Annotated in this window: 60 protein-coding genes (2 of these 60 cut by a window edge); 2 read left to right on the top strand and 58 right to left on the bottom strand. The window is 41.5% G+C overall.

Features of this window, described 5'->3' with window-relative positions; all coding sequences use genetic code 11:
- The 12 genes from CZ487_RS24780 to CZ487_RS24835 all read right to left on the bottom strand — a co-directional run.
- On the bottom strand, positions 1-674 hold the start of the coding sequence (locus CZ487_RS24780) for an ABC transporter substrate-binding protein (RefSeq protein ID WP_077215028.1). Its footprint begins 898 nt before the window's first position; the window shows 674 of its 1572 coding nt (coding positions 1-674); its start codon is at positions 672-674; its stop codon lies beyond the left edge, outside the window.
- A gap of 299 nt (positions 675-973) precedes the next feature.
- Positions 974-1264 carry a DNA-directed RNA polymerase subunit beta gene (locus CZ487_RS24785; protein ID WP_077215457.1) on the bottom strand — a complete coding sequence of 97 codons (291 nt, stop codon included), beginning with the start codon at positions 1262-1264 and terminating at the stop codon, positions 974-976.
- Between the two features lie 13 nt (positions 1265-1277).
- Entirely contained in the window at positions 1278-2123 is an 846-nt protein-coding gene (locus CZ487_RS24790; RefSeq protein WP_077215029.1) for a flagellar hook-basal body protein, read from the bottom strand.
- A 15-nt stretch (positions 2124-2138) separates the two neighbouring features.
- Positions 2139-2978 (bottom strand): flagellar hook-basal body protein, encoded by an 840-nt coding sequence (locus CZ487_RS24795; protein ID WP_077215030.1) that lies wholly within the window; start codon positions 2976-2978, stop codon positions 2139-2141.
- Positions 2979-3542: 564 nt separating this feature from the next.
- Positions 3543-4544, bottom strand: a complete 1002-nt coding sequence (gene mreB / locus CZ487_RS24800; protein ID WP_077215031.1) for a rod shape-determining protein — start codon at positions 4542-4544, stop codon at positions 3543-3545.
- A 279-nt stretch (positions 4545-4823) separates the two neighbouring features.
- Positions 4824-5096, bottom strand: a complete 273-nt coding sequence (gene spoIIID / locus CZ487_RS24805; protein WP_077215032.1) for a sporulation transcriptional regulator SpoIIID — start codon at positions 5094-5096, stop codon at positions 4824-4826.
- Between the two features lie 357 nt (positions 5097-5453).
- Positions 5454-6119, bottom strand: coding sequence for a 3'-5' exonuclease (locus CZ487_RS24810; RefSeq protein WP_077215033.1), 666 nt, complete (start codon positions 6117-6119; stop codon positions 5454-5456).
- A 70-nt stretch (positions 6120-6189) separates the two neighbouring features.
- A complete protein-coding gene (locus CZ487_RS24815) occupies positions 6190-8082 on the bottom strand; it encodes a DUF294 nucleotidyltransferase-like domain-containing protein (protein WP_077215034.1) in 1893 nt (630 codons plus the stop codon).
- A complete protein-coding gene (locus CZ487_RS24820) occupies positions 8057-9730 on the bottom strand; it encodes a sodium:solute symporter family protein (protein WP_077215035.1) in 1674 nt (557 codons plus the stop codon). Before CZ487_RS24820 ends, CZ487_RS24815 begins: the two co-directional genes overlap by 26 nt.
- 94 nt (positions 9731-9824) lie before the next feature.
- Complete coding sequence (locus tag CZ487_RS24825; RefSeq protein WP_077215036.1) at positions 9825-10127, bottom strand: DUF4212 domain-containing protein; 303 nt, start codon at positions 10125-10127, stop codon at positions 9825-9827.
- Positions 10128-10267: 140 nt separating this feature from the next.
- Positions 10268-10450 carry a hypothetical protein gene (locus CZ487_RS24830; RefSeq protein ID WP_077215037.1) on the bottom strand — a complete coding sequence of 61 codons (183 nt, stop codon included), beginning with the start codon at positions 10448-10450 and terminating at the stop codon, positions 10268-10270.
- 186 nt (positions 10451-10636) lie between these two features.
- Positions 10637-11290: a GntR family transcriptional regulator gene (locus CZ487_RS24835; protein ID WP_077215038.1), complete on the bottom strand. Its 654-nt coding sequence runs from the start codon at positions 11288-11290 to the stop codon at positions 10637-10639.
- A gap of 335 nt (positions 11291-11625) precedes the next feature.
- On the opposite strand from CZ487_RS24835, the gene brnQ reads away from it, so the two are divergent.
- Positions 11626-12978 (top strand): branched-chain amino acid transport system II carrier protein, encoded by a 1353-nt coding sequence (gene brnQ, locus CZ487_RS24840; protein WP_077215039.1) that lies wholly within the window; start codon positions 11626-11628, stop codon positions 12976-12978.
- A 95-nt stretch (positions 12979-13073) separates the two neighbouring features.
- On the opposite strand, the gene CZ487_RS24845 is transcribed toward brnQ, so the two are convergent.
- Positions 13074-13994, bottom strand: a complete 921-nt coding sequence (locus tag CZ487_RS24845) for a stage II sporulation protein SpoIIQ (RefSeq protein WP_077215040.1) — start codon at positions 13992-13994, stop codon at positions 13074-13076.
- A gap of 122 nt (positions 13995-14116) precedes the next feature.
- On the opposite strand from CZ487_RS24845, the gene CZ487_RS24850 reads away from it, so the two are divergent.
- Positions 14117-14554, top strand: a complete 438-nt coding sequence (locus tag CZ487_RS24850; protein ID WP_077215041.1) for a VanZ family protein — start codon at positions 14117-14119, stop codon at positions 14552-14554.
- 142 nt (positions 14555-14696) lie between these two features.
- Here CZ487_RS24850 and spoIID read toward each other — a convergent pair whose 3' ends face one another.
- From spoIID to CZ487_RS25075, 45 genes are all read right to left on the bottom strand, one after another.
- Positions 14697-15719 carry a stage II sporulation protein D gene (gene spoIID / locus CZ487_RS24855; protein ID WP_077215042.1) on the bottom strand — a complete coding sequence of 341 codons (1023 nt, stop codon included), beginning with the start codon at positions 15717-15719 and terminating at the stop codon, positions 14697-14699.
- 343 nt (positions 15720-16062) lie between these two features.
- The gene (gene murA, locus CZ487_RS24860; RefSeq protein WP_077215043.1) at positions 16063-17376 is read right to left on the bottom strand and encodes a UDP-N-acetylglucosamine 1-carboxyvinyltransferase; all 1314 of its coding nucleotides are present in this window, start codon (positions 17374-17376) and stop codon (positions 16063-16065) included.
- Positions 17377-17408: 32 nt separating this feature from the next.
- Entirely contained in the window at positions 17409-18164 is a 756-nt protein-coding gene (locus tag CZ487_RS24865) for a YwmB family TATA-box binding protein (RefSeq protein ID WP_077215044.1), read from the bottom strand.
- Between the two features lie 249 nt (positions 18165-18413).
- A complete protein-coding gene (locus tag CZ487_RS24870) occupies positions 18414-18650 on the bottom strand; it encodes a DUF1146 family protein (protein WP_077215045.1) in 237 nt (78 codons plus the stop codon).
- 319 nt (positions 18651-18969) lie between these two features.
- The gene (gene nuoN / locus CZ487_RS24875) at positions 18970-20493 is read right to left on the bottom strand and encodes an NADH-quinone oxidoreductase subunit NuoN (protein ID WP_077215046.1); all 1524 of its coding nucleotides are present in this window, start codon (positions 20491-20493) and stop codon (positions 18970-18972) included.
- A 6-nt stretch (positions 20494-20499) separates the two neighbouring features.
- The gene (locus CZ487_RS24880) at positions 20500-22014 is read right to left on the bottom strand and encodes an NADH-quinone oxidoreductase subunit M (protein ID WP_077215047.1); all 1515 of its coding nucleotides are present in this window, start codon (positions 22012-22014) and stop codon (positions 20500-20502) included.
- Positions 22011-23879 (bottom strand): NADH-quinone oxidoreductase subunit L, encoded by a 1869-nt coding sequence (gene nuoL, locus CZ487_RS24885; RefSeq protein WP_077215048.1) that lies wholly within the window; start codon positions 23877-23879, stop codon positions 22011-22013. The genes CZ487_RS24880 and nuoL overlap by 4 nt, the downstream gene beginning before the upstream one ends.
- Positions 23880-24020: 141 nt before the next feature.
- Positions 24021-24335, bottom strand: a complete 315-nt coding sequence (nuoK, locus tag CZ487_RS24890) for an NADH-quinone oxidoreductase subunit NuoK (RefSeq protein ID WP_077215049.1) — start codon at positions 24333-24335, stop codon at positions 24021-24023.
- Positions 24332-24856 carry an NADH-quinone oxidoreductase subunit J gene (locus tag CZ487_RS24895; protein WP_077215050.1) on the bottom strand — a complete coding sequence of 175 codons (525 nt, stop codon included), beginning with the start codon at positions 24854-24856 and terminating at the stop codon, positions 24332-24334. The genes nuoK and CZ487_RS24895 overlap by 4 nt, the downstream gene beginning before the upstream one ends.
- Positions 24853-25272, bottom strand: a complete 420-nt coding sequence (nuoI, locus tag CZ487_RS24900) for an NADH-quinone oxidoreductase subunit NuoI (RefSeq protein ID WP_077215051.1) — start codon at positions 25270-25272, stop codon at positions 24853-24855. The genes CZ487_RS24895 and nuoI overlap by 4 nt, the downstream gene beginning before the upstream one ends.
- A gap of 53 nt (positions 25273-25325) precedes the next feature.
- The gene (gene nuoH / locus CZ487_RS24905; RefSeq protein WP_077215052.1) at positions 25326-26336 is read right to left on the bottom strand and encodes an NADH-quinone oxidoreductase subunit NuoH; all 1011 of its coding nucleotides are present in this window, start codon (positions 26334-26336) and stop codon (positions 25326-25328) included.
- A complete protein-coding gene (locus CZ487_RS24910; RefSeq protein WP_077215053.1) occupies positions 26336-27436 on the bottom strand; it encodes an NADH-quinone oxidoreductase subunit D in 1101 nt (366 codons plus the stop codon). The genes nuoH and CZ487_RS24910 overlap by 1 nt, the downstream gene beginning before the upstream one ends.
- Before the next feature lie 2 nt (positions 27437-27438).
- Complete coding sequence (locus tag CZ487_RS24915) at positions 27439-28743, bottom strand: NADH-quinone oxidoreductase subunit C (RefSeq protein WP_077215054.1); 1305 nt, start codon at positions 28741-28743, stop codon at positions 27439-27441.
- A gap of 3 nt (positions 28744-28746) precedes the next feature.
- Positions 28747-29259: a NuoB/complex I 20 kDa subunit family protein gene (locus tag CZ487_RS24920; protein ID WP_077215055.1), complete on the bottom strand. Its 513-nt coding sequence runs from the start codon at positions 29257-29259 to the stop codon at positions 28747-28749.
- Positions 29250-29624: an NADH-quinone oxidoreductase subunit A gene (locus tag CZ487_RS24925; RefSeq protein WP_077215056.1), complete on the bottom strand. Its 375-nt coding sequence runs from the start codon at positions 29622-29624 to the stop codon at positions 29250-29252. Before CZ487_RS24925 ends, CZ487_RS24920 begins: the two co-directional genes overlap by 10 nt.
- A gap of 490 nt (positions 29625-30114) precedes the next feature.
- Complete coding sequence (locus CZ487_RS24930; protein WP_077215057.1) at positions 30115-30519, bottom strand: F0F1 ATP synthase subunit epsilon; 405 nt, start codon at positions 30517-30519, stop codon at positions 30115-30117.
- Between the two features lie 22 nt (positions 30520-30541).
- A complete protein-coding gene (gene atpD / locus CZ487_RS24935) occupies positions 30542-31963 on the bottom strand; it encodes a F0F1 ATP synthase subunit beta (RefSeq protein WP_077215058.1) in 1422 nt (473 codons plus the stop codon).
- 175 nt (positions 31964-32138) lie between these two features.
- Positions 32139-32996, bottom strand: a complete 858-nt coding sequence (gene atpG, locus CZ487_RS24940; RefSeq protein WP_077215059.1) for an ATP synthase F1 subunit gamma — start codon at positions 32994-32996, stop codon at positions 32139-32141.
- 98 nt (positions 32997-33094) lie between these two features.
- On the bottom strand, positions 33095-34603 hold the full coding sequence (gene atpA, locus CZ487_RS24945) for a F0F1 ATP synthase subunit alpha (protein WP_077215060.1): 1509 nt from the start codon (positions 34601-34603) through the stop codon (positions 33095-33097).
- 24 nt (positions 34604-34627) lie between these two features.
- The gene (locus CZ487_RS24950) at positions 34628-35164 is read right to left on the bottom strand and encodes a F0F1 ATP synthase subunit delta (protein ID WP_077215061.1); all 537 of its coding nucleotides are present in this window, start codon (positions 35162-35164) and stop codon (positions 34628-34630) included.
- Positions 35161-35700: a F0F1 ATP synthase subunit B gene (locus tag CZ487_RS24955; RefSeq protein ID WP_077215062.1), complete on the bottom strand. Its 540-nt coding sequence runs from the start codon at positions 35698-35700 to the stop codon at positions 35161-35163. Before CZ487_RS24955 ends, CZ487_RS24950 begins: the two co-directional genes overlap by 4 nt.
- Positions 35701-35858: 158 nt before the next feature.
- Positions 35859-36071, bottom strand: a complete 213-nt coding sequence (gene atpE / locus CZ487_RS24960; protein ID WP_023613579.1) for a F0F1 ATP synthase subunit C — start codon at positions 36069-36071, stop codon at positions 35859-35861.
- A 75-nt stretch (positions 36072-36146) separates the two neighbouring features.
- Positions 36147-36857, bottom strand: coding sequence for a F0F1 ATP synthase subunit A (atpB, locus tag CZ487_RS24965; protein WP_077215063.1), 711 nt, complete (start codon positions 36855-36857; stop codon positions 36147-36149).
- A gap of 20 nt (positions 36858-36877) precedes the next feature.
- Positions 36878-37252, bottom strand: a complete 375-nt coding sequence (locus CZ487_RS24970) for an ATP synthase subunit I (RefSeq protein WP_077215064.1) — start codon at positions 37250-37252, stop codon at positions 36878-36880.
- Positions 37253-37258: 6 nt separating this feature from the next.
- A complete protein-coding gene (locus CZ487_RS24975) occupies positions 37259-37480 on the bottom strand; it encodes an AtpZ/AtpI family protein (protein WP_077215065.1) in 222 nt (73 codons plus the stop codon).
- 342 nt (positions 37481-37822) lie between these two features.
- Positions 37823-40042 carry a S8 family serine peptidase gene (locus CZ487_RS24980; RefSeq protein ID WP_077215066.1) on the bottom strand — a complete coding sequence of 740 codons (2220 nt, stop codon included), beginning with the start codon at positions 40040-40042 and terminating at the stop codon, positions 37823-37825.
- A gap of 84 nt (positions 40043-40126) precedes the next feature.
- Complete coding sequence (wecB, locus tag CZ487_RS24985) at positions 40127-41281, bottom strand: non-hydrolyzing UDP-N-acetylglucosamine 2-epimerase (protein ID WP_077215067.1); 1155 nt, start codon at positions 41279-41281, stop codon at positions 40127-40129.
- 18 nt (positions 41282-41299) lie between these two features.
- Positions 41300-41929: a uracil phosphoribosyltransferase gene (gene upp, locus CZ487_RS24990; protein ID WP_077215068.1), complete on the bottom strand. Its 630-nt coding sequence runs from the start codon at positions 41927-41929 to the stop codon at positions 41300-41302.
- Positions 41930-42273: 344 nt separating this feature from the next.
- The gene (locus CZ487_RS24995) at positions 42274-43515 is read right to left on the bottom strand and encodes a serine hydroxymethyltransferase (RefSeq protein WP_077215069.1); all 1242 of its coding nucleotides are present in this window, start codon (positions 43513-43515) and stop codon (positions 42274-42276) included.
- A gap of 220 nt (positions 43516-43735) precedes the next feature.
- On the bottom strand, positions 43736-44311 hold the full coding sequence (locus tag CZ487_RS25000) for a TIGR01440 family protein (protein WP_077215070.1): 576 nt from the start codon (positions 44309-44311) through the stop codon (positions 43736-43738).
- Between the two features lie 40 nt (positions 44312-44351).
- Positions 44352-44792, bottom strand: coding sequence for a ribose 5-phosphate isomerase B (gene rpiB / locus CZ487_RS25005; protein WP_077215071.1), 441 nt, complete (start codon positions 44790-44792; stop codon positions 44352-44354).
- 175 nt (positions 44793-44967) lie between these two features.
- Positions 44968-46263, bottom strand: coding sequence for a methyl-accepting chemotaxis protein (locus CZ487_RS25010; protein WP_077215072.1), 1296 nt, complete (start codon positions 46261-46263; stop codon positions 44968-44970).
- Positions 46264-46273: 10 nt separating this feature from the next.
- On the bottom strand, positions 46274-46726 hold the full coding sequence (locus CZ487_RS25015) for a low molecular weight protein arginine phosphatase (protein ID WP_077215073.1): 453 nt from the start codon (positions 46724-46726) through the stop codon (positions 46274-46276).
- Positions 46727-46949: 223 nt separating this feature from the next.
- A complete protein-coding gene (locus tag CZ487_RS25020) occupies positions 46950-47507 on the bottom strand; it encodes a manganese efflux pump MntP (protein ID WP_077215074.1) in 558 nt (185 codons plus the stop codon).
- 152 nt (positions 47508-47659) lie between these two features.
- A complete protein-coding gene (locus CZ487_RS25025; RefSeq protein ID WP_077215075.1) occupies positions 47660-48700 on the bottom strand; it encodes an L-threonylcarbamoyladenylate synthase in 1041 nt (346 codons plus the stop codon).
- A 137-nt stretch (positions 48701-48837) separates the two neighbouring features.
- On the bottom strand, positions 48838-49281 hold the full coding sequence (locus CZ487_RS25030; RefSeq protein ID WP_077215076.1) for a GNAT family N-acetyltransferase: 444 nt from the start codon (positions 49279-49281) through the stop codon (positions 48838-48840).
- Positions 49282-49463: 182 nt separating this feature from the next.
- Positions 49464-50174, bottom strand: a complete 711-nt coding sequence (spoIIR, locus tag CZ487_RS25035) for a stage II sporulation protein R (protein WP_077215077.1) — start codon at positions 50172-50174, stop codon at positions 49464-49466.
- Positions 50175-50365: 191 nt separating this feature from the next.
- Complete coding sequence (gene prmC / locus CZ487_RS25040) at positions 50366-51229, bottom strand: peptide chain release factor N(5)-glutamine methyltransferase (RefSeq protein WP_077215078.1); 864 nt, start codon at positions 51227-51229, stop codon at positions 50366-50368.
- A complete protein-coding gene (prfA, locus tag CZ487_RS25045; protein ID WP_077215079.1) occupies positions 51222-52295 on the bottom strand; it encodes a peptide chain release factor 1 in 1074 nt (357 codons plus the stop codon). The genes prmC and prfA overlap by 8 nt, the downstream gene beginning before the upstream one ends.
- A gap of 154 nt (positions 52296-52449) precedes the next feature.
- Positions 52450-52881 carry a hypothetical protein gene (locus CZ487_RS25050; protein ID WP_077215080.1) on the bottom strand — a complete coding sequence of 144 codons (432 nt, stop codon included), beginning with the start codon at positions 52879-52881 and terminating at the stop codon, positions 52450-52452.
- 224 nt (positions 52882-53105) lie between these two features.
- Positions 53106-53723: a thymidine kinase gene (locus CZ487_RS25055; protein WP_077215081.1), complete on the bottom strand. Its 618-nt coding sequence runs from the start codon at positions 53721-53723 to the stop codon at positions 53106-53108.
- Positions 53724-53997: 274 nt separating this feature from the next.
- A complete protein-coding gene (gene rpmE, locus CZ487_RS25060) occupies positions 53998-54210 on the bottom strand; it encodes a 50S ribosomal protein L31 (protein WP_077215082.1) in 213 nt (70 codons plus the stop codon).
- A 180-nt stretch (positions 54211-54390) separates the two neighbouring features.
- On the bottom strand, positions 54391-55656 hold the full coding sequence (rho, locus tag CZ487_RS25065) for a transcription termination factor Rho (protein ID WP_077215083.1): 1266 nt from the start codon (positions 55654-55656) through the stop codon (positions 54391-54393).
- Positions 55657-56086: 430 nt separating this feature from the next.
- A complete protein-coding gene (glpX, locus tag CZ487_RS25070) occupies positions 56087-57049 on the bottom strand; it encodes a class II fructose-bisphosphatase (protein WP_077215084.1) in 963 nt (320 codons plus the stop codon).
- A gap of 49 nt (positions 57050-57098) precedes the next feature.
- Positions 57099-57671: the end of a UDP-N-acetylglucosamine 1-carboxyvinyltransferase gene (locus tag CZ487_RS25075; RefSeq protein WP_077215085.1), read on the bottom strand. The gene runs 714 nt beyond the window's last position; the window shows 573 of its 1287 coding nt (coding positions 715-1287); its start codon lies beyond the right edge, outside the window; it ends in the stop codon at positions 57099-57101.

The following is a 57671-nucleotide window of genomic DNA, read 5'->3' on the forward strand; positions in this document are numbered from 1 at the left end:
TAGTAGTTATCATATGGTGTAAAGACGATGCGATCGTCGCGAACCCACTCTTTAAATTGGTATGGACCCGTTCCAACTGGGTTCGCTAAGAAATGATCCCAGCCATTTTCTTCAATATACTTGCTTGGTAAAATACCTGAACCTAGACGGGAAAGTCTGTGGAATAAAGACGGTTCTGGAGCATGTGTAACGACTTTAAATGTAAGTTCATCAATAATTTGTACTTCTTTAATTTGCTTGTAGTTTGGATATTCTTGAAGTTTGTCATCTGTTGCGACTCTTTCAAGCGTAAATTTAACGTCAGCTGAAGTCAGCGGATCTCCATTGTGGAAAGTAACGCCTTCTTTCAACTTCATTTCAACTGTTAAATCATCAATCTGCGTGAATTCCTGTACTAGTTCTGGATGAATTTCACCAGATGCGTCTTTCTTAAATAAGTAATTGAACATATTAACATGAACGGCTTCAGTTGAAGTATTGTTATGATCATGTATGTCAAATGTAACCATATCTGTTCCTAAAGCAATTGTTAATGTTTTGCTGTCAGCATTTGTTGATGCCTTCCCTTCACCCTCAGCAGGAGCTTCAGATGTTTCCTCACTGCCAGAGCAGCCTACTAGCATGAAAGCAACCATTGCCATCATTAAAAATCCCCAAAATGACTTTTTTCTCATTGATATCCTCCTAATACAAAAAGTTTAAAATTTATTATTGAAGTAAAGCTTTTCGTCCCCCTCTCAATAATAATTAAATATTAATATTGTTAATCTTCTGTTAATAAATTTAACAAAATATTAATATTCGCTTATTTAAGACAATTCTAAATAATTATTCTGTAAAAATCAATTAAATTTTTATAATTTTTTAAAGATAGTTAATATTAGTACATTAACGCTTTAAAGACATAGATTTCATGAAAAAGTGAAACAAAAAAATCAGAGCCTCATGACTCTGATTTTTCCCTTAAAATTCATTATTCTTTTTCTATCAAATCAAGCATATGCGTCCATGTTGATTTTTTAAAAACGTCCTTCGCTTCTCCATCTCCAATAACACTATAACCAAACACTGCTCCGACTATGACACTGACGGCAAGCAATAATGCAACCAATATTACACGAAGCCAAATCGGAATAAGACGTACACGCACAATTCTACGCTGCTTTGTCGCCGGTTTTTCCTGCTTTTGCTGTTTTTTGACCTTTTCCTTTTTATACTTTTCTCGTGCTCCGGTTACTTCCTGGTTATTTTTGTTCAAAGCCATTTTAATTCCCCTTTTACCGAATTCCATTCACAAGTCCCATCATTTGATCAGCAATACTGATCGATCTTGATTGGAATTGATAAGCACGCTGCGTCTGAATGAGATCTGTCATTTCCTTAGACATATCAACATTAGACTGTTCCAATGCTCCTTGTTGAATGGCGATTTCACCGCGAAGCGGACCACCTAAATCGGTGAAGATATCATCAAGCGCGACGCCAAGTTCATTCAAGTTATCCGGAAGTCCATACAGATTATTGCCATTAGCTGTTAAAAACTGAGGTTTATTCACCTGCACGACTCCGATATCAAAGATTTGGTCCGTTCCTGCTGCCATTCTTACTGAAAGCCGGCCATGGTTATCTATACTATAATCTAAAGGCTCCCCATTTATGTAGATGGGATTGTCATTTTCATCTAGTATACTATGTCCATCAGATGTAACAAGGGCGATTTCATCATCACTAAGCGGCGATAAATACATCGCACCGTTTCTCGTGTACTGAATGCTGCTATTTCCCGCTTCATCCTGTACCAACACCTTATAGAGCTGACCAACACTAGCAAAAGCAGTGTCAAGGGGGCGGTCTGTCGCTTTAATGCCGCCTTGTTTCATATCCAGCTGGGTTTGAGCAATCCTTGCCCCAGTTCCCACACGAATGCCATTTGGTGTTAGACGATTTACTTCCTCATCCGCATTTCTTTGATTGTTAAATTGCTGATGAATGAGATCACTGAAGGTGGCATCTCTCCGTTTATAACCGTTCGTATCGATGTTCGCCATATTATTCGAAATGATATCCATCTGTTTTTGCAGCTGTGTTAAGGTATTCGTTGCTGTCAGCATCGTGCGATTCATCGTTTATCCCCCTTTTTAGCCAATCCTTCCGACCTCGTTCGCCGCCTTTTCCATACTCTTGTCATAAGCCTGCAGTACTTTTTGATTTGCCTCAAAGGCACGATAAGCGGTTAACATATCCGTCATCGTCCGGCTTGTGTCGACGTTTGATCTTTCTAGAAATCCTTGCTGAAGGCTAAACTGTACTCCCTCTTGGTTATGAGCATTAGCCAGCGGATTTCCATTTTCCGTGGAGTAAAGGCCATCGCCTTCCTTTATCAGTCCATGAGGGTTAGCTGCAAAGCCTATCCCTAACTGCGCAGTTTCACCGTTTGCCCCTTGGAGGACTCCATTTTCTAACACCTGAAACTGGTCGCTGGAAAGCTGGATTGGATTCCCCGCTGTATCAAGGACAAAGTATCCACTCGCGGTCGTTAAAAAACCTTGGCCATCTAGCGTAAAATCTCCATTTCTACTATAACGCATTTCTCCTGCTTGGTTTTGCACTGTAAAAAATACGGATCCCCTTAATCCCGTTTCTGGATTAACAGGCATTTCTTGATCAATTAGCGCGAGATCTGTACGCTGCTCTGTATCCTGCAGTGCACCCTGCGTAAAATTCGGGATCGCTTCCTGCACGTAAACACCCGTATTAATAGGTCCTACCGTTTGATTAAAAGGGAGCTTTAAGCCATTCTGTGTTGGTACTTTCTCTTGATCGATCCGATGAAGCAGGATCTCCGGAAAAGCCCTGAGTGCCGACTGATCTGCTTTAAATCCTGGTGTATTGGCATTTGCCATATTATTTGTTAACATCTCTGTTCTTCTTTGCTGCGACAGCATTCCTGACGCAACCGTATAAAAGCCTCTAAACATGGTATCACCCTTTTAATGAAGCGTTAGGACATTAAGTTTTAATGCCATTCCCTTCTATTATAAAAAAAAATCACTAAATAAACATTATATTTTTGCAGATTCTTGAAGATTTTTGCAGAATCATGACAAAAAGAGTGAGAGATTCGCTTCAAATAACCGTTTAGATTAGAAGATTTTTAGATCATGCTCATCTGAAATCCGCTCCTCAAGGCCCGTTTCCTGCTGTATTATCGGAAATCGGGTCATAAGGATTCAGCTAATGGACCATTTTCAGCTTGAAATGTCATATATGGTCAATGAGGATCGGCTCAGTGACCACTTCTTGCTTTTTAAGCCTAAAACGGTCAATGAGAATCCGCTCAGTGACCACTTCTCACTTTTTCAACCCCAAAACGGCCATGAGCACCTGCTCATCGACCATTTCTTGTTTAGGAAGCCATAAACCGGCCTTGAGCGCCCGCTCACAATCCACGCAGGAAACAGTTTTCTACGGGTCCTTTACGACTCACCCACTCCAAAAAAACAACAGACACCCTCCACTAAAAAAGGGTGTCTGTTCCTTGCTTATCCAAATCGTCTGCTTGAGATTTTATCGATATTATCGAGCATGATGCCTGTGCCGACTGCGACACAGTCCATTGGGTTTTCCGCGATTAAAACAGGAACCTTAAGCTCTTCTGCAAGGAGCATGTCAAATCCATGAAGCAGCGCTCCTCCTCCTGTTAAAATAACGCCGCGGTCAATAATGTCTGCTGATAATTCTGGAGGTGTGCGCTCTAATACACCTTTGGCAGCTTGTACAATCACCGCAGCCGATTCACGCAAAGCCTCTTCGATTTCTTCTGAACGAACCGAAATGGTTCTTGGTAAACCAGATACCATATCCCGGCCGCGAATTTCCATTTCCTCTTGGCGGGATCCTTGGAATACCGTACCAATTTGAATTTTAATATTTTCGGCCGTCCGTTCACCAATCAACAGCTTGTACTGACGCTTTATATAATGAAGAATTTCGTTATCAAATTTATCTCCAGCCATTTTAATAGAGGAAGAGGTAACGATATCACCCATTGATAGTACTGCAATATCCGTTGTTCCTCCTCCAATATCTACTACCATGTTTCCACTTGGCTGGAAAATATCCATGCCTGCACCAATGGCAGCCACCTTTGGTTCTTCTTCCAAATACACTTTCTTCCCGCCGCTTTTCTCAGCTGCTTCTTTAATGGCTTTCTGCTCGACGCTCGTAATGTTTGTCGGGCAGCAAATTAAGATGCGCGGCTTAGACAGGAACCCTTTTACATTCAGCTTGTTAATAAAATGCTTAAGCATCGCTTCGGTTACATCGAAGTCGGCAATGACCCCATCTTTTAACGGACGAATCGCCACGATATTTCCTGGCGTACGTCCGACCATGCGTCTAGCTTCTTCACCAACTGCCAGAACTTTATTATTATTTTTATCAATTGCCACCACAGATGGCTCGTTTAAAACGATTCCTCTACCTTTTACGTGTATGAGTACGTTTGCCGTCCCTAAATCAATTCCAATATCCCTTGCAAACATTCTTTTCATTTCCTCCTTGAACAAAAGTTCTCACTCTTATGCGGGTGCGCACCATCTCGTCTACGTGGTAGCAACGATTCATTCATGTATGTGGTTGATTTATTATTCGCAACTAATCACTACTATTGAAAAAGCCATGTGCGCTTTTTACAAATTCAGCTCTATCCCTAATTGAGTATTTTACCATATTTATAAAAAATAAAGTAATCATTTGTCAAAAATGCCGAGAAATTTGCTGAAATTTGTCAAAAGGAATGAAAAAAGCGGGATTTGGGTTGATTAAATCGGCTCTCCTTCTAATTCTTCTTCTTTCTTATATTTCATTTTTGTCGCTTCGCCCCCTCGCAGGTGACGGATTGATTTATGGTAATCTAAAATTTCTTTTACCTCATTTGCAAGATCTGGGTTGATTTCAGGAAGCCTCTCTGTCAAATCTTTATGGACTGTACTTTTGGATACGCCAAACTCCTTCGCAATTACGCGAACTGTTTTTTTCGTCTCCACGATATACTTTCCAATCTTGATAGTTCTCTCTTTGATGTAATCGTGCACACCACTCGCCCTCCCTAAATTGGATGTGAGAAGTGTGAAATGAGACTCGCTCCGGCTTCATCTAACTACTATTATCGCACTGTGTTAAAGTACGTCAGAAAGCGTTTACTTTCTGAATTTACAAGGAATAATCCATATCTTGGGCTAAGTATATGTTCTCGTCCTCAAACGATCCCTCACCTCAAACACTCTCTTTGTAAGGTTTATAACAGTGTATTAGCTTGGATATGAGAATATGCACGAAAAACCTAATAAGGACAAGGGGATTTGTTATTTTTTGAAAATTTAACCAATTTATAGACTTAAAATTTATTTACCTTCATGTTCGAATACATGATTAAGCCATGCTGGTACCGTTTATAAAAACAATGAACGGGCGCTATTGTCTGTTGCATTGATAAGCTCACCCCATGTATCATACCCTCTGTTTTTAAACTGCCAGAGGAGTTCAACAAATAAATAGGCCGTCGTCAACGCGTCCCCTACCGCACTATGACGATCATACATCCTCGTACCAAAGATACGGGCGTACTTCTCCAGATCACGCATATCATAGGAGGGCGCAATGTAGCCTATTAAATCGAGGGTATCAATGGTGAACCAATCCTTTAATTGAACTTTTTCCCGCTTTAACTCACTTTTGATTGCAAGCGAATCAAAGCTTACATAATGACCAACAAGACAGACGGTATTCCAAGACTGAACATAATCGATAAAGCTCAGAATTGCCTCATGTGCAGGCGGCGCATCTCTTACTTTTTCGCCGGTAATCGACGTAAGCTCTGTTATTTCCCGAGAAATTTGTCGCTTCGGGTTCACAAATGTCTGAAAAATCCCCTCCTCCAGCACCTCAAAGCCCATCACCTGAACAGCACCGATTTCAATTAACCGGTCTGTTGTCCCCACTTGAAATCCCGTTGTCTCTGTATCAAAAACCGTATATCGGAGCTCAGCCAACGGGGTTGAAAGTGGGATTGTATTATACTGCAAGCCGCAGGATATCTTCTTTCTTTGAAAAAACATACCTTCACCCCATATTGAAGCTTTTCCTTGCTTTCACGCTTAACCGCTGCATTAAATATCTACGACTGTCTCAAATAGAAAAATTTGACCATGTATTGTTTTGCAATTCCCGCAGTACTTTCAAACTCCAGATTAACGCTTCCTTTTCTTTCGTCGAAAGCTGGAGAAAATGAATGTTCGCTGTAAGCTCCTCGCCTTTTCTTGCCTGCTTGCGGCGGTGCTTGATATATAATGAAAGAAGCTGCTCCACAGCATCCTTTACATCCTGTACAAACGACGGGCTGAACACACCTTTATCCAGCAAAGCATCGATTTTCTCAAGTGGTGTGCCTGTTGGTATTCCGTGTAATAAAGCTAAGATTTGCAAACTATGATGATATGGAAACAGCGCTTCTTTTTTCAAATCCATGCTTTTTCTTTCAAGCTTAAACAGCGACCGAATCGGCTGATCAAGATCTGGTATTGGATGCTCCCGCTCCAATTGGGCAAGCCTGTATAAAAATATCTTGGACCCATGCAGCAGTTCTTCTACCATCTTCTCGAACCGCATATGCAGATCTTCGCTTCCAATCAAAAAACGATAGGAAAAAAAGTTCTGTGCCAGCAGTAAATTCGTATTGGTAGAATGCAGCATCCATGTACGCAGACGATTTTGCCAGTCGACCAAATTTCCCCGCCAGTTCGCTTCACTGCACATCATGAGCCCCTTACAGCGCTCATAACCTGCCTTTTCCAAATAGTTGGTAATTTCCCCGCCCAACAGACGGAAGTAATCATGATCATTGGAATCATAAACAAGAAAGTGATCCTGATCGGTCAGCATGAACTGCTCACCTCTGCCGCTTGAACCCATGACATAGAATGAAAATGGCCCTCTTTCAGCATAACCTTCTTCCTTTAACTCCCTCACCGCGAGCTCAACTGCGCGAATCACAAGTCTGTCCAGCAGCTTTGTTGTCATTTCAAGTGTTTTAAAAATCGGGATCTTCTCGCGCAGGAACAGGTCGATTAAGCTATAAACCGCCTCCTTTACCTCAGAAAGCTCGGATACATCCGCATGCTGAATCTTTTTGATCGTTGTCATCACACTTTCATTCTTTTTTCTAAGCAGATCGGACAACGTCACCATCCCCATGACTTTCCCGTCCTCCACAACTGGCAGATGCTTAATTTCTTCTGAAAAAATAAGTGAAATGGCATCATAATAGTATGCACTTGGCGAAATGACAATTGGATTTTTCGTCATGATCTCCTTTGCCGGGAGATGATGAGGAAGACCCTTGGCGACAACGCGTCCGACCATATCTTTTTCGGTAATGATCCCGCATAGTTTTTCATTCTCAATAACAAGGACAGAACTAGTCCGTTCTTCGGCCATTGTTTTTGCCGCTTCCTGAACGGATGATTTCGGAGTGATCGAAACGACTCTTTCTGCCATCACATCCTGGACGCGGGTCATAAACGCCTTCTCTTCACCAAATTCATGTGCCAGCTTCACCTGTTCAGCTAATGATCCGTATACATCCTTTAAGCGAGCCGACACCTGTGTTAATAAATAATTACGAACAGCTGGATCATCGAGACGCTTAGTGATGACATCAAAGGGAATGAACAAGGCTTCAACCTCTTTACCCGCCTTCACCTCGAAGCTTACTTCCGCCTTCACAGTATTCATGGCCCCAAGACAATCAGCTAGACCTGAGAATCCGATCAGTTCTCCCTTTTGCACCACTTCCAGTACTTCATTGCCTTCGTTAATCAACACCTCCGCCATTCCATCAAGGACTAAAATTAGGCCGATGCGCGGATCCTGTCCATGAAGGAGGATAGAGTTTTTTTCATAAATTCGAAAATCACATCTTTCCATAAGAGAAAGGGCTGTGACAGAGTCCAGCCCTTGAAAAAAGGGGTGGAACTGCACAGCCTCAAGCAATTCTTTATTTGATGGTTTCTGTTTCGCCATCGTGCATCCATACCTCGCCATCTTTATAGGTCATCTGCTCTGGATAACGCAGGTCAATGACTTCATCTTGAAGCTTTTGTGATGGTGCTGCTGTTGATAATGACACAATCACATTTGCTAAGAAGCCTGCGAACGCCCCGAAGACGCCAGCACCCGTATCAATAATACCTAAAATCGTAAAGCCGCCGTACTTGGCCGCAAAAATATAGGATAGTGTAACCGCTAAACCAACTAGCAGTCCCGTGATTACTCCCTTTGCATTCGAACGCTTCCACCAAACGCCAAGCACAAGTGCCGGGAAGAAAGTACCGGATGCGATCGCAAATGCCCATGCCACGATCTGGGTAATAACCCCTGGTGGGTTTAAAGCAATTAAGCCGGCAAATAGAGTAGCTATTACGATCGACCAGCGGCCGACCTTTAAACGCTGCTTATCACTGGCGTTCGGTCTCATTAAGCGGTAGTAAATATCATGTGCAAATGCAGATGATATTGAAATCATTAAACCGCCTGCTGTTGACAATGCGGCAGCCATAGCACCGGCCGCAACAAGCCCAATGACAAACACGCCAAGGTTAGCAATTTCCGGTGTCGCCATTACGACGATATCATTGGAAATAACAAGCTCAGACCATTGAAGAACGCCATCACCGTTTCCATCAGCGACTTGCAGCTTTCCTGTATCAACCCATGATTTCGTCCATGCAGGCAGCTGGCTAATTTGGCTGCCGGCAATTTGCGTTAAGAGAATGAAGCGTGAAAACGCCGCATAAGCCGGGGCCGAAAGGTATAACAGCCCGATGAAAAGCAATGCCCAGGCGCCTGACCAACGTGCCGCTTTCATGGTCGAAACGGTATAGAAACGAACGATGACATGCGGCAGCCCAGCCGTACCCGCCATTAAAGTAAACATTAATGCAATAAACTGCCATTTCGTCCCATTTGTAAATGGAGCAAAGTATTCGGAGATTCCTAGATCCCGATCAATCTCACCCATTTTTCCGACAATGTCACCGTAGGAAATCCATGGAATAGGGTTCCCTGTAATTTGCAGCGACATAAAAATAACAGGAATTAAATAAGCAATGATTAAAACTAGATATTGTGCAACCTGTGTCCACGTGATCCCTTTCATCCCGCCCATTGCGGAGTAGAAAGCGATCAGGACTACCCCAATCATTGTTCCAAGCTTTGCATCAATTTCAAACAAGCGTCCGATGACCACTCCTGATCCTGATAACTGGCCAATCGAATAGGTAAAGCTGATAATAATTGTACAAATTGCGGCAATCACGCGCGCTGTATGACTGTCATAGCGATCGCCAATGAACTCCGGAACGGTATAGCGTCCGTATTTCCGTAATTGCGGGGCAAGTAAGAACGTAAGGAATAAGTATCCACCTGTCCAGCCCATAATATAAGCTAATCCATCATAGCCAAGAAGCATAATCGTTCCTGCCATCCCAATAAAGGAAGCAGCACTCATCCAGTCAGCCCCGATTGCCATCCCGTTAAAAATCGGCGGTACCCCGCGGCTTGCCACGTAAAAGTCCGAAGTGGCCTTCGCCGTATTAAAAATCGCGATTCCAATATATAAAGCAAATGTAGCTAAAATAATTAATAATGAGACCAAGAATTGTACATCCATAGCCATCCCCCCTGATACATATCTACTCTAAATTTTTCTTTCAACGGTACCAGGTACCCTCCGTGGACAGTGTCCACGAGTGGTACCTGGTACCTTAGTGGTCAAGCGCTCTGCCTGAGCTGATTTGTTCGTTTTTGCTTTCGTCGATGCCGTATTTTTTATCAAGGTTGTCACCAAGTTTTGCGTTCACAAACAAGAGAATGATAAATGTTATTACTGCACCTTGAGCCCCCATATAGTAATGGAAAGGGAATCCCAAAAACGTCATATGACTTAGTGGCTCCGCAAACAAGACCACACCGTATGAAACGATGAACCAAACAATAAAATAAATAATAATATTGCGGTTCTTTTCACGGAAATAACGATCAGCTACTTCCTTTTCAATTTTCTTCATAAATCCACCCCACCTTTTGTAAAAATTTTCCTAATACATTGCAGCAGCATTTTTTTAACTGTCCCTCTTTGTACTCCTCCTTCAACCAATTTTCTCTATGATCACTGCAGCACCGGAATAAAGCGCTTACAATTTGACCGCTACGAGTTCAAGCTAAAAATGAACTTAACCGTTTCGATAAATGGCAACGGAACAAGTATGATCTGAAAGATAAAATACACGAAGATGGAAATGAATGGGATCGTTAAAAAGATGGCCTTTTTCATTCGCAAAGCAAGAATCAAACACACGGCAGTTACAATCAGAAACAAATAAAGAATCATATTGGGCCTCCTCTTAAACTATATTTATATATTTATGAATATTGAGAAAATTCATATTAATATTATCCACAGAAAGCGATCAGAAATCAAGGGAAATTCAAAAAAACTTTCTTAAAAAAATTGTCTAATTTTGCTTAGAAAAAACGAAAAGAGAACAGCACTCCAGCTGTTCCCTTTCCAGTACATTTATTTCTCCTCAAACATCTCGAGAATTCGAAGCCAATTTGTCCTTGAGATTGCGGCAGCGCCTGCTTTATCTTTCTTTTCAAACGCTTTCAGTATTTCTTCATGTTCATCAACCGACTTTTCTGTAACGATAATCGAATCATGAAAGAACAGACGGAACACATGGGCCTGCAGCATCGAAACGCTGTTTGTAATATATTGATTCTGAGCATTTTCTACAATGATATTATGAAACTGCTCATCTAACTTTATCGCAGAAATGGAATCACCCTTAGCAATCGCTTCTGCAAATCTTCTATTAATGTCACGCAATGAATCAATGACCTCTTGAGTCATTAGCGGCGTTGCGAGTTCCGAAGCTAATGCCTGCAATACGCCAAGCGGCGGTAAGATTTTCTTTACATCTTCTTTTTTTACTGGCGTCACTTGTGTGCCAACCCCTGGGAACATCTCGACAAAGCCTTGGACATTTAATAGTTGAAGTGCTTCCCTAATAGGCGTCCGGCTTACACCCAATGCTTGGGCAAGATCCGCATCATTTAACTTTTCGTTCGGCTGCAGAGTTCCATCAATGATCCACGTTTGAATTTGTGTAAAAGCTCTTTTTTTCGCAGTCATACGAACGGGTATTGAAAAATCTGTAGGTATCGGCATACTGTATCCACCTTTTTTGTTCAGAGTTTCCTTTATATAAAAGTTTTATTTACATTTTCTAGTATATATGATTATGAAAGATTATCAACTATGTTCTTAATATAGTATTAAATTTAACCAATGTTGTAATTTTTCAGAAATATATTGCATTTAATATTATTCTATGATATCTTTCATACATACAAAAAATATTCATATTCTTTCGAAGATGGGTTGCTTAAGCATCCTGGCTTTAGTAGAATTGCTTTTGTTGTTTAAAACGTGGGGTTTTAGACACATGCTATTAAAGTCATAAATAGTCGAAAAAATAGAAGGACATATAGGAGGATATAAAGATGAACGATAAAAAAATGTCCCTTTCATTTATAGTAGCTCTAGGTTTTATGTTATTCGCCCTATTTTTTGGAGCAGGAAATTTAATTTTCCCTCCAATGCTTGGTCAATCGGCAGGCTCTAATATTTGGGCAGCTAACGCAGGTTTTATTGTTACAGGCGTAGGACTTCCATTACTAGGGGTTTTAGCTCTTGGTTTCTCTGGTAAAGGGGACTTGCAATCACTTGCTAGCCGTGTACATCCAATATACGGTGTAATTTTCACAGTAGCTTTATATTTATCGATTGGACCATTATTCGCGATTCCTCGAACTGCGACTGTATCATACGAAATCGGGATTCGTCCATTCGTCCCTGAAGGAAGCGGGATGATCGCTTTATTAGCTTTCTCGGCTGTATTCTTTGCCATTACGATTATTTTTTCATTAAAGTCTTCAAAAATTGTTGATATCGTTGGGAAAGTCTTAACACCAGCACTACTAGTATTTATCGGAATTTTAATTGTTACAGCTCTATTTAACCCTATTGGCGAGCTGCAGGCTCCTGCTGAAACTTATGTTAACGATGCTTTCTTTAAAGGGTTCCAAGAAGGATACCTGACAATGGACGCTTTAGCAGCATTCGTATTTGGTATCATCATCATTAACTTCATTAAAGAAAGAGGCGCAACAACGAAGAAGCAAATCATGGTTGGTACAGCGAAAGCAGCCATCCTTGCAGCTTTCCTTCTTGCAATCATCTATGCATCCCTTGGCTATATCGGTGCAAAGAGTGTTGAAGGAATCGGTTCATTAGAAAATGGCGGTGCGATTCTAGCAGCTGTTTCAAACCATTACTTCGGATCATTTGGTGCTGTTCTATTAAGCTTAATCGTATTCGGGGCTTGTTTAACAACTAGTATCGGACTTGTTACATCTTGTGCATCATATTTTAACAAGTTAATGCCAAAGATTTCTTACAATGCATTTGTGTATATTGTATCGATCTTCAGTTTAGTATTTGCTAACTTTGGTTTAACACAATTAATCTCAATCTCTGTACCAGTTTTAGTTGCCATTTATCCTTTAGCTATCTGCTTAATGTTCTTAACGTTCTTACATCCTCTATTTAAAGGAAGAAAAGAAGTTTATCAATTAAGCATTTTGTTTACAGGAGTTGTCGCTATATTTGACGGCTTGAATGCTGCAGGAATCAGTTTTACCACAGTGAACGATCTATTTACAAGCATCCTGCCATTATATACAGTGGGCTTAGGATGGATTGTTCCAGCCATCGTCGGTGCAGTACTTGGATATGTTTTTAGTATCGTGAAGAAAGGCAGTGAAGAAGCTGCTGCCATCGAGAAGGTTTCATAATCGCATTATAAAGGTCAACTCCGGTTGGCCTTTTTTCTTTGACAAAAAGAAAAAACCCGCGCCAGAGTGCGGGTTGTACATTTTATAGATAAATATTATGCATCAGAAGAGTCAGTTTTCTCTTCACTTTCTTTTTCATCTGCATTTTCATCTTCATCTACGCTTTTTTCTTCATCTTTGCTTTCATCATTGGATGTACTGTCATCCTCTGATTTGCCTTCGTCTTCTGCAGGCTCTTCACCTGTTGTTGCATCCTCTTCTTCGGATCCTTCAGAGCTTTCAGCTTTACCGCTGTCATCTACTTCTTGACCTTCCGCTACATCCTTTTCTTGAAGAGCACTTAGCGGTTTGTTGAAGAAGTCAATTGGGTTCACTGCTACATTATCTTTACGGATTTCAAAGTGTAAATGTGTACCAGCTTCCTCGTTATAAAGACTCTTTCCAGCCATTGCAAGAGTTTGTCCTTGTTCTACTTGGTCTCCAACTTTTACATCAATATCTGTAACAGATTGATATTGTGTTACAATACCTTTATCATGCTCAATTTCGATTACGTTGCCAAGCAATGAATCTTCTTGGACATTTGTTACTGTACCGCTTAGGGCAGCCACTACTTCAAACGCTTCTCCGTTTTCCATGGTAATATCGATACCTGTATTCGGATGGTACGTGTTGTTGTAGAATACTAGTGCAGCTTCCTGTTCTTCTTTCGAGCTTTCAAAATCATAGAATTGTTTTTGAATCTTTACAGAATCAGGATCAACCACTGGCATTGCAAAGTTTTCCATTGAACGGTTAACTTCGACAGCCGGCTCATTAAATTCTTTACCCGTAATATCGGTAGCTTCGTAATCGATTTGCTCATCTGTTGCTTCGTTGCTGTTTTGGAACCAAAGAACCGCGGTTAGAATGATTGCAGCACTTGCAATATAAATCGCCGGGAATGCCCAACGCTTTTTAAAGAAGCGCTTAATACTTGAATCTTGAGAAGTTTGTTTCTTTTCTTCCTCTCTCATTTATCATCACCTCAGCTATCATTCTGAACAGATAATGATAAATATATACATTTTTGAAAAAACTTTTTTTGTCTTATTTTTCGACAAACATATTCTAATTATGCATCGTGAGGTGAATTTTTTTGAAAAACTTTTTAAAGTGGTTTTTTAGGCTGCTTCCGCTGCTTTATATGGGATTGATCTGGACCTTGTCCAGCATGCCTGCAGACGCGGTTGTAGAGCTTCCTGATTCAAAAATAGATGCATATGTGAAGGAGTCACTGCATCTAATCGAATTCGCGATTCTGTATTTGCTTTTTGTCATGGCGGCGTTTACGACAGGAACATTTTCTGAAAAGCTCAGCATCACCTTTGCGGTCATCTCCTGCCTGTACGGGGCTCTTGATGAGATCCACCAATCCTTTGTCCCATATCGATCTGCAACCTGGATTGACCTCGTTAAAGACGTTACCGGCGTATTGGCGGCCTACTACTTTGTCAGAAGAGGGTATCGCCGAAATGCGTTTGACACAATTCTTAACTATTTCCATCCTGAAATGGGTGTCTCAAAAGTTGATTAGCTTTTGGGACACCCTTTTTGGCGTTTCGCGAATAAAATGTGCTGAACGAGAATAAAGCTCTATTTTTCGCGAATATATGCTCCTGAACGAGAATAAATGCTGTGCGAAAGCGAATATCTACCCTTTAAACGCGAATAACAACTTACTTTTTAGCTGTTATTTTTGCTAAAAGATTCGTAGAAGAGCTGATTTCTGTTCCTTTGTAGTAATGCTGGACAATTTGGTCATATGTTTTGCCTTCAACTGCCATGCCGTTTGCTCCATATTGGCTCATCCCAACTCCGTGTCCATAGCCTTTTGTATTTATAACAATGTTTTTCCCTTTTCGCTGCCAAGTAAAATCAGTCGACTTTAAGTCAAGCTTTTCACGAATTTCCTTTCCTGTAAACACTTTTCCATTTATATCAACTTTACCCACACGATTTCCCGCTGTTCTTTCAACAATTTTTCCAACTGAACTTGCATCCGCCAGCTTCACACCCAATTTGGATTCAAATTCCGATACCGGCACCACCTTTTGTCCGCTGAATTTCGGACTGTTCACATCCCATGGACTTTCCACCGCTTTTAAATAAGGAAGCGAGTTAGGCCAAATTTCATCTGAACTCTCCGTGTATCCATTGCTCGTTGAAAAAAAGGTCGCATCAATCGGTGACCCATTATACGTTAGAATCTGCCCGTTTGTTTCTTGGACAGCTTTTCGTACTTTTTCAATTTTCCAGCTATACTCACCTTTCCACTGTTCCCTTAATTCTTCATCACTTTTATAAACCTGGTGAGTAACGGTGTCTGTTACATCAGCACCATCAGGAACCCCCAATTTTTCTTCATTCATGAGCTGCTGAATAATATACGTTCTGGCAGTAAGAGCTTGTGCCTTTAATGCTTCCATTTCGAAGTCTGCCGGCATTTCCGACGCGACTACGCCTACCACATATTCCTCAAGCGGCAATGTTTGCAGCTGCTGCTGCTGTGTTCGGTAGACAGCCACTTCTACAGCAGGTTCCATAGGGTCTACCACTTCAATGCTGGAACCTTTCTCTTGGAGCTCCTCCGCCAGCTTTCCGCCTGTTTTATCCATAAAAGGGACGACCAGCATCGTAGGAATCATGAGCGTGACTACAAATAAGACTGCGGCTAATAGAACGATTGGTTTCATTTTCATGTTAGAGGCCTCCATATGTAAAATTGTACAGGTTCGTTAAGACACAACTGTCATGTCTTCATTCATACATATGGCATTGGACGAGCTATTATGACAATTTGAAGTCTCATTTTTTAAAGTAATTCTGGGTTCTTCGGCGGCCTCTTTTTAACTTCCAGCCCTGTTGACAGCCTCATAAAACCCTTTTTTAAAAAACTATGTATAACATCCACCGTCTTAAACCACACTATCTTATGTTGATTTCTTTTACTATCATCCAAACGGTCAGATTTTCTAACACAAAATAAAAACCGCAAAATGGCTTCCCATTCTACGGTTCGTCTTTAGGTGTTGGCACCTACTATTATGCATTCATGTCTGATACATAGTTTTGCTGAAAAGAGGCATTTTGTTCTTCTTCCTCTTTCACGCGTTCAACATCGGCATCAAGACCGGCTAACTTTTCGTGGAAGTTCACATAACCGCGATCAAGATGCTTTAATTCTGTTACCCTTGTGACACCGTCAGCTACGAGTCCTGTTAAAATCAGGGCTGCCGCTGCACGTAAGTCGGTAGCAGAAACTTCAGCTCCTTGAAGATTCGAAGGACCATTTAGAATGACCGAACGACCTTCAATTTTCACATCAGCATTCATTCTGCGGAATTCTTCCACATGCATGAAACGATTTTCGAATACCGTTTCTGTTATCATGCTAGTGCCCTTTGCACGAAGCAGCAGGGCCATCATTTGGGACTGCATATCGGTCGGGAAGCCAGGGTGTGGCATTGTTTTAATATCAACGGCCTTTAATTTCTCAGGTCCAATGACACGCAAGCCATCCTCTTCCTCTTCAAAAATAACACCCATTTCTTCCATCTTCGCGATGAGAGAAGTTAAATGCTCTGGTACCGCTCCTTTTACAAGAACGTTTCCGCCTGTAATCGCAGCTGCTACCATGAACGTACCTGCCTCAATGCGGTCAGGAATAATATTATGCTCTGCGCCGAATAGAACATCTACACCTTCAATTCGAATTGTACCTGTTCCGGCACCTCTTACCTTTGCACCCATCTTATTTAAAAAGTTCGCTAAGTCGACTATTTCAGGTTCTTTTGCTGCATTCTCGATGATTGTTGTACCTAGAGCAAGCGAGGCAGCCATCATAATATTTTCAGTTGCACCTACGCTTGGGAAATCCAAGTATATTTTGGCACCGTGTAATCGGTCTTTCACTTCTGCTTCGATAAAGCCATTACCGACCTTGACGACAGCGCCCATTGCTTCAAATCCTTTTAAATGTTGATCAATCGGTCTTGATCCAATTGCACATCCGCCAGGCAATGCTACGCGAGCACGGCCATTACGAGCAAGTAATGATCCCATTACAAGCACGGAAGCACGCATTTTACGTACATATTCAAAAGGTGCTTCTACTTTTAACTCTCTTGATGCATCGACAGTGACTTCATTATCTTTAAACACCACATCGGCATTTAAATAGCGTAATACTTCATTGATGGTGTATACATCGGAGAGAGTTGGCACATCACGAATTACGCTTTTTCCATCACTAGCTAATAATGATGCGGCAATAACCGGCAAAACTGCATTCTTTGCTCCTTCTACTTTTACAGAACCGCTTAGCCTTCTACCGCCGCGGACGATGATTTTTTCCAAGTGTATTCCCCTCCGCGTCCATTTTCTCTATATTAATATTCAATCGTAATGATTGGTGTGCCAACTACGAGGGTAGTCTTTGCGCCCAATCCTTGAGTTCTAATTCCAAGTTGTAAGTTCATGTCTTTATCTTTCGTTTTAATATGATCTGCAAAAAGCGGAGAATATGCCGATGTCGATATAAAATCCGTTTCAGTTAACGACTCAACTTCCTTCGCATGAAATGAGTCCAGAAGTTCGTCCATATAATCAGATATAGTCACAGACGATATCATCTTATCATTCAACTGACCCTTTATACAAGAAAAAATTGTGGCATTTTCTCGAAATATGTCGGAAAGCGTTTTATTTAATTCTTGTTTTAAAAATTGCTCAGTTTCTTGGTTAACCTTCTTACCTTGGACCTCATAAATGATATACGTTTGTGGTGTGCTTTTTGTGAGGGTAGATAGTACATGAATGTTTTCTTGGAATTCTCCAGAAGTTACCTTCGTTGCCGTTGCTTCCCACTTATCGGTACTACTCTTTATTGTCCACTCCCAAGCAGGATATTTACTTCTGAGGTTTTCCACATGCTCTTGGACTTCATTCAGCGTGTTGAATTGCAGCCCTTTTTCTCTTGCATGTAGAGACCATTCATTGATATCTATATTCTCACTTTTCATAACTGACACTAGCGTGAGAAGATCAAGTTCTTCTTGAGCCATAGTATGTCTATTCCCGTTAATACTAATAAAGAAACCAACTATTCCAATTATAAAAAAAACAAGTAATATTTTCTGTTTCAACTTAAATCTCCTCCCCTTAATAACATTGTTACCAAGGAGAGCGTAAGCATACTCAAGATCTATCGTCACTTTTTGACAATTGAAATAGTATGAGCTCTATGTACTTGTTCAATATCGCACACACCTTAAAATTTTACTGAAAATAGTTAAAAAGAGAAAAGGTACGAAGGCCTATCTTTTCAGATAACTTTCGTGTTAATTTTAAATACTTTTATCGAGGTATTTTACAATAAACGGAAAACCCGGTGCTTATTGGAATATTAATGGAAGCTGCTGCGACCAAAGTAGATAATCAAGGAAAAAATTGCTTACAATAGATCCAATCGCGATCGACAATAATATAAACAGTACCCGTGCTTGGACAACGTGACTTCCGCGGATAAACTTATCATAGTTTAGTGCTTGAAGTGCCCACCAGGATATGCCGATAAAGACTAGGTGAGAAAAAATACTTATGATTGCTTGATAACCAAAACCAGAAACCATCCCAGATTCCTCCTTTTCTTTCATTTAGAGCAAGTGGGCAAGAAATCATATTATAATAGAACCTATTTCATCATACCCGATTTTGCACAAAAATATGTTGAAAAAGCCTCTTTCATTAGAAAAACACGACTAACGGCCAATACTGCGGCGGAAATCAGTGTGATTCTTCGACTTTAGCCCTTAAAGTATCCCACTATAAAAAGAAGGGGCTTTTGACCCCTTCTTCCTATAAACCTCTATATAATCCCCTTTGTGCTTTCACCAAGATCCCCCAATCTTGATAAAAACATTAACCGTAAATCTCCCAAATTGTTCCTTCTTATTGTAACAGATCAACAAAACCATTGAAATTGGTATGCAGAAAATCAAATCCGATGTTTGGCAGGATACCGAACAGAATCGTTGCCGCAACTGAAATGATAATCGCAATGACAAGTCCAATTGGAATATTTATTTTTTCCATACTAGCAGCAGGTCTAAAGAACATTTGCGTCAAGATGCCAAAATAGTAGAAATAAGAGACAACCGTTGTCGCAATCATCACAGCAGCAAGCACATAATGAGCAGGCTCTGTGATCAATGCTCCCATAAAGATATTAAGCTTCCCGATAAACCCAGCTGTTCCTGGAATGCCTGCCAGGGATAAGATAAAGACTGCCATGGAGACTGCAAGGATCGGTGATCTTTTGTATAAACCGGCAAACTCGCCAATATCTTCGCGGTCACTGCTTCCTGTCATAATTTGAATGACAGCAAATGCCCCAACGTTCATGAAGAGATAAGCTCCTAAGTAGAACCATAGCGCATCAAACATGAACGCAGAAAGCGCCGTAACGGCCACTAACAGGTAACCGGCATGCGCGATGCTGGAATAAGCGAATAGGCGCTTAATATTCCGCTGTCTAAGGGCTACAACGTTACCGATAATCATGGTAGCTCCTGCTAAGAATGCGATGTAATCCTGCAGGCTGACTAAGAGCGGTGTCATCGCAGACAGCCCTGATGTTCCAGCAGGTGTGCTCAAGTAAACGACAATAATGATTCGCACCAGTAACGCAAATCCGGCCGTTTTTGACACCACGCTTAGGAAAGCGGTAACGGGTGTCGCAGCACCTTGATACACATCTGGTGCCCACATATGGAATGGTGCTGTCGCCAATTTAAAGGACAGACCAATAAAAATCATGAAAAAAGATAACGCTAAAATATAAAGATACTGTGAATTCGCCAACTGAGCTAATGTTGGTCCCATTTCCATCAGATTAGTTGTTCCCGTGATTCCGTAGACATAACTCATCCCGAAAAGCGTAATCGCTGTGGAAATTCCGCCATTCACTACATATTTCATTGCAGATTCATTTGAAGGCAAATGCTTTTTGCGAATCCCTGCTAAAATCCAAGAAGAGATGGTTAAAAGCTCCAAGCCAACAAATAAAGTAATCAAGTCACCGCTCGATGACATCATCATGGCCCCAAGCAAGCCTGTCAGGAATAGATAGTAAAATTCCCCTTTGTATTCCTGCATCCCTTCTTTCGGCTCATAGCTGATCGCAATCAGCATCACCAGCGCTGAGCCAATTAAAAGAAGAATTTTAAATGCTTTAGCAAATGAATCAAGTCTAAACGTTTCATATAGTATGGATGTTGCTTCGAGCCCTGCTAAATTGAACAGAGAAGCAAGGGCAGCCAAAATTCCTGCTAGTCCGATCCATCCTAGTATTCTTCGATTAAAATGCTTTGGCGCGAAAAGGTCAACAATGGAAAGAATCGTTGCCACACCAAGGATGATGAATTCTGGTGCCATAACTCCCCAGTCATATGATAATAATGTCTCTAGATCCATCCCTCATCAACCTCCTAACCCAAGCATGATTGTCTCAAGTGTTGCTTGTAATGTCTCACTAAGTACACTTGGGTAAACGCCGATTAAAACAATTAATGCCGTTAGTACAAGTACTGGTACGTACTCGACAGATTTCATATCGGTAATGCCGGCAAATTCACGATGTGCTTTTCCATAAGTCATTCCGAGCACTGCACGAAGCAGGTAAACGGCTGTCATGATAATCCCAATACATCCGATTGCTGCAAGAACTGGCATCTCTCCAAACAAGCCGAGGAATGCCATAAACTCACTGACGAACCCTGACATGCCAGGAAGCCCAAGAGAAGCAAGCGCCCCTGCTAATAAGAAGCCCGCTGTGATCGGCATGCCCTTCGCCATACCGCCAAGGCTGGAAATCGTTGATGTGTGGAATCGTTCATAAAAGATCCCCACAAGGAAGAACAACAGTGCTGAAATTAATCCGTGTGATACGACCTGGAAGATCGCCCCTTGAATGCCCGCTTCATTCATCGCACCTAATCCGATTAAGACAATTCCCATATGCGAAATCGAGGAGTAAGCAAGTACCATTTTGAAATCCTTTTGAATCCAGGCCAAGAAGGCGCCGTATAAAAGGTTGATTACCCCTAGGACTGCTAAAAGTCCTGCAAGGCTCTGGAACTGCTCTGGGAAAATCCCCATACCAAAACGGATTAAACCGAACGCACCGATTTTTAAGAGAATACCAGAGTGAATCATGACGATGGAAGGCGGTGCCTGTACGTGAACGCGAAGCATCCATGTATGCAATGGAAAAATAGGCAGCTTCACACCGAAAGCAATTAATAGCGATATCAGCAATCCAAATTTCAATGACTCTGAAATTGGCGCTGGTGTATTTGGATTTTCAACTGCCATCAGCTGTGCAAGAGCTTCGATGTTCGATGTACCCGCACGAGCGAACAAAATGACGATGACAATTAATAGTACCGCAGATCCTAAGCCGTTATAAATTAGATAGCTGTAAGCAGCTTTTTCTTTTTCAAAATAACCCCATTTTCCGATTAAAAAGAACATTGGAATCATCGTAATCTCGAAAAAGATGAAGAATAGAATTAAGTTCTCTGCTGCAAAGACACCGAGCATTCCAATTTCTAATAGAAGGAAGAGCATAAAATAGCCTTTCCATTCTGATTTAATATGAACGGAAGCTATCGCTGCAAGTGACGACACGATCGCTGTTAACACGATTAATACCAGCGATAGGCCATTTAAGCCTAATTCATAATCAATCTTGAACAGTCCCATTTCGGCAAAATCACCAAAATGAATCCAATCTGCCTTTACATCATAGCGGTTGAGATCCGCTCCCCCTCTGTATTGAAAGAAAGCAATTAATGATAGAACAAGTGTCGGTACTGTTGCTAAAAAACCGATAAACTTGATCAATGTTTCACTGTTTTTTGGCAATAACGCCAAAATAATAATTCCAAGCAATGGGGAGAATACTAAAATGGATAAAAAGTATGCTTCGTTCATTTTAAGTACCCCCCTGTGATTGCAAATATTACTAGCAGCAATGCTAATCCAACAAAGGCCATTGCTCCATAGCCTTGAATTTGCCCGCTTTGGATTTTAGAGCCGATTCTGCCGAGACCCTGTACCACGCCCGTTATTCCTTTGACAATTCCTTCGACAAGGAATTTTTCAATATAGTGGAACAAGTAGGAGAAGAACTTGGTTGCGTTCACGACTGATAACTGATAAAACTCATCGATATAATACTTATTGTAAAGGATGCCATACACGATCGGCATTCTTGACGAGAGCCAATCCCTTGATATTGAACGCTTTCCGTACATCATCCATGCTAAGAAAATTCCCAGTAACGACACAACTGTTGCAACGATCATAATCCAAGCCGGACCTTCAATATGACCATGGCCAAGTGCTTCGTTTCCATCTACAAGCCAATCGCCAAGGAATGTACCAAACCACGGCGTATTCACATAACCAGCCACTACCGCTAAAATTCCCAGTACAATCATCGGGAACGTCATAACAGAAGGTGACTCATGAACATTTTTCATCTCACTTCGAGCATTGCCAGAGAAAACCATGAAGAATAGACGGAACATATAGAAGGCTGTAAAGAATGCAGCAATGACTGCCAGCCAAAATAAAACAGTATTTCCATGTGCCCATGCGGCAATTAAAATTTCATCTTTACTGAAGAAACCTGAAAATAATGGGACACCGCTGATTGCCAATGTTCCAATTAAGAACAGCGGACCTGTGATGCGGAGCTTTTTCCAAAGTCCTCCCATTTCCTCAATATTTTGCGTATGAACGGCATGTATGACGCTGCCGGCAGCTAGGAACAACAATGCTTTGAAGAAGGCATGTGTCATTAAGTGGAACACACCCGCTACATAGCCGGCTGACCCTAAAGCTAACATCATATAACCTAATTGACTGACTGTTGAGTAAGCAAGTACTCGTTTAATATCCTTTTGAACCAAACCAATGCTCGCTGCAAAAATGGCTGTCACTGCCCCGATAATGGCCACCACCATTAACGCAGTTTCACTCGCGGTAAATAGCGGGAATAGCGCTGCTACTAAGTACACACCGGCTGCAACCATAGTTGCGGCGTGAATCAATGCAGATACTGGTGTTGGACCTTCCATCGCATCAGGAAGCCAAGTATGTAGCGGGAACTGACCTGATTTCCCAACCGCCCCGACAAAAATGAGGATCGCGGTTAACGTAACCATTCCAGCTGAAACGCTGCCTGCTTCTACTGCTTGGAAAATCTCATCATATTCAAAGCTGCCAACTTGCCAGAATAACAGAATCATCCCGATTAAAAGCCCCACATCTCCAATACGAGTCATGATAAAGGCTTTTTTTGCAGCAGCTTTTGCTTCTTCTTTATAAAAATAGAAGCCAATTAATAGGAAGGATCCTGCTCCTACTAATTCCCAGAAAATATAGGTTTGCAATAGATTAGGCGAAATCACCAGCCCTAGCATTGCAAAAGTAAATAATCCTAAATAAGCATAGAATACGTGGAAGCGATCATCGCCATGCATATAGCCTTTCGAATACGTATGTACTAGAAAACTGACGAGTGACACGATCACGAGCATCAATGCATTTAATTGATTAATTTCAAAACCCGCTGTTAATTGAACATCCCCAATGGTAAGCCAAGTGGCTTCGGCCTTGTAGGTTGGATTCGAAAATCGATCGAACAACACGACAAGGGAGTAGATGAAAGAAAGTAGTGTGAACAGCATTCCGATGTACGCACTAGTTTCCTTTAATCTTTTACCAAATAGAAGAAGGAACAAAAATGATAATAGCGGGAAAAGCGGTATGATCCATGCATTCTCCATCAATATCACAATCCCCTTTTTAAAACGCGCATGGAAGTCTTTGCTTGATGATTGCGCGCTAGATTGTAGCCCTAGGCATTCCCAGGGTCACTTTTGCTTTGGGTAAAACGTAAAGCCTTTATCAATCAGGCTTTTCCACCGTTCTTAATGTTTCATTGTGTTCATTTCATCAATATTAACTGTTTTTCGATTACGGTATAGTGCAATGAGGATGGCTAATCCAACAGCCGCCTCGGCTGCAGCAATCGCAATCGTGAACAAGGAAAATACTTGACCCGTAATGGATGGAACCATTCCAAACTTACTAAAAGCCACCAAATTAATGTTAACGGAGTTTAGCATCAATTCGATTGAGATTAGAACGATTACCATATTTCTTTTTGTTAACGCACCATACAACCCGATACAGAATAGAATCAGCGCTAACGTCAGGTAGGCTGAAATGGGAACTGAACTCATTCCTTCTCCGCCTCCTTTTCATCATCCATTTTGGCAATCACGATCGCACCGATTAACGCAACCAATAACACGACAGAGGTAAGCTCAAACGGAATAATATACTTTGAGTAAAGAGCAATCCCAATTTGTTCTGTGTTATCAACATGCAAGGCGACTTGTTCAGATCCAAAGTTTAGATCTGCGATGCCAATATATACAGCAAAAGCAAACCCAATGATGCCTAAAAGCGTTAGGATCTTGCGCAGTTTTCCACCTTTTTGCTCTTCCGATTCATCGTCAGGTTTTGTCAGCATGATTCCAAATAGCATGATGATGGTGATCGATCCTGCGTACACCAATACTTGCACTACTGCCACAAACTCGGCTGATAAAAGGATGAAAATACCTGCTATGCTGACAAATGTAAACAGTAAAGCTACAACCATATGAACCACTTTCGTAAGGTTCAGCAGCAGAACGCCGCCCATGATGGCTACTAATGCGAGTGCTAGGAATGCTATAAATTCACCTGAAAATATCATGGTTTATTCACCTTCCGAACATTCTCGTCATTTTCATCCAGCCATTCCAGGTTCTTAAACAGCATATCACGGCTATAGTCTGCTAATTCAAAGTTATTCGTCATGATGATTGCTTCAGTTGGACATACCTCCGTACATAAATCGCAGAGGATGCAAATTTCAAAGTTAATATCATACGTATCGATGATTTTCCCTTTTTTCGTTGGATCCGGGTGTTTTTTACCCGTTAATTGGATGCAATCCGTTGGACAAATATTGGCACATTGATTGCAGACAATACACTTCTCAGGATAAAACTTTTGAATTCCGCGAAAACGATCCGGCAGTGGAAGCGGTTCTTTCGGATATTCATAAGTTGGTTTTTCCTTCGTTAATTGTTTTAGGGTATACTTTAAACCTTTCGCTAATCCAAGCATGTTTTTTCACCCCTTATGAGTAAAATAATCTAAAAAACGAGTTAGGCATTCAATTAAAATAGATTAAGAATTTCTTTTACGATAGCTGTTAAGAATATATTCGCTATTGCAATCGGCAACAACACTTTCCAGCACATTTCCATCAATTGATCTGGACGCATACGCGGGAACGTCGCACGGAACCAAATTAATACCCAGATAACAGCACTGAATTTAAGCGCAAACCACACGGCACCTGGGATAAAATCAAGGAACGAGAACAGCGGCAGCCATCCACCTAGGAATAGTACTGTGATTAATGATGCCATTGCAAACATATACACATACTCAGCAAGCATAAACATCGCCCAGCGGAACCCGGAGTACTCAACATGGAATCCGGCAATCAATTCGTTTTCTGCTTCCGCTAAGTCAAACGGAACCCTGTTCAACTCTGCTGTCGCAGCAATAAAGAAAACGATGAATGCAATTGGCTGCATGATAATATACCAAAGATTTTCCTGAGCTGCGACAATATCATTTAAATTCATGCTGCCTGTTAACAGCACAATCCCGACCACAGACATAACGAGTGGAATCTCGTAGGAGATCATCTGTGCGGCTGCACGCATCCCGCCTAATAAGGCGAATTTATTATTAGATGCCCATCCACCCATAAGCATTCCGATCGTTGTTAAACCAGTAACAGCAATATAATAAAGTAAACCCACTCCAACATCCGCAAACTGAAGCTTATCTGTCAGCGGTACAACGGCCATTACCATAAAGGATGGAGCGAACGCGATAACCGGTGCAATGATATAGATTGGCCGGTCAGCCAGCTTTGGAATCGTGTCTTCTTTTAGTAAAAGCTTTAGTACGTCAGCGACCGTTTGCAATAAACCCCATGGTCCCCCAACTTGGTTTGGACCGTGACGTGATTGCATAAAACCTAACACTTTCCGTTCTGCTAGAATTCCATAGGTTACGAAACCTAAAATGACAAATAGCAAAAGGACTGCTCCTGCAAAAACAATTCCAAAATTTAAAAGCCCAGGTTCAGAATGCAATAAATCCTGCATCATCAACCATCCACCTCCCCAAGGATGATATCAACAGCTCCCAATATCGCAATTAGATTGGAAATACTTTCACCCTCTAGAAGCTTCGGCAATATTTGCAGATTGTAGAAGGAAGGTCTTCTAAACTTCAAACGATATGGTTCTTTTTTACCTTCACTTGCAATATAACAACCGATCTCACCACGCGGAGATTCAATCCGAACGAATGCCTCTCCTTTTGGCGGTTTAATGATTTTCGGAACCTTTGCCATAATATCCCCTTCGGAAGGGAATTGCTCACAGGCTTGTTCAATAATACGAAGCGATTGTTCTACTTCACCGAGACGCACTAGATAACGGGACCAAACATCGCCTGCTTCTTGTGTCACAATGTCAAAATCAAAGCGGTCGTAAATGGAGTAAGGCTCATTTTTACGTAAATCCCATTTCACTCCAGTAGAACGAAGACTTGGTCCGCTTATGGAATAGTTCAGTGCATCTTCTTTTGAAAACTTACCAATTCCCTTCATCCGGCTTTGGAAGATTTCATTTCCGGAAGCAAACTCACTATAGCCTTTTAGCTGTTCACGCGCATATGGAACAAACTCTTTAACCTTTTCGATCCAGCCTTCAGGTGCGTCCCATTTCACTCCGCCTACTCGCATATAGTTGAAAGTAATGCGCGCTCCTGATAACTCATTGAGTAAGTTCAATGCCATTTCTCTTTCACGGAAGGCGTAAAGCAGCGGCGTTGTTGCCCCGAAGTCCAAGAGGAATGTTCCCCACCAAAGCATATGGCTGCAATAACGGCCAAGTTCCATGGCCAGCACGCGCAAATACTCCGCTCTTTCCGGAACTTTAATATCCATCATTGTTTCGACCGCATGACAAATCACATAATTATTAGTCATTGCCGACACATAGTCCATCCGGTCTGTATAAGGAATGATTTGTGTATACTGAAGGTCTTCCGCAAGCTTTTCTGTTCCGCGATGAAGGTAGCCGATTACAGGCTTCGCTTCTTTAATGATTTCCCCGTCAATTTTCAAGACCAGCCGGAAAACACCATGCGTACTTGGATGCTGAGGTCCTACGTTCAAGAGCATTTCTTCTGTTCGTAACATACCTATACCTCCACATCATACGGTTCATAATCTTTTCTAAGTGGATATCCGACCCATTCTTCACCAAGCATGATCCGATGTAAGTTAGGATGATTTTTGAATTTAATCCCTAATAGGTCATATGCTTCACACTCCGGCCAGTTTGATCCAGCCCATAGTGATACTAATGAATCAATCTCAGGATTATCACGATCTAGTTTTACTTTAAGAGCAACCGATTGACTATTCTTATATGAATATAAGTGAACATATACTTCCATATATGTTTCATAGTCAACACCGTGAAGCTCTGATAAGTAATCAAAACCAAGCTGTTCATTATATTTTAAGAACTCCGCGATTTTAAAATATGTACTTGGTTTTGCCAACAATGTCGGAACATCCTTGGAGAGTTTATTAATATAGAAATCTTCTAGAACATCTTTACCTAGATGCTCTTCAATCACTTTTACATATTTATCAAGTATTGGCTGGTTCGGAGATGGCTTGCTTTCCTCAGCAGGTGTATCAGCGGCTTTTGCTCCTCCAGCTGCTTTTGCCTTTGCAGCAGCGGCGGCTTTCGCTTTGGCTTTTGCGGCTGCAATGGCTTTCGCCTTTTCATCATCACCGCCAGCATCTCCACCGGCTTTCGCTAGAGCTGCGGCTTTTGCTTTTGCTGCAGCAGCAGCTTTTGCCTTCGCAGCGGCAGCAGCCTTTGCTTTGGCATCATCACCTGTTTCTTCACCAGCACCCTTGGCCATCGCAGCAGCTTTCGCTTTCGCGGCAGCGGCAGCCTTAGCCTTTGCAGCAGCAGCGGCCTTTTTCTTCGCTAGATCTTGATCCTCTTCTCCACCTTGAGCTTCAGAATCTGATTCTGCTTTTTGTGCTTTCATTTTCGCAAGTGCTGCAGCTTTCGCTTTGGCAGCAGCAGCGGCTTTTTTCTTCGCTAAGTCTTGATCCTCTTCCTCAGCTTGAGCTTCTGGCGCTGATTCTGCTTCTTCCTGCGCTTTCTTTTTCGCGAGGGCTGCAGCTTTCGCTTTAGCAGCAGCAGCGGCTTTTTTCTTCGCTAAGTCTTGATCCTCTTCCTCAACTTGAGCTTCTGGCGCTGTTTCTGCTTCTTCCTGCGCTTTCTTTTTCGCGAGGGCTGCAGCTTTCGCTTTGGCAGCAGCGGCGGCCTTTTTCTTCGCTAAGTCTTCTTCATTAGCAGTATCGGTGACTTCCTTAGCAGAGTCCCCCTGCTCTTTTGCTTGTTTTTTGGCTAAAGCGGCAGCCTTTGCTTTAGCAGCGGCTTCTTTTTTCAGTTGGTCTAGATCTTTTTCCCCACTCATGGATTAGATCACCTTCTTCCCAGTCTTTGCCTCATAACGTATTTTTTCTTTCAATTTATTAATTCCATAAATTAAAGCTGCTGGGTTTGGAGGGCATCCAGGGATATATACATCCACCGGTACAATTTGGTCTACGCCTTTTACGACGGAGTATGATTTCACGTATGGGCCTCCGGCAGTTGCACATGAACCCATGGCAATGACCCATTTAGGTTCAGCCATTTCATCATATAGACGCTTTAAAAGCGGCGCCATTTTCTTCGTTACCGTACCTGAAACAATCATGACATCAGACTGCCGCGGTGAGTTTCGGTAGAATGTGCCAAAACGGTCTAAATCGTAGTGGGAACTACTCGCACCCATCATTTCGATGGCACAACAAGCAAGCCCAAATGTCATTGGCCATAGGGAGTTGCTTCGCGCCCATCCTTTAATTTGTTCAAGCGTTGCCATAAATACAGTACGCTGTACCTCTTCCATTTCTTCCGGGCTGATGTTCTCTAATTTTAAATCCATTTTAACACCTTCTTTTTCCATGCATACGCAAGTCCAATTAGCAGCATAAATACAAAGATAGACATTTCAATTAATGCAAAAATACCGAGCTTTTCATAGGCAACAGCCCATGGATACAAGAACACGGTCTCCACATCAAAAATAACAAATAAAAGGGCAAAAATATAATAGCGGACATTGAATTGAACCCTTGCATCATGGAATGGTTCATTCCCGCTTTCGTATGTGGTGAGCTTTTCATCAAAAGGATTGCTTGGTCGCAATAGTTTGGCAAAAAACAGCGCCACCACAGGCAGTAGTATACCTAGACATAGAAACACAAAGACTACCAGATAATTATTCTGATATAGGTTTAAAAGTTCCATGCCCCTTCCCCTCCAAAGTGATTTATTTTTCTAAACTTTTAACTTTGTAACCGAATACATTATAACATTGTTACAATCTTGTGTCGACAAACCCTTGACAGTTTTGGGAATTATTAGCCTTTTTAAAAATTAATGTTCAATCTTTGAAAATACGAACTCATTTTTTTCAGGCCAATGAAGTCATCAACATACGCTAACACCACCCATTTTTAGTACTCCTCCTACTATTAAAAAGGATAATAAATAAGATATCAGTGATAATTGTCAATAAATCGACATTTTTCTTAACTTTTTTTAATAATTTCAATTGTTCACTAGAGTCTACCCCTAAAGCTGTCCATACTAACACTACTCTATGAAACATCTAAACAGAATATCCCTGTCCTTTCCACACGTACAAATACACCAAACTGTCCACGGACGGTACCAGGTACCTAATCAACACACAAAAAAACCTTTCGGCGAGGAGCCGAAAGGTTTTTTGTGTGTTTTACTTTTTATTTGCTACATTGATACGGTTGATAGCACGGCGAAGTGCAAGCTCAGCACGGACATTATCAATGTTTTCTTTTTTGTTGTCGTTTAGGCGCTGTTCTGCACGTTCTTTTGCTTTCACAGCACGATCAACGTCAATTTCATCAGCTACTTCAGCAGATTGAGCCAAGATTGTAACTTGGTCAGGACGTACTTCTAACAAGCCGCCGCTAACTGCAATGAAGTCTGTACCGCTGCCCTTTTTCAAACGAACAGCACTGATTTCTAACGGTGCAACCATCGGGATGTGCCCAGGTAAAATCCCTAGCTCACCGCTAGCCGCTTTTGCGCTTACCATTTCCACATCTGAATCATACACCGGGCCATCGGGAGTAACAACACTGACTTTAACTGTCTTCATTTTTTACCCTCCTGGTCCAGAATTAGACCTCTACGCCCATTTTCTTTGCATTCTCAATTACTTCTTCAATCTTACCTACAAGACGGAATGCATCTTCTGGAAGGTGGTCCCACTTACCTTCTAGAATTTCTTTGAAACCTTTAACAGTTTCTTTTACAGGTACGTATGAACCTGGCTGTCCAGTGAACTGTTCAGCAACGTGGAAGTTTTGTGATAAGAATACTTGGATACGACGAGCACGTTGAACAGTAACTTTATCTTCGTCAGATAACTCATCCATACCTAGCATCGCAATGATATCTTGTAATTCTCTATATTTTTGAAGTGTAGACTGTACTTTACGAGCAACCTCATAGTGTTCCTCTCCAACAATTTCAGGTGCAAGCGCACGAGAAGTTGATGCGAGTGGATCCACCGCAGGGTAGATACCCATCTCAGAAAGTTTACGCTCAAGGTTAGTTGTTGCATCTAAGTGAGCGAATGTTGTCGCAGGAGCCGGATCCGTATAGTCATCGGCAGGTACATAGATCGCTTGGATCGATGTAACAGAACCTACGCTTGTAGATGTGATACGCTCTTGTAATTTACCCATTTCAGTAGCAAGTGTCGGCTGGTAACCAACGGCAGATGGCATACGACCTAATAGGGCGGAAACCTCAGAACCTGCCTGCGTGAAACGGAAGATGTTATCGATGAAGAATAGAACGTCCTGTCCTTGTTCATCACGGAAGTATTCTGCCATTGTCAAACCAGTCAAGGCAACACGCATACGTGCACCAGGAGGCTCATTCATCTGACCGAATACCATGGCAGTCTTCTTAATAACGCCAGAATCCGTCATTTCATAGTAAAGGTCATTTCCTTCACGAGTACGCTCTCCAACACCAGCGAATACGGAAATACCGCCGTGCTCTTGAGCGATGTTATTGATTAATTCCTGGATTAATACGGTTTTACCAACACCGGCACCACCGAATAGACCGATCTTACCACCTTTGATATATGGTGCAAGCAAGTCTACTACTTTAATTCCAGTTTCAAGAATTTCAACCTCTGTTGAAAGTTGTTCAAAATTAGGTGCTTCTCTGTGGATCGCATCACGACGAGCATCCGCAGGAACTGGTTCATCTAAGTCAATGTTATCACCTAGTACGTTAAATACACGTCCTAGTGTTACATCTCCTACAGGAACTGAGATTGGTGCACCCGTGTCAACTACTTCAGTACCACGAGGTAAACCATCTGTAGAAGCCATTGCAATCGTACGAACTGTATCATCACCTAAGTGAAGGGCAACTTCAAGGGTTAAGTTGATAGCAACTTCTGATTCGTTACGCGCTTCGTTTTTAATGGTTAAGGCATTATAGATCTCAGGAAGTTGACCATTTTCGAACTTTACGTCAACAACTGGACCCATAACTTGAACAACGCGTCCTTTGTTCATCGTTTTCCCTCCTAACTATAAATGCGGAGGCGCCTCGCTCACCCCCGACTAGCATAAGACAAGCCGGCTGGAAGGTTGTCCTTTAACCTTCTAGCTGGATTGGCTTATGACTCGAGGGGGTAGGCGCCGGAGCTAGACAGTTCTAGCTTATATGTTTAATTTAGAGTTTTATCCTTTATTCTAAAGCCGCTGCTCCACCGACAATTTCGGTGATTTCTTGCGTGATCGCTGCCTGACGTGCACGGTTGTAACTAATGCTTAATGAACTGATGATATCATTCGCATTGTCCGTTGCAGCGCTCATTGCAGTCATACGAGCACCATGTTCACTTGCTTTACTATCTAAAAGTGAACCGTAAATTAGGCTTTCAGCATATTGAGGAAGCAGGACTTCTAAAATCTCTTCTGCTGATGGTTCAAACTCATAAGATGTAAGCTTGTTAGAAGAAGAAATATCTGTAAGCGGCAAGAGTTTCTTTTCTGTTACAGTCTGTGTAATCGGGTTAACATAGTGGCTGTAATAGATATAAATTTCATCAAATGTTTCATCAGCAAACATTCCAACTGTTTTGCTGGCAATATCCTTTATTTCAGAAAAAGCAGGCTGATCCGGTACTCCGACAATATCAAGGACAACGTTCATGCCATTTTTCTTAAAAAAGTCACGGCCAACACGACCGATTGCAATAATTGCAAATTCATCATTTGATTTATGACGTTGCTTCACTGTATTAAACACAGTGCGCAGCATATTACTATTATACGATCCAGCTAAGCCACGGTCAGAAGTGATCACAACATATCCCGTCTTCTTAACAGGACGTGATGTAAGCATTGGATGACTAGCATCCGCACTTCCTAATGCGATTGAAGCTGTTACCTCTTGGATATTCTCCATGTATGGAACAAACTTCTTTGCATTTTGTTCAGCACGGCTCATTTTCGAAGCAGATACCATCTGCATGGCCTTTGTGATTTTACCCATTTTTTGGGTTGCTGTAATACGTGATTTTATATCGCGTAATGATGCCACAGGTTCTCACCACCCTTTTCAAAGAATGTTCAGGCAAGAACTATAGGGAGAAAGCAGCAGCCTTCTTCCTATAATCTCACCTATCATAATGCTAGACCTTATTCGGATACTGCGAATGACTTTTTGAATTCGTTAATTGCAGCAGCCATATCATCGTCAGCAGGAAGTTCTTTTGTAGTGGCGATATGGTCTAACAAATCTTTGCGGTTATGGTCTAACCATGTAAGGAACTCAGATTCGAAACGACGAATATCCTGTACAGGAATATCATCTAAGAAACCGCGAGTAAGTGCGTAAAGAATCGCAACTTGCTTCTCAACTTTTAACGGCTTGTTAAGATCCTGTTTTAAAACTTCTACTGTACGTGCACCACGATCTAACTTTGCTTTTGTTGCTTTATCTAAATCAGAACCGAACTGAGCAAATGATTCTAATTCACGGTATGATGCAAGGTCAAGACGGAGTGTACCGGCAACCTTCTTCATCGCTTTAATTTGCGCTGAACCACCAACACGTGATACAGAAAGACCCGCGTTAATCGCTGGACGAACACCAGAGAAGAATAGGTCTGATTGTAAGAAGATCTGCCCATCTGTGATAGAAATAACGTTTGTTGGAATATAAGCAGAAACGTCACCTGCTTGTGTTTCAATGAATGGCAATGCTGTGATTGAACCAGCACCTTTTGCGTCACTCAACTTCGCTGCACGCTCTAAAAGACGGCTGTGTAAGTAGAAGACATCCCCTGGATATGCTTCACGGCCTGGAGGACGACGTAATAACAATGAAAGCTCACGGTAAGCAGATGCTTGCTTTGTTAAATCATCATATACTACCAGCACATGCTTTCCTTGAAGCATGAACTCTTCAGCCATTGAAACCCCAGCATAAGGAGCTAAGAATAACAATGGAGCAGGTTGTGATGCAGAAGCAGTAACAACGATAGAGTAATCCATTGCACCATTTTTCTTTAAAGTTTCTACTAGTCCACGAACAGTAGATTCTTTTTGTCCGATTGCTACATAGATACAAATCATGTCTTGATCCTTCTGGTTCAAGATAGTATCGACTGCAACAGACGTTTTACCTGTTTGGCGGTCACCGATGATTAACTCACGTTGACCACGTCCGATTGGCACAAGTGCGTCAATCGCTTTAATCCCTGTTTGAAGCGGCTCGTGTACGGATTTACGATCCATAACACCGAAAGCTGGGCTTTCAATTGGGCGTGTTTTTGTTGTATTAATTGGACCCATTCCATCAACAGGTTGTCCAAGAGGGTTCACAACGCGTCCGATTAACTCTTCCCCAACTGGAACTTCCATGATGCGTCCTGTGCGGCGAACTTCATCGCCTTCACGAATATCTGTAAATGGTCCTAAAATGACAATACCGACGTTATTTTCTTCAAGGTTTTGCGCCATACCCATAACGCCATTTGAAAATTCAAGAAGCTCTCCAGCCATGACATTGTCGAGGCCATGAGCACGAGCGATACCGTCACCAACTGTGATAACTGTACCTACATCACTCACTTGAATTTCCGACTGATAGTTTTCAATTTGCTTTTTTATCAGCGCACTAATTTCTTCAGCATTGATGCTCATGAGTTTCACCCCTATCTACGAATCTTAGCCTAACAATTGACGTTCCAAACGCTCTAATTTACCACTCAAGCTTCCGTCAAAAATACGGTTGCCGATGCGGATCTTCACACCGCCGAGCAAATTGGAATCAACGATATTATTAATACGAAGTGATTTTTTTCCTACTTTAGCTGCAAATGATGAGGATAAAGCTTGGCTTTCTTCCTCTGTTAAAGGACGAATTGTATATACAGTTGCTTCTGCAATTCCTCTTTCATCATTGGCAAACTCGATAAATTGATCCACCACATCTGAGATAAGACCTTCACGGTGACGGTCAATTAAAATCATAAGTGTGTTCAACACAGAAGTTTGAACATTTCCAAAGGCTTGTTTTAAAATCTCTTTTTTCTTATCAACCGTAAGCTTCGGAGACTTTAAAACGACATTTAATTCAGCGTTGTTTGCCACAACTTGTTTCACTACACGAAGCTCATTTTCAACTGCATCAAGAATTTGCTGCTCTTTTGCAATTTGGAAAAGTGCTGTCGCATAGCGTTTTGCTACAGTTGAGCCACTCATCGATTTTCTCCTGCCTCTTGAATGTATTCATTGATCAGCTTTTCTTGATCTTGTACTGAAAGTTCTTTTTCAATTACCTTAGAAGCAATCATGACAGATAAAGAAGCAACTTGTTCGCGGATAGCCGCAACAGCTTGTTCTTTTTGCTGTTCAATTTCAACTTTAGCAGATTCTTTTATGCGTTCAGCTTCTGTACGTGCGATTGAGATAATCTCTTCACGCTGTACATCGCCTTGTTTTTTTGCATTTTCAATCATAACTTGTGCTTCGTTACGAGCTTCTTTTAAAAGATTACGCTGTTCTTCTAATAGCTTTTGCGTTTCTTGACGGCTTTGTTCTGCCGCGCCGATTTCACCCGCAATATGCTCTTCACGCTGCTGCATGATGCCCATTAATGGACCCCAAGCAAATTTCTTTAATAATGCTAACAAAATGATGAACATGATTAGCTGGAATGCAATATCCCCGCCGTTAAATCCACCACCAGCTGCGCCTAATACTAGACTGTCTGAAAAAAGTAGACTGTTTGTTAACACCCTCGATTCACTCCCTTCAAGAGTCGTTCACTTATGAAAGCAATTGGTACGAATAATTTGAATTTGATAAAGGTAAACCTTCTATTTACCTATTAAGACATAAAGGAATGGCGAAGCAACTCATGGAATGATCTTCGCCATTTAAAATTTCGTTACTATTAACCACCAATAACCATGAACGCGATAACAACCGCGATGATCGGAATCGCCTCAACTAACGCTACCCCGATGAACATAGTTGTTTGAAGCATACCACGTGCTTCTGGTTGACGCGCGATACCTTCTACTGTACGAGATACGATAAGACCGTTACCAATACCAGCACCTAGTGCTGCTAAACCGATTGCGATTGCTGCTGCTAAAAGACCCATTATTAATGTTCCTCCTTAAATGTATAAAAGATATGATTTTTTATTGTTTTGTCCATAAAATGAACAAGGTATATATTAATGGTCTGAACTCACTTTATGTGAGAGATAAACCATTGTTAACATACAGAAAATGAACGCTTGAATCGCGCCGATAAAGACTGAGAATCCTTGCCATGCAAGCATTGGAATAATCGCTGCAAGGTGACCGCCAATTCCAGTAGCAAGTCCGCCAGCAATTAATGTAAGTAAAATTTCCCCTGCATAAATGTTACCGTAAAGACGAAGACCAAGTGTTAATGTGTTAGCAAATTCTTCAATAATTTTGATTGGGAACATAAACCAGAACGGTTTAAAAAACTCTTTCCCGTATGAGCCAAATCCCTTTAATTTAACTCCATAGTAGTGGGATAATCCAACTACCAACGTCGCTAATGTCAAGGTTACGACAGGGTCAGCTGTAGGTGATTTCCACCATAGTGTGTTGTCAATAACAACTGCGAAAGGCAATCCTAACATATTAGAGACAAAGATATACATGATAATCGTGATCCCTAATACATGGAATCTTCCGCCGTCTTTCCAGTCCATCGTGCTGTTAATGATGTTTCTAACAAAGTCCATGACCCACTCGAAAAAGTTTTGCATTCCTGTAGGTTTCATGGCTAGGTTTCGTGTGGAAAGAACAGCAATGATAAAAACAATGGCACTAGCAATTGTGATCATCATCATGTTTGCTAAGTTAAAAGTTAAGCCCATAAATTCCCATAATGGAGCTTCATGATGCACAGTATTCACCTCTCTCTCCGCTATTTACGAAAAATAAATGTTTTAATAAAAAAATCTATCATAATGACGATATAAGATGTCATTAATCCCAAAATCACACTATAGAGATGAAATTTATCGGGATATTCAACTGCAAGCATTACCGCAAAAACGGCGGTTGCCATTCTTGAAATCATCCCAAGTGAACGAACCTTCTCCCCCTTGACTACCGCATCAGCGAACTTGTCCATTCTCCGTGCAAGAAGCCAAATATTAAAGAGGCTAAGGGAGGTTCCCAGTATCAGGCCCAAAAAGATAGTTTTATATGATGTAAAACCATACCCTAGGACATAGAGTGACAATAGTGTAAATATGTATCGGCTTTGTCGCGAGTAAATTGTCTTTACATCCGGCATATTGGGTTAATCTCCTGAAAAAAAATGTTGGATCAAACGAAGCATTGCGTATACACCTGCCGCTAACCCTAGCAATAAACCGAGAATTAAAAAAAGCGGTTCGGTTCCAAATTGATTATCCAGCCACCTTCCGAGAAAGATGCCAATCAGTACGGATCCGACTAGTTGAGAAAGAATCGCGGACATTAACGCCATCGCTTGAAACGGGTGGCGATTGTTCTGTTTCATGATAACGCATCCTCTCTTTAAGAGAATGGTAAGAAGTCTTAATGCGTTGCCTAATTTAAAAATATTGGTAGAAATGGTCGAAATTTGTAAACCCTATCATTTATACCCTTAGTTAGCATACAATAGCACATTATCAATGTCAATGCGTTTACAGTGAAAAAAATCACACATTAATGCGGTAAATCAGTGACGTTCACAAATTTTACATATTTACCTTTTATCACCATCTTGAACTTTCATTACACATCTGGTAAAGGGAGTAACATTCAGCTTCCTATCCTCAAAAAAAATCCCCTTCCAAGGATCGAACGAAGCACATTAGACCCTTGGAAAGGATTATACTTATCTTTTCTTAACAATTATTATATTTGACTCCAGCATATCCTCTTTCCCTGCTTTCCTCGCAAATACCTTGGCAATGTACATCCCGTCTTTGGGAAGTTTCTGGTTTGACAGCTCTTCTTTGAGCATTCCTTTGCCCACCTTTCGCTTCCAATCTAAAAATCCGACAAATTGATAACTGTCTGGATCGAACAGCGCAATTCCAAACTCTTCTGCGCCTCCTGGTAAATACACTTCGTATCGATAGGTGCCTTCTTTATCACCCAAGCCGAAATCAAATCCCATCACCCTTGGATAGTCAGGTTCTTCAACTACATATAAATACGGAATTCTGATTTGCTGGCTGCCTGCACTCAATTCAAGATACCCATCATACAGATTCTTTGCCAGGACGTGAGGATCGACCATCATTTTAACTTCTACTTTACGTTTTTCTTTTGGTTTTAGCGTAAAAGACTGAGGAAGCTCCCATTCTATCCCTTTTTCATTTCTTGGAATTTTGAAAGAATATGTTTTTCTCTTCTCGCTGACATTTTCAATTTCGATATTCTGCTTGTGTACATGCAGCTGCTCACCCAGCTTGAACTGCCCGAATTGCAGCGACGCTGGTGTGGCAATTGATTCTGTTTCAATGGCGTCTTTTATTTGGATTCTCCCCGCGCCCTGCTCAAATGTTCTATAAGGACGCTTCTTTTCATCCTTTATCGGCAGCGCTGTATTCATTAACGCCCCTTTTATTTGTTCAGGGCTCCAATCCGGATGAGCTTGCTTAATTAATGCACACGCTCCCGCCACATGCGGGGATGCCATGCTCGTTCCCTGCAATGCCAGATAACCGCCTGGTATCGTGCTATTAATCGCTACCCCTGGCGCAACCACATCTGGCTTAATTTCCCATGTAGAAGTAACAGGGCCCCGGGAGCTAAAGTCAGCAAGTAAATCTTTTTGTTCTATTATAGTAGTTGTTATAAATATCTCTTCTTTAGAAATGAGCTTTTTCAGCTTTTCGCCTACCTTTTTTGATAAAGTAGCAACAGGTATATCAATCGGCTGGTCAATGTTTCCTATAAAAGCACCCTTTGTATTGTTATAAATGACAACAGCCTCTGCTCCGGCCTCGCGTGCATTTTTTGCTTTTTCCGTAAACGTTATTTCTCCTCTTTCAATGAGAGCTATTTTTCCTTTAACCTTTTTCAGTTCTTCTGGCTTTCCTAACCCGCCGAAAGCCATTTGATAGGATCGGTCTAAATTCCAAAATTGTGCTCCCAGCATCGGCTCTAACCTTATTTTTAAATCTTTAACAGTAAGATAAGGTATCTTCATAGGCGGCGTCGAGGCACCTACTGAAATTGCCTTTGCCGCTGTACCCGGCGAACCTACCGTCCACATATTCGGACCAGAGTTACCAGACGAGGTTACCGCAACAATCCCTTTCTCTACCACTTTATTAAGAGCCAAACTAATCGGCAAATCCGGTCCATTGATGCTATTTCCCAGCGATAAATTGAGCACATCAACCTTATCTTTAACCGCTTCTTCAATCGCTGCCAGCACTTGTTCCGTTGTGCCGGAACCTCCTGGACCTAGCGCCCGGTACGCAATGACCTTAGCGTCAGGGGCCACGCCCTTGGATTTTCCGTTAGCCGCAATAATGCCTGCCACATGCGTCCCATGAAGAGTACTTTGTCCCGCTTGACTTTTCGTTTCCATTGGGTCATCATCGCCGTCCACCAGATCATGCCCCCCTGCATAGTTCCTTCTTAAATCGGGGTGGGTGTAGTCGATACCCGTGTCGATCACACCAACGGTCATCCCTTTTCCAGTCAAACGCTTATTTCCTTTGTCAAACATCCCCCTGACATCATCGCCGCCAATTAGAGAAATATTTTCAGCTTTTTCCGCTTTGTATGTAAATACAGGAGAGACCATTTTAACATTTGCAGATTCTGCAAGCTTTGATAAAGAAGCCAGACTGCCTTTAACAGAAAAGCCTTGAAGCGCATGCTGATAAATATAGCGCAACTTTAAATCAGGATAATCACTAATGAGCGATTCTATTTGCTCTTTGGAATGATTTTTCGGAAGAGTGACAATCGCTACTTTTTCTTCCTGCGGTGATTGTTCCGGAATCGGAGGGTGTTTGAGATCAAGGGCTTTGATGGGGGAAAGAGGCAGCATCATACATAAAGTTATGGTTAGGAAAAGCATAATACGTTTCATTTGCAATCACCCCTCTCTTTTTTCATTAGATTGTTCTTTAATGGGGGTGAATATGCGCATTAGAAAAAGCCGACGTTTTTAACGTCAGCCTTTTAAAGGTTGATAGGAATCAGGTCTATCACTTGTTTCTTTAAAATAGAAGCGAATCGCTTCGCAAATTCGTCTCGATGCTTCTCCATCACCGTACGGATTTACCGCTTTTGCCATTTTTTCATAAGCAGTTTCATCTGTTAAAAGCTCAGTCGCTAAGCTGTAAATATTTTCTTCCTCGACACCAGCGAGCTTTAACGTTCCCGCCTCAATTCCTTCTGGACGTTCCGTTGTATCACGAAGAACTAGAACAGGCACACCAAGAGATGGCGCCTCCTCTTGAACACCGCCCGAGTCCGTTAAGATTAAGTGCGCTCTCGCTGCAAAGTTATGAAAATCAATGACGTCTAGCGGTTCAATTAGATGAATACGGTGGTCATTTCCTAATACTTCTGAAGCAATTTCCCTTACGACAGGGTTTAAATGGACAGGATACACCACCTGGACATCCTTTTGTTCTTCCACAATCCGCTTGATTGCGCTGAACATATTTCTCATCGGTTCGCCAAGATTTTCACGGCGATGTGCCGTTAGCAAAATCAAGCGGTCATTTCCGAGCTTGGTGAGAATTTCGTGTGTATACTCTTCTTTAACCGTCGTCTTTAAAGCGTCAATCGCCGTATTTCCGGTGATAAAAATATCTTCTTCATTTTTGTTTTCCGTGCGCAGATTTTCTGCCGATTTTGACGTCGGTGAAAAATGCAGATCAGCAATGACACCAGTAAGCTGGCGATTCATTTCTTCCGGGAATGGTGAATATTTATTCCACGTACGAAGGCCTGCCTCAACATGGCCAACGGTGATTTGGTTATAGTAAGCAGCAAGGCTTGCCACAAATGTTGTTGTTGTATCGCCGTGCACAAGAACAATATCGGGCTTTACTTCCTTCATTACTTTATCCAAACCTTCTAAGCCTCGGGTTGTTACATCCACCAATGTTTGACGGTCCTTCATGATATTTAAATCATAATCCGGAGTGATCCCAAAAATTTGCAGCACTTGGTCAAGCATTTGGCGATGCTGCGCTGTCACCGTTACGATGGACTCAAAATACTCAGGGTACTTTTGGATTTCCAGAACAAGCGGAGCCATTTTAATCGCTTCAGGTCTTGTCCCAAATATGGTCATGACTTTAATACGTCGGGTCAATCAGAACACCAGCCTTCATTATTTTGTGCCAAATAAACGGTCGCCTGCGTCACCAAGACCTGGCACGACATAGCCTTTTTCATTCAATTTCTCGTCTAATGCTGCAATATAAATATCCACATCCGGGTGAGCTTCTTTTACTGCTTCGACCCCTTCTGGAGCTGCAACTAAACACATGAACTTAATATTCTTTGCGCCGCGCTTCTTTAATGAAGTGATCGCTTCTACCGCAGATCCTCCCGTAGCAAGCATCGGGTCCACAACGATGAAATCTCTTTCTTCGACATCGCTTGGCAGCTTAACAAAATATTCTACCGGCTTTAATGTTTGCGGATCGCGGAATAAGCCGATATGTCCCACCTTTGCAGCAGGGATTAATTTTAAAATTCCATCAACCATGCCGATGCCAGCACGCAGAATTGGGATGATACCGATCTTTTTACCTGATAATACCTTAGATTTTGTTTTACTAACAGGTGTTTCAATTTCAATTTCTTCAAGGGGCATGTCCCTCGTAATTTCAAACGCCATTAATGTTGCAACTTCATCAACCAATTCACGAAATTCCTTCGTTCCTGTGTCTTTTTCTCGTATGTATGTAAGTTTGTGTTGAATAAGCGGGTGGTCAAAAACGTAAACTTTTGCCATCTAGATCTCTCCTTTTAGTCTTAGATGTAACACACTTCGTCTAATTTTACAGAAAAACATTTTCAAGAGCAACCTATAACGAGTTTTCTAAATAGGAACTTTTTATGACAGAACGTAATAAACAAGGGCAATCTCATTCTAATGACCCGCTTTTTGATAAAAAGAGTGCTGGCGGTTCATGAGGCATATTCTAATGGCTTTTTTTTATAAAAATTACCCCCATTGGGACTTAAAGATCTTTCTTAAGACCCATTTTATAAAAATTCTCTTATAAAACGGTCATGACCCTCAACCAAATAAAAAGCGAGACTCCTAAAACCGGAATCTCACTTTCTTTTACCATCTTATAACTCAGGATATAATGTAAACTTGCTTGTAAGAGCTTCAACACGACGTGCCGCTTCTGCAAGCTTTTCTTGATCTTCGTGGTTTTTCAAAGTAAATCCGATGATTGAAGCAATTTCATCCATATCTTCTAAACCAAAGCCGCGAGATGTAACAGCCGCTGTTCCAATACGCACTCCGCTTGTGACAAATGGGCTTTCTGTTTCGAATGGAATAGTATTTTTATTAACGGTAATACCGACTTCATCTAATACATGTTCAGCTACTTTGCCTGTTAAGCCTAAAGAACGAACATCTACTAATAATAAGTGGTTGTCTGTTCCGCCAGAAACAAGGTTCAATCCTTCTTCTTGAAGCTTTTCAGCTAAACGCTTAGCGTTCGCAATAATGTTAGCTGCATATTCCTTAAAGCTGTCTTGAAGCACTTCGCCAAATGCAACTGCTTTTGCAGAAATAACGTGCATTAATGGACCACCTTGAATTCCAGGGAAGATGGACTTGTCGATTTTTTTCGCAAATTCTTCTCTGCATAGAATCATTCCGCCGCGAGGTCCGCGAAGTGTTTTATGTGTTGTTGTTGTCACGAAATCAGCATATGGAACTGGGTTTGGATGAAGTCCAGCAGCAACAAGGCCTGCAATATGAGCCATGTCTACCATGAAGTAAGCTCCCACTTCATCTGCAATTTCCTTAAAGCGTTTGAAATCAATTTCACGAGGGTATGCACTAGCGCCAGCAACGATTAATTTTGGCTTATGTGTACGTGCTTTTTCTAAAACGTCCTCATAGTTGATCGTTTGTGTTTCTTTGTCAACACCATAATCAACGAAATTGTATTGAACACCACTGAAATTAACAGGACTTCCGTGCGTTAAATGTCCACCGTGAGATAGGTTCATCCCTAAAACCGTGTCACCTGGCTCTAAGATTGTAAAGTAAACAGCCATGTTTGCCTGTGCACCTGAGTGCGGCTGAACATTGACATGCTCTGCTCCAAAGATTTGCTTCGCACGTTCACGTGCAAGATCTTCTACGATATCTACATATTCACATCCGCCATAATAACGTTTTGCCGGATAACCTTCTGCATACTTGTTTGTTAAAACAGACCCCTGTGCTTCCATAACTGCTTCACTTACAAAGTTTTCGGATGCGATTAATTCAATTTTTGTACGCTGACGGCCTAATTCCTTTTGAATTGCCTGAAAAACTTGTTCGTCCTGCTGTGCTAAATGCTTCATTTTCCATCCTCCTCATGATCAAAAACGGTTAAATTTTTTGTCGATTTTGAAAATACTCATGTGTTACATTCTAATAGGAAATGGACAAATACGCAAGAACTCTTTTTAATAAAATCCGAATACTTTTTGCGTTAACACTCATTAATGTTCGTTATTAGTGAATACACACTTTTTTCCCAAAAATAAAAAACCTTTGCCCGAAGACAAAAGTTTTTACTTCCTACGTACAAGAGCTGTTTTCTTCACTTTTCACATATACTGCCCGCGGACCGCCAATTAACTTTGGACGTGTTTTCGCCAGTGTCACATGTGCACTGCCAACTTCCTTCCTTGAAACACGGACAGGAACAGCGACATGTTTGAGATGCATGCCAATCAGCGTATCGCCTATATCAATTCCTGCATCCGCCTTAATATGCTCGACTACTACAGGATCTTCCAACTGTTCATAGGCATAAGCAGCCATTGCTCCCCCTGCCTTGCGTACAGGAATAACAGATACTTCTTCGAGTCCCTGGTTAAGTGCCGTCTTCCTTTCCACAACCACAGCTCGATTTAAGTGTTCACAGCATTGAAACGCCAGTGCTATACCTGTTTCCTTCTGGAGCTTCTTTATTTCCCCGAAAATCATCGCCGCAACCTCAAACGTTCCGGCTGTACCGATTTTAGCTCCCATCACTTCACTTGTGCTGCAGCCAACCAAGAATACCTGGTCTTTTTTTAGAGCAACAGCTTCGTTAAACTCAGTCAGTATCGTGTTTAACTGCTGTTCCCATTCTTTAATTTCTGTTGACATCTACCTTCCTCCTTTCGTGAGAAAAGCAAGAATAGAATCATTATTTACCTTCGTAGTCTGTAATTTTCCCAACGCGCTTTTCATGGCGCCCGCCTTCATATTCAGTTGTCAGCCAAGTTTCTGCAATTTCGCGTGCAAGACCAGGGCCAATCACACGTTCTCCCATTGCTAATACATTGCTGTCATTATGCTGACGCGTTGCTTTTGCACTAAAGACATCGTGTACGAGTGCACAGCGAATGCCTTTTACCTTGTTTGCCGCAATACTCATTCCAATTCCAGTACCGCAAATAAGAATGCCCTTATCAAACTCACCAGCTGCAACTTTTTCAGCTACCGGCAAAGCATAATCAGGGTAATCAACAGATGTGTCGCATTCACAGCCAAAATCTTCGTATTGAATTCCCAGCTCGTCCATTAATTTTTTTATTTCTTCACGGATATTAATTCCGCCATGATCTGATGCAATTGCTACCTTCATCGCTATTCCTCCTAGATATATACGTTTTCTCGCATGCGGTTATTATGAACGTTTTCATTTTGACATAAACATTTGAAAAATTAAAGATGGTTTGTCTTAATTTGGTACTATGTCATAATTTTTACATAAATAAAACAGACACACTTTACAGGTATGTCTGCTCCCTATACATATTCTATATTTTAAACCTTGTAATCGTGTTTTTAAGCTGCTCTGCCTGACCTTTCAAATCTAAAGCTAACTTTTCCACATTCTCGATTACCCCTGCCTGATGATTGGTCGCTGTCGTCACCTCTTGCGCCCCAGCAGATGTCTCTTCTGCAATCGCAGCAACTTCCTGGGATTGTGTAGAGGTATGTTGAATGCTCTCCATTTGTTTATCCACAAGGGTTGTGATTTTCATAACAGAATCAGCCATTTCATGTACACTCTTCGTCATCTCTTCAATCACTTCATTCGTCTTCGACCCTTTTTTCGCTTCATTGTTGGCAGAATCCACTTGTTCTGAGATTTGCTTGACAACATTACGTACCTCAGTTTGAATATTTTGAATGAGCTCCGAGATGCCTTGAACGGCTTTAGCACTTTCATCGGCCAGCTTGCGGACTTCTTCGGCTACGACCGCAAAGCCCTTCCCATGCTCTCCTGCCCTCGCCGCTTCAATCGAAGCATTGAGTGCGAGAAGATTCGTTTGTGCAGCAATATCACCAACAAGCCCAATAATCTGCTCGACCTTTGCCGCATTTTCCTCTAACTTTTTTACAGTCTGCAGCGATTGCTCATTATCCGCCGCTAGCTTTTGAATACCAGATACTAATGAGTGTATGACATTTTTTGATTGCTTAAGATCCTCTACCATTTCTTTTGACACCATTCCAGAAGTTTTAGCTGTTTCCTGTACTTCTTCTGCAATGCGGATGACATCTTCCACCGATTCTGCTGTTTCTTGGATAGAAACAGCGGAGTTGTCTGCACCAAGAGAAATTTCACTAATGGTTCTTGCAATCGCTTCCGCTTGTTCTGCTGCGGCTGTCGATTCATTCGATATGGCGATCACTTTGTCATTTGTTTCACGGAAGTTCTCGTCAATTTTTTGAACCATTTCTCTAATATTATAAAGCATATGATTAAAGGCAATCCCGAGCGAACGAATCTCATCATCTGATTTTGGCAGTTCAACGTCTTCACTAATATCACCATTTGCTGCCTTTAATGCTGCTTTTTCAAGCTTTTGGAGAGGTCTAATAATAAACCCGGCAGCAAGGAAGGCCAGCACGCCAGACCAAATGATTCCCATCAATAGCGTGAGGACCGTAAAAGCTGCCTCACTCATCGGTATTGAGCCCTTTATATTTGGATAAATAAAATAGATAAACAGCGCACTTGTCGAATACGTAATCACCGCAAGTATCGTAATAAACAAGACAAGTTTCTTTCTAAGTCCAAATTTCAATCCTTTCGTTTCCTCCATGTTTTCCTCCCTAGCTGTCACCAGCTTTTTCTATCTTTTTTATGATTTTATCGATTATGTCATGAAGCTCTTTGTATGTTTGCCGGTATAATTCAAGAGGTCCGCCGAATGGATCACTAATATCACCATAAGAATCACCTTCTGCAAACTCTTTCAATGTAAAGGTTTTTCCTGCTGCCATTGGAAACATATTGTTAATTGAATCCTTATGACTCCATGTCATTGTCAATATGTACGTTGCCCAATTTACACTCTCTTCCGTCAACATTGAAGATCGATGGTCATGGGTGATGTTTTGTTCTTTTAATACGGTTTGAGTATGCTGTGATGCTGATGCTCCATTTGCAGCAAATACTCCTGCCGACTTCACTTCAATCCCTGGAATCCCCTTGCTTTTTAAAATCGCTTCGGCCATCGGACTGCGGCATGTATTCCCCGTACAAACAAATAAAATTCGGATCATTACTGGCTCCTCCTCGTTTCTACATTATATGACATTTTTCCTATTTAAAATAGGCATGTATTGTAAAACTAAGTAAAATTCCTTAAATATTCAAATATTATTTTTAAAATTTTAACATTTATAGATTGACAAATAAAATAGCAGAGAGAATTTTTAACAAAGTAATAAAAAAGACGCCAATCGGCGCCTTTTGTTCTATACGATACATCTTTGAACTTTTTTCTTAAAACAACAGGAGTAATTTCACACCAAATGCCATTAAAATACTTCCGCCAAGTGCTTCACTATATGTACCAAGCCATCCTTGCACTCTCCTGCCGATTAGAAGGCCCAGCCAAGTTAACAGACATGCCCCGGCGCCAAAGCATAAAAGTACTAAAGCGGTCTTGGCTCCGTAAATCCCAAGTGTTAGGCCGACAGAGAAGCTGTCAAGACTTACGCTTATCGAGAATGCCAATAGACCAAATCCCACAGGAGTAATGAGAGCACCTTCATCTTCTTTCCTGAAGCTTGACCATATCATTTGCACTCCTAGTATGATTAACAACACTCCCCCGACATAAGCGGCAAATGTCCCAAATTGCTCAGAAAGAAACCGTCCGGCAATAATCCCGAGCAGCGGCATAAAAATGTGAAATAATCCTATTGTTAAGCCAATCTTAAATATTTCCCTGAGGCGCAGTCGGAACATTCCCATTCCCAGACCAACTGAAAATGCATCCATCCCTAGTGCAAACGCCATTAGTATTAGTGTTAGTAACTCGCCGATTATCGATGACATCCTTCGCGCCTCCCTAAACTTGCTAATTCAGCATATGCAAGTCCAACAGCGTTTAGAAGTCAAACATATCGCACAAACAGCCAATTCTAACCCAGCAAATGTCCACCCGAAAAAGACACTGTCCACGACCGGTACCAGGTACCTAAATTTACTTATTCGATAACTTTATGGCCTGCGGCTTTGAGGAGGCGGTTCATGATGGCGTCGCCAACTCCTTCAGATGGGAAGGTTTCGCTGAGGATCAGATCTACATCCGTATTATTGAAGCTTCGCAGCGCTTCATAGAGATGAGCTGCCACTGTTTCAAGCTCTGCCCTTCGTCCACATGCATAGACGACATCAGCATCATAGTACGCCTTATTTTCTTCCGTCGTCAGCACGCCAACCGAAAGGCCTTCCCGCCTTTTTTCATTTATGATCTCCTGCAACTCTTCACGTCCGCGCTTTACTAAATAAAGAGGGGCATCTGGAGCATAGTGCGTATACTTCATCCCCGGAGACTTCGGCGCTTCCTTCGATTTTAATAAAGCAGGATCGACTCCAACCTCTCCTACTACTTCTTGAAGCTGTTCCTTCGTTACACCGCCTGGTCTTAAAATGACTGGAATGTCTTCCGTACAATCAATAACCGTTGATTCCACTCCAATTCCGGTTGGCCCCCCGTCAACAATCCCAGCAATCCTTCCGTTCAAATCCTCCCACACATGCTGAGCCGTTGTAGGGCTGGGCCGGCCCGAACGATTGGCACTCGGTGCTGCAATCGGGAGCCCCGATTCTTGCAGAATCGCTAAAGCGACCGGATGATCCGGCATTCTAACGGCAACTGTGGATAACCCGGCTGTTGCAACATCCGACAATGCCCCTTCCTTTTTGTTAAAAATAATCGTCAACGCCCCTGGCCAAAAGGCCTCCATTAATTTAGCTGCTTTTTGAGGAACTTCCTGTACAAACTCCTCAATTTGTTCCATCTTACCAATGTGGATAATGAGTGGATTATCACTTGGACGTCCCTTCGCTTCAAAAATTTTCGAAACGGCTCCATCATTTTCAGCATTTCCACCTAATCCATACACCGTTTCTGTTGGAAAAGCTATTACTTCATTCTCTCTTAAAAGGTCAGCAGCCTGTGAAACTTGTGGATAGAGCTCTCGTTTGTCCACAGTTTTATCCACTGACCATCTTTTAGTTTCCATCATTGTCCACCTTCGCTATTTATACTCATATTACCTATGAAAGTATAAAAGAAGATGTTAGCGAACTCAAGTGTTATCCACAAAACGTGAATAACTTTCTTGAAAAAGTGGATAACTTCTCAATTTTATCCACATTATTATAAATTTAGCATTAGAAATACAGAGTTATCCACAGTTAACAAATGATTCCCGTGTGTGGACAAAGATATCCCCTCTGGTAAATCTTCCTTATCCGTCTTCACAAAACCTAATGCCATAAAAAACGGCAGTGATGCTTCTTTATTAGTAGCTAAATAAAGGGTTTCCAATTGTTTATCTCTCGCCAGCACAAGCATTTGTTCAAGCATGAGTAATAGATCTTTTTCACTCGTCCTGCTCGTCATCACCAATGACCTTAACAGCCCAATCTCTCCCAATGGTTCGATCCCCAGCGTCGCACGAATGCTGCCATCTTCATTCTCTAATAGTAAAAAATAATCAATAAATTCCTCCACACCTGCTGTCTCTAATCTTGCTTCAGTTAAAAAAGAGAGCAATCTCTGTTTATCAAGAGCCTCGGCACAGCGAATCGTTGATTCCATCCAATATCCCTCCATACGAAAATTAAAGTTATTCTATTAATATGAAAAGATAGAGAAAGTAGAACTTAATAGACTAGTTTTTTAAAAAATACTGTATTACTTTGCTAGAAATAAAAAAACCTCGCAGGGGGAGCAAGGCTTTTGGCATAATCTAGGTTCAACACCTATCAGAGATTTTTAATTTATCCAAATATTTTTTGAAAGATTTCTACTAGAAAAAACTTCACTTTAACAGATTCTTCATCTTCTTTGACATAAACAGGAGGCTGCTCTTCCTTTTCTTCTTTATCTTCTTTTTCCTCTTTACTGTCATTCTCTTCCTTACTATCTTCTTTCTCTTTCTCTTCCTTTTGCTCCTCTTCTTCGTCAAAGCCTTCGCTGACTGCAACTCCATTTGAAAAATCTAAGAAACACAGCGGTGGAAATAAGACACACCACCAATTGGCGCCTTTCCCTTCACCCAAGGTGATCAAAATTGCTTCGTACTCACCTGCTGGATATAAGAATTCACCATATAGCTTTGTCGGAAACTGAACTGTTCCAAATTGAGATTGTACACTTTGTTGAACACCCTGTTGTTCTAGTACTTCTTGAGCTATTTTTTGAATTTCCGGGATTTTTGCTCTAAGTAGATTTCTAGCATCTTCTACAGAAGTTAACTCTTCCACCCATTTTGTGATTTCTGCATTGACTGCATCTCTTACCTGTCTCTTAATCTCCTGATCCTGCGAACTGTCACTGTTAGCTAAAATTCTTAGTCTAATCGCTTCGTTCGGGATCACCTGCACATCATTAGCTGTTACTTCATTTTTCGGTATATATAAACTTAAAATCGTTCCAATCGATAAAATTAAAATGTATAAGGCCGCAAACGTTTTTGTTTTAATTTTCATGTCTTTGACACCGTCCCTTCACCACTCATTGTGGACAGGACGAGAGAATCTTAAACTATTAAATTTAAAAATTTTTTCATGCAGCTCTGTTAAATTATATTTCTGAAAAACCTGCAAGGTGATGAACCTTTCCACATGCTGTTAAACACTCACAATAAAGGCACGTTCCAAGGCCCATCACCTATGCTGGGTTATTGTTCTATTTCCGCAAAAACCATACGATCTTTCCCATTAATATCGTAGACAACATCAACCTTACTTTGAGGAAATGCAGTTCTTAGCATATTGGATACAGCCTCACTTTGACCAGCACCTATTTCAAAACCAACCAATGCTTTTCTTCTCAAAACATACGGCAGCTCTTCCATCATCCTCAAGTAAAGGTCCAACCCATCCTCACCGGCAAAAAGAGCCCGATGCGGTTCATGCTCTGTCACCACGACAGACATACTCTCCAAATCACCCTGAGGAATATAAGGCGGATTCGACAAAATCACATCGAACTTTTCACCTCGGTTTATGAGCGGCTGAAGCAAATCACCTTGAATAAATTCAATCTCAGCACCAAGCATATTCGCATTATGCTCAGCTACCGCGAGCGATTCTTGCGCTATATCAGTAGCAGTGACCGCAAGTGCTGGCTTTTCTAATTTCAACGTAACCGCAATTGCCCCGCTGCCAGTTCCAATATCGGCAGCCTTCAAACTCTCATCATTTCCAAAAAGTGTTGAAATCCTTTTTAGTGCTTCCACAATCAATTCTTCCGTTTCAGGTCGAGGAATCAGGACTTCTTTATTTACCATAAATCTCCGGCCATAAAATTCTTCATAGCCAATAATATACTGAACAGGTTCCCCTCCTGCATGCAGGTGCACAGCTTTTTGAAATGACTGCCAAACTTCTTCTGACAACTCATCCCTTAGGCTTGCATATAAAGAGGACCTGCTTACTCCCATATAATGCCGCAGTAATAATTCTCCCGCATTTTCATCACGGCCTTGTTGTGTTAAAAAAGAAGAAGCCCATTTGAGGGCTTCAAATACTTTTTTAGACATCAGATGCACTTTCCAGCTTTGCAGATTGCTCTTCTAAAATTAACGCATCGACGATTTCATCCATTTTTCCTTGAAGGATTTGGTCAAGCTTTTGAATCGTTAAACCAATGCGATGATCTGTTACACGATTTTGCGGGAAGTTATACGTGCGGATACGTTCAGAACGATCTCCTGTACCGACGGCAGATTTACGCTGCTGGTCATATTCAGCCTGCGCCTCTTGTTGAAATTTATCATACACACGAGCACGAAGTACTTTCATCGCTTTTTCTTTATTCTTAATCTGTGATTTTTCATCCTGACAGGAAACCACAGTACCGGTCGGAATATGCGTTAAGCGGACAGCAGACATCGTTGTGTTAACACTTTGTCCTCCTGGTCCACTTGAAGCAAATGTATCAACACGAATGTCCTTTTCATGGATATCGACTTCCACTTCTTCCGCTTCAGGCAATACCGCTACCGTTGCAGTAGAAGTATGGATGCGCCCGCCAGATTCTGTTTCAGGGACACGCTGCACACGATGTGCTCCATTTTCAAATTTCAACTTCGAATAAGCACCTTTTCCGTTAATCATAAAAATGATTTCCTTGTAGCCGCCGACACCTGTTGAACTTGCTTCAATCACTTCTGTTTTCCAGCCCTGCGCTTCGGCAAAACGGCTGTACATACGGTATAAATCTCCAGCAAAAAGGGCCGCTTCATCTCCGCCTGCAGCACCGCGAATTTCCATGATTACGTTCTTATCATCATTCGGATCCTTTGGAACGAGTAGAATTTTCAACCGGCCTTCGAGCTCTTCCTGACGTTCTTCGAGCTCATCTATTTCATCTTTGACCATTTCCCGCATGTCAGCATCAAGCTTTTCCTCCAGCATGGCCTTAGCATCCTTTAGCTGAGAACGGACTTCTTTATATTCACGATATGTTTCCACCGTTTCCTGTATATCGGATTGCTCTTTTGAATATTCACGTAATTTTTTCGTATCGTTTACAATTTCAGGATCACTCAAAAGCTCATTCAGCTTATCGTAGCGATCTTCAACCGCTTGAAGACGATCAAACAATGTCATTCACCTCAATTATTAAATAGGGCAGCGTTCACCTTATTTTTCTAGTCCATAACATTCTAATTATAGTATAGGTGATAAGCAACGTCAAAAACAAATCTTGATAATAAAAAACATCAGTGTGGTTTCTACCCATCACTGATGATTTTTATTACCTGCGGGTTTGCTCTCCAAGTATCTCGACATCGATACGATATCTCGGCACTGCCTGGGTTAACATTTGACGAAGATGTTCCTCATTATCTTTTCTTTCCGCTTGAGTCATACCGCCCTTTTTACTCACTGTTACAAACATATCATTACCGTTAACCCAAATCGACTCAGATACATACTCGTTTGTCATTTCAATGGTTTCTCTAGCCTTTTCAATATCTGCTTGTTGATTATTAACATTACCATTAAAATTTCTAAGGTTCGGATTTTGATCTGACATCGTCCGCCCGCGATCCTCTCCTGATTGCTGATTACCAAGCAGGGTTGTTTCCGGCTCCCAATTTTCTTGACCATCCATGCCTGCTTCATTTTGATTGCAGCCAGCAACGACAAACAAACTAAGAATGACCATAAAATATAGCTTTTTCACAGATTGACACATCCTCATAATCAGTTTCTACTATTAGGATGTCCCTTCGATAGCTTATCATTTATCCACTTTTTTCAAATATGCTTTAAATATGCTTTGCTTTGGAACCACCTTTCCACATGCTGTTATTCTTAACAGGATAAAGGCACGTTCTAAGGACCCTCCCCTTGCTAATAGCCAAATAAAAAAGGCCGTTCGATCGTCATCGATTAGGCCTTTTGCACTTATGATAAAGATTTTGTTTCTGATGGGATGACAATGGCTGGGGATTTCGGAACTTCATGATGATGTCTGCAGCGCGCCTCATATGACTCTGCCGCCCCCACTAATATAATAGGGTCATCATAGGAAGCTGGTTTCCCATTAATTAATCGCTGTGTTCTGCTCGCAGGTGAGCCGCAAACGGTGCAGACCGCCTGGAGTTTTGTAACCAATTCAGCTACCGCAATGATCGCCGGCATTTGACCAAATGGTTCTCCTCGGAAATCTTGATCAAGTCCTGCCGTAATGACACGATGTCCGCTATTCGCAAGATGCTGAATGACTCCGACAATTTCTTCATCAAAGAACTGCACCTCATCGATCGCAACAACATCAATATCAGGAGCTATATGTTGAAAAATATCTGTTGATTGACTGATTGGTCTAGCATTAAAGGAAGTGCCATTATGCGAAACAACTGCTTCGTTACTATAGCGATTATCGATAATCGGTTTAAAAACAGCAATCTTTTGCTTGGCAAACTCAGCTCTTCTTACACGACGAATTAACTCTTCTGATTTTCCGGAAAACATACTTCCGCAAATGACTTCCACCCAACCGTGCTGGTCCATCACATACATAGACGGGCCTCTCCCTTCAAATTGAAATGCGCAGGTGCCCCGCTTAGCGACGTATGGACTGGATGGCCCCGAGTGAGATAAAGGAAACACGAAGAACGATAGTGATTCGATGTTGACTTATCGCAGGGAGGGGACGGAAGTACATTTGTCGCTGGACACCGGAGCTAGACAGCTCTCTAAGTTAAAGTTAAGTATTTTTACGATTATTATTTAACATATAAGAAATAAAAAACAGGCAAGGGATGTTAGCTTCTTGCCTGTTTTTATAAAACAATTATTGTTGGTTTGACTTAATGCCATATTTTTTGTTGAAACGGTCAACACGTCCGCCTGCTTCAGCAAACTTTTGACGGCCAGTGTAGAATGGATGGCATTCAGAACAAGTTTCAATACGAATTGATTCTTTAACAGAACCAGTTTCGAACTCGTTACCGCAAGCACAAGTCACCGTTGCTTTTTTATAATTTGGATGAATTCCTGCTTTCATTCCTTTTCATCTCCTTCCGCCCTGAATCTTTCGAAACAGAGTTATCTTTACAGCATAGTTTTGACCATGCTGTTCATTATCATAAACAACTTCTCATATTATAACAGCGTAAAACTAGTTTTGCAACATAGGATTTAATATGGAGAAAACCAGTAATAACCCCACTATTTTACACTCACATTATGACCGCTTTGCTTTCATTTCTTCATCAAGCTTTGCAAAAAACTCTGCATTAGACTTTGTTTGACGCAGCTTTCGAATGAACTTATCAACAAAGTCAGGAGCATCTGCCATCGATTTGCGAATCGCCCATAGCTTGTCCAAATGGTCTTTCGGGATAAGTAATTCTTCTTTACGTGTACCAGAACGGCGGATATCAATCGCTGGGAAGATTCTTCTTTCCGCAAGAGCACGGTCAAGATGCAGCTCCATGTTTCCAGTTCCCTTGAACTCCTCGTAAATCACATCATCCATTCTAGATCCTGTATCAACGAGAGCCGTCGCTAAAATCGTTAAACTGCCGCCTTCTTCAATATTACGCGCTGCCCCAAAAAACCTTTTCGGTCTATGGAAAGCCGCAGGGTCAATCCCGCCGGAAAGCGTACGGCCGCTTGGAGGGATAACCAGGTTATATGCACGCGCCAAACGAGTGATACTATCCATTAAAATGATAACATCACGCTTATGTTCAACAAGTCTCATGGCTCGTTCAAGGACGAGTTCGGCTACTTTAATATGATTTTCCGGCACCTCATCAAATGTTGAACTCACCACATCTCCAGCAACAGAACGTTCGATATCCGTAACCTCTTCAGGACGTTCATCAATGAGAAGTACAATTAATTCTGCCTCAGGGTGGTTTGTTGTAATACTGTTAGCAATTTCCTTTAACAGCATTGTTTTCCCAGCCTTTGGAGGAGCTACAATTAATCCGCGCTGACCAAATCCAACAGGAGAAATTAAATCCATAATTCTCGTAGACATATGCTTTGGAGTTGTCTCTAGTTTCATTTGACGATCTGGATAAAGGGGGGTTAAGGCAGGAAAGTGTACCCGTTCTTTTGCAGACTCAGGATCATCACCGTTTACCGCTTCAACATGCAGCAAACCAAAGTATCTTTCATTTTCTTTCGGCGGACGAACCTTACCGGATACTTTGTCACCGTTACGCAAATCAAATCTTCTAATTTGGGATGCAGAAATATAAATATCCTCTGAGCTTGGCGAGTAATTAATCGGTCTTAAAAAGCCAAACCCTTCTGACTGAATAATTTCGAGTACCCCTTCCATAAAGAAATACCCTTCTTGTTCAGCTCGAGCCTTAAGGATGGCAAAAATCAATTCTTTTTTCGTTAATTTGCTATAATAGGAAACTTTATAGGTTTTTGCCAATTCATAAAGTTCCTTTAGTTTCATATTTTCTAAACTGGAAATTGTTAATTCCATTTTGTCACCACTCTTTTATAAAATAAAGTTCATTCCACCCCAGAAACCTTATTAAAAATACAAAACAAAAGGGAATGGAAAAAGGAAAGAATAAAAATTGAGGCTTTTGGAAGCATAAGAAGAAATATATGACAGATTGCTGCTATTCTCTCTTTGTTGAAAACGTTTTAAGTTAGGTCCAATTAAGTAAAACAATTTCTATTGTACTCCAGTTTATAAAACTTAATCAACACTATTTTTACTTTTTGACCATTTTAAGTAAGATTTACAGAACACATCACTCAATAATACTAGTTTCGCCAGAAGATTCTTTTTATTAATCAGGAAATGTAGCGGGAAGAGATGCTGAGATCACATGCAGCAACTGGATCTCAGCCTTTCCCATTTTTAGAGGTAGAGTTGAGACTATGAAATGTCTTTCTCCTAATATTTATTTAATTACCAAGTTTGGCTTCTTTTGCAAGCTGTGACGGCCTTCAATAAAACGAACCGTACCAGACTTTGCACGCATAACTAATGAATGGGTAGATGCAAAAGATCCTTTAAATTGGACTCCGCGAAGCAGCTCTCCATCTGTGATGCCTGTCGCTGCAAAGATAGCGTCATCCCCTTTAACAAGGTCTTCCATAAGTAATACTTTGCTTACATCTAATCCCATCTTCTTACAGCGTTCTAGTTCTTCATCATTTTGCGGCAGCAGTCTTCCTTGAAGTTCACCGCCTAAGCATTTTAATGCAACAGCAGCGATTACCCCTTCAGGAGCACCGCCTGATCCGAATAAAATATCAACACCTGTACGATTAAAAGCTGTGTTATAAGCTCCTGCAACATCACCATCGTTGATCAATTTAATACGAGCTCCCGCTTCACGTATTTCATTAATAATCTTTTCATGGCGAGGTCGATTTAAAACAGTTGCGACAACATCTTCAATATCTTTTCCCTTTGCTTTCGCGACAGCTTTTAAATTATCTGTTACGGAAGCATTGATATCGATTTTCCCCACTGCTTCAGGACCAACAGCAATTTTATCCATGTACATATCTGGAGCATGGAGAAGGTTTCCATGGTCAGCAATTGCGATAACAGCAAGTGCATTCCAGCCGCCAGACGCAACAAGATTTGTTCCTTCAACGGGATCAACCGCTACATCCACTAAAGGTCCATTTCCAGTTCCGAGCTTTTCTCCAATGTAAAGCATCGGTGCCTCGTCCATTTCTCCTTCACCAATTACAACAGTTCCCTGCATGGGGATCGTATCGAAGACCTCTCTCATTGCAGTCGTAGCTGCATCATCTGCTTCGTCCTTTTTACCTCTTCCCATCCAGCGCGCTGATGCTAATGCGGCACCTTCCGTAACCCGCACAAGCTCCATTGTTAAACTTCTTTCCATGGTTTCATCTCCCAAACAATTCTTATATCAATATACAGTTTGCCCACTTTTAGGCATTTTTCATTTGATCAATTTCTTCTTTTGTCAAAGACTCCCGCCAAATCGTCGCACCAAGGCCATTTAGTTTTTCAACCAAATGACTGTAGCCTCTGTCGATATGATCAACCCCGGTAATTTCAGTGACCCCTTCGGCAATCAACCCAGCAATCACTAAGGCTGCCCCAGCACGCAAATCGCTTGCTTTCACCTTCGCTCCTTGAAGCTTAACAGGACCGCTGATGATAGCTGACCGCCCCTCAACCTTAATGTTCGCATTCATTCTTCTGAGCTCATCAATATGTTTGAAGCGCGCACTATAAATCGTATCCGTGACCATGCTTGTCCCCTCTGCTTTCGTCAACAGTGACGTAAGCGGCTGCTGCAGGTCTGTCGGAAACCCTGGGTACACAAGTGTTTTCACATCAACCGGCTTAAAAGCGCTGGCTTTGCCCACAAATGCCTGATCATCTTTTGTTTCAATTGGTACACCCATTTCACGGAGCTTCGCAATCAAAGATTCTAAATGCTGCGGGATGATGTTATCTATTAAGATCCCTTCCCCTACAGCAGCTCCTAAAATTAA

Source organism: Robertmurraya dakarensis, assembly GCF_900156875.1.
GTDB lineage: Bacteria > Bacillota > Bacilli > Bacillales > Cytobacillaceae > Robertmurraya > Robertmurraya dakarensis.

What these genes read in the sequence shown, in the direction of transcription:
- CZ487_RS24785 (WP_077215457.1), bottom strand. Translation starts at nt 1,264, where the DNA reads ATGGCTTTGAACAAAAATAACCAGGAAGTAACCGGAGCACGAGAAAAG.
- CZ487_RS24790 (WP_077215029.1), bottom strand. Translation starts at nt 2,123, where the DNA reads ATGAATCGCACGATGCTGACAGCAACGAATACCTTAACACAGCTGCAA.
- CZ487_RS24795 (WP_077215030.1), bottom strand. Translation starts at nt 2,978, where the DNA reads ATGTTTAGAGGCTTTTATACGGTTGCGTCAGGAATGCTGTCGCAGCAA.
- mreB (WP_077215031.1), bottom strand. Translation starts at nt 4,544, where the DNA reads ATGTTTGCAAGGGATATTGGAATTGATTTAGGGACGGCAAACGTACTC.
- CZ487_RS24810 (WP_077215033.1), bottom strand. Translation starts at nt 6,119, where the DNA reads ATGTTTTTTCAAAGAAAGAAGATATCCTGCGGCTTGCAGTATAATACA.
- CZ487_RS24815 (WP_077215034.1), bottom strand. Translation starts at nt 8,082, where the DNA reads ATGGCGAAACAGAAACCATCAAATAAAGAATTGCTTGAGGCTGTGCAG.
- CZ487_RS24820 (WP_077215035.1), bottom strand. Translation starts at nt 9,730, where the DNA reads ATGGATGTACAATTCTTGGTCTCATTATTAATTATTTTAGCTACATTT.
- CZ487_RS24825 (WP_077215036.1), bottom strand. Translation starts at nt 10,127, where the DNA reads ATGAAGAAAATTGAAAAGGAAGTAGCTGATCGTTATTTCCGTGAAAAG.
- CZ487_RS24830 (WP_077215037.1), bottom strand. Translation starts at nt 10,450, where the DNA reads ATGATTCTTTATTTGTTTCTGATTGTAACTGCCGTGTGTTTGATTCTT.
- CZ487_RS24835 (WP_077215038.1), bottom strand. Translation starts at nt 11,290, where the DNA reads ATGCCGATACCTACAGATTTTTCAATACCCGTTCGTATGACTGCGAAA.
- brnQ (WP_077215039.1), top strand. Translation starts at nt 11,626, where the DNA reads ATGAACGATAAAAAAATGTCCCTTTCATTTATAGTAGCTCTAGGTTTT.
- CZ487_RS24845 (WP_077215040.1), bottom strand. Translation starts at nt 13,994, where the DNA reads ATGAGAGAGGAAGAAAAGAAACAAACTTCTCAAGATTCAAGTATTAAG.
- spoIID (WP_077215042.1), bottom strand. Translation starts at nt 15,719, where the DNA reads ATGAAAATGAAACCAATCGTTCTATTAGCCGCAGTCTTATTTGTAGTC.
- CZ487_RS24870 (WP_077215045.1), bottom strand. Translation starts at nt 18,650, where the DNA reads ATGGTTTCTGGTTTTGGTTATCAAGCAATCATAAGTATTTTTTCTCAC.
- nuoN (WP_077215046.1), bottom strand. Translation starts at nt 20,493, where the DNA reads ATGGATCTAGAGACATTATTATCATATGACTGGGGAGTTATGGCACCA.
- CZ487_RS24880 (WP_077215047.1), bottom strand. Translation starts at nt 22,014, where the DNA reads ATGAACGAAGCATACTTTTTATCCATTTTAGTATTCTCCCCATTGCTT.
- nuoK (WP_077215049.1), bottom strand. Translation starts at nt 24,335, where the DNA reads ATGAGTTCAGTTCCCATTTCAGCCTACCTGACGTTAGCGCTGATTCTA.
- CZ487_RS24895 (WP_077215050.1), bottom strand. Translation starts at nt 24,856, where the DNA reads ATGATATTTTCAGGTGAATTTATAGCATTCCTAGCACTCGCATTAGTA.
- nuoI (WP_077215051.1), bottom strand. Translation starts at nt 25,272, where the DNA reads ATGCTTGGATTAGCGAAAGGTTTAAAGTATACCCTAAAACAATTAACG.
- nuoH (WP_077215052.1), bottom strand. Translation starts at nt 26,336, where the DNA reads ATGATGCAGGATTTATTGCATTCTGAACCTGGGCTTTTAAATTTTGGA.
- CZ487_RS24910 (WP_077215053.1), bottom strand. Translation starts at nt 27,436, where the DNA reads ATGTTACGAACAGAAGAAATGCTCTTGAACGTAGGACCTCAGCATCCA.
- CZ487_RS24915 (WP_077215054.1), bottom strand. Translation starts at nt 28,743, where the DNA reads ATGAGTGGGGAAAAAGATCTAGACCAACTGAAAAAAGAAGCCGCTGCT.
- CZ487_RS24920 (WP_077215055.1), bottom strand. Translation starts at nt 29,259, where the DNA reads ATGGATTTAAAATTAGAGAACATCAGCCCGGAAGAAATGGAAGAGGTA.
- CZ487_RS24925 (WP_077215056.1), bottom strand. Translation starts at nt 29,624, where the DNA reads ATGGAACTTTTAAACCTATATCAGAATAATTATCTGGTAGTCTTTGTG.
- CZ487_RS24930 (WP_077215057.1), bottom strand. Translation starts at nt 30,519, where the DNA reads ATGAAGACAGTTAAAGTCAGTGTTGTTACTCCCGATGGCCCGGTGTAT.
- atpD (WP_077215058.1), bottom strand. Translation starts at nt 31,963, where the DNA reads ATGAACAAAGGACGCGTTGTTCAAGTTATGGGTCCAGTTGTTGACGTA.
- atpA (WP_077215060.1), bottom strand. Translation starts at nt 34,603, where the DNA reads ATGAGCATCAATGCTGAAGAAATTAGTGCGCTGATAAAAAAGCAAATT.
- CZ487_RS24950 (WP_077215061.1), bottom strand. Translation starts at nt 35,164, where the DNA reads ATGAGTGGCTCAACTGTAGCAAAACGCTATGCGACAGCACTTTTCCAA.
- atpE (WP_023613579.1), bottom strand. Translation starts at nt 36,071, where the DNA reads ATGGGTCTTTTAGCAGCAGCAATCGCAATCGGTTTAGCAGCACTAGGT.
- CZ487_RS24970 (WP_077215064.1), bottom strand. Translation starts at nt 37,252, where the DNA reads ATGCCGGATGTAAAGACAATTTACTCGCGACAAAGCCGATACATATTT.
- CZ487_RS24975 (WP_077215065.1), bottom strand. Translation starts at nt 37,480, where the DNA reads ATGAAACAGAACAATCGCCACCCGTTTCAAGCGATGGCGTTAATGTCC.
- CZ487_RS24980 (WP_077215066.1), bottom strand. Translation starts at nt 40,042, where the DNA reads ATGAAACGTATTATGCTTTTCCTAACCATAACTTTATGTATGATGCTG.
- upp (WP_077215068.1), bottom strand. Translation starts at nt 41,929, where the DNA reads ATGGCAAAAGTTTACGTTTTTGACCACCCGCTTATTCAACACAAACTT.
- CZ487_RS24995 (WP_077215069.1), bottom strand. Translation starts at nt 43,515, where the DNA reads ATGAAGCATTTAGCACAGCAGGACGAACAAGTTTTTCAGGCAATTCAA.
- CZ487_RS25000 (WP_077215070.1), bottom strand. Translation starts at nt 44,311, where the DNA reads ATGTCAACAGAAATTAAAGAATGGGAACAGCAGTTAAACACGATACTG.
- rpiB (WP_077215071.1), bottom strand. Translation starts at nt 44,792, where the DNA reads ATGAAGGTAGCAATTGCATCAGATCATGGCGGAATTAATATCCGTGAA.
- CZ487_RS25010 (WP_077215072.1), bottom strand. Translation starts at nt 46,263, where the DNA reads ATGGAGGAAACGAAAGGATTGAAATTTGGACTTAGAAAGAAACTTGTC.
- CZ487_RS25015 (WP_077215073.1), bottom strand. Translation starts at nt 46,726, where the DNA reads ATGATCCGAATTTTATTTGTTTGTACGGGGAATACATGCCGCAGTCCG.
- CZ487_RS25020 (WP_077215074.1), bottom strand. Translation starts at nt 47,507, where the DNA reads ATGTCATCGATAATCGGCGAGTTACTAACACTAATACTAATGGCGTTT.
- CZ487_RS25025 (WP_077215075.1), bottom strand. Translation starts at nt 48,700, where the DNA reads ATGGAAACTAAAAGATGGTCAGTGGATAAAACTGTGGACAAACGAGAG.
- CZ487_RS25030 (WP_077215076.1), bottom strand. Translation starts at nt 49,281, where the DNA reads ATGGAATCAACGATTCGCTGTGCCGAGGCTCTTGATAAACAGAGATTG.
- spoIIR (WP_077215077.1), bottom strand. Translation starts at nt 50,174, where the DNA reads ATGAAAATTAAAACAAAAACGTTTGCGGCCTTATACATTTTAATTTTA.
- prmC (WP_077215078.1), bottom strand. Translation starts at nt 51,229, where the DNA reads ATGTCTAAAAAAGTATTTGAAGCCCTCAAATGGGCTTCTTCTTTTTTA.
- CZ487_RS25055 (WP_077215081.1), bottom strand. Translation starts at nt 53,723, where the DNA reads ATGTATGTGATGGACCAGCACGGTTGGGTGGAAGTCATTTGCGGAAGT.
- rpmE (WP_077215082.1), bottom strand. Translation starts at nt 54,210, where the DNA reads ATGAAAGCAGGAATTCATCCAAATTATAAAAAAGCAACGGTGACTTGT.
- rho (WP_077215083.1), bottom strand. Translation starts at nt 55,656, where the DNA reads ATGGAATTAACAATTTCCAGTTTAGAAAATATGAAACTAAAGGAACTT.
- glpX (WP_077215084.1), bottom strand. Translation starts at nt 57,049, where the DNA reads ATGGAAAGAAGTTTAACAATGGAGCTTGTGCGGGTTACGGAAGGTGCC.